The organism is Flavobacterium cupreum, assembly GCF_003996965.1.
GTDB lineage: Bacteria > Bacteroidota > Bacteroidia > Flavobacteriales > Flavobacteriaceae > Flavobacterium > Flavobacterium cupreum.
In genome coordinates, this window is sequence record NZ_QWDM01000003.1 from 230,686 (window position 1) to 288,356 (window position 57,671).

A 57,671-nucleotide genomic window follows, 5' to 3' on the forward strand; every position below is an offset into this window, starting at 1 on the left:
AACAAATCAGATTGACGTAATTGATTTGTCTGATCCGTCAAAACCATCCAAAATTGGAAAAATTGACTTAACTCCTTACGAAGGTGCTTCCAATAGTGTTTCAGTTTATGATGGAAAATTAGCTGTTGCGCTGGAATCTACAGTTAATAAACAGGGAAATGGAAAAGTGGTTGTTTTTAATACTTCCGATTACAGCCTGATCAAACAAATTACAGTTGGTGCTTTACCTGATATGGTTACTTTTTCGCCAGACGGAAAATTTATCATGACAGCCAACGAAGGCGAACCGAATACAGACTACTCCCAGGATCCAAACGGGACTATTTCTATTATAGAAGTAGCCAATAATTATGCCGTTACTACTTTAGATTTCAGTTCTTTCAGCACTCAGGCAGCGGCTTTGAGAAAAGACGGATTTAGAATTTCAACTTTTGCCAAGTCTTTTGCACAAGACATTGAACCTGAATATGTAACTATTTCAGATGATTCTAAAACGGCCTGGGTTACACTTCAGGAAAATAACGGTGTAGCAAAAGTAGATTTAACTTCTAAAACTATTACTGCTGTTTACCCTCTAGGCCTTAAAGATTTCAATACTGCTGCAAATGCTATTGACGTAAGTGATAAGGATGACAAAGTAGCTTTTAACCCATGGAAAGTAAAAGGAATGTTTATGCCGGATGCTATCAGTCATTTTTCTGCTGATAATGTACCGTACTTTGTTACGGCCAATGAAGGAGATGCAAGAGAATATGCTGCACATACCGATATTAAAAGAATGAAAGACATGACATTAGATGCAACCGTTTTTCCTGATGCCGCTACCTTAAAACTGGAAACAAATTTAGGAAGACTGAATCTTGTTGCCGATATGGGAGACACGGATGGAGACGGAGACTTGGATGAAATGGTAAGTTTTGGAGCACGTTCTTTCTCTATATGGAATGGGAACACGGGAAAAATAGTTTATGACAGCAAAAATGATGTTGACAAAAAGAGCAGTGAATTTGGTACTTATGACGATAAGCGCAGCGACGATAAGGGTTCAGAACCTGAAGCGGTAGTAGTGGCCAAAATGGGCAGTCAGAATATTTTATTTGTAGGTTTAGAAAGATCTGATGCTTTTATGACGTATGATGTAACCAACCCGGCTTCTCCGCAATATTTACAAACCGTAAAAACAGGTGATGCGCCAGAAGGCTTACTTTTTATTCCGGCTTCTAAAAGTCCAACAAAAAGAAGCCTGGTAATTGTAAGCAGTGAAGGTGACGGAACGATCAAAATTTTTCAGGCTGATTTGAAGTAAATTTTATCAATCCGAAAATAGCAAAAGGGGCAAAATATTGATTTTGTCCCTTTTATTTTGGCCAATATTTAGATTATTTTAACAATTTTGCAGTTGTTTTGGCGAATAAATGGAAATTATATAAGATTTAAAGAAAAGTAGTGGAACAAAATTTCTTGTTTGATAGTCTAAGTTTGTCTCAAGCATAATAAAAGCTTAACAAATTAAAATTAAATAATTAGATATCATGAAAAAGACATTAGCTTCCGTATCATTTTTAGTACTATCATTTGCAGCAAGTGCCCAAAATATGGCAACGACAGCGGCTCAGCCTTCAGTTGACAAACCTGCATACGACAGATGGTCTATCGAATTGAATGGCGGTGTAAACAAACCAACCAGAGCTATAACGCCGGGTTATTCTACTGCAACATTAAATCCTTTCCACGCTGACTTAGGTGTGAGATATATGTTTAACCCTAAATTTGGTGTGAAACTTGATTTTGGATATGATCAATTTCAGGAACGTGATGATACGCCCGCATTCGAAAGCAGAGCGATCAGAACAAGTTTACAAGGAGTTGTAAACCTGGGAAGAGCATTAAATTTTGAAACGTGGACCAATACCATCGGTATATTGGCACATGGTGGATTTGGTGTTACGCAATTAACTTCTGATAATGGTTTTGACGGAGAAGATTATATGGGTCATGGAATCCTTGGTCTTACAGGACAAATCAGATTAAGCAACAGTATTGCTTTAACCGGAGATTTAACGGGTATCGTTAACGGAAGACAAAATCACAACTTTGACGGAATGGGTCAGACGACTACAGGTTCATTTGATGGTGTATTGCTGAATGCTTCTGTTGGTTTGACTTTTTACTTAGGTAAAAACGAAAAACATGCTGACTGGTTTTCTGAAGAAAATGAAAGATTAAATAAATTAGAAGACAGAGTTACAACAATCGAAACTAATCTTATTGATACTGATAAAGATGGTGTAGCTGATCTTTATGATTTAGAGCCAAATACGGTTTCAGGAGTTGCTGTTAATACTAAAGGACAATCTATCGATACCAATCAAAATGGGGTACCGGATGAACTGGAAAGTTATTTAGAGAAAACTTACGTTCAAAAAGGCGGAGAAACAGCAACAAATAATACAGTTGAAGAATTAATCAACGGAGGATATGTAAATGTCTATTTCGATTTTAACTCTTCTAAACCAACAAACGCTTCTTTATCAGGTGTTGATTTCTTAGTGAAATATTTGAAAAACAATCCGGGTAAATCTGCTGACATCGTTGGATATTCAGATGAAATCGGAAGTTCCGACTACAACACTGAATTATCAAGAAAAAGAGCCGAAGCTGTGAAAAACGTAGCTATCAACGCTGGAATAGATGCTTCAAGACTGAATGTAATTGCAAACGGTGAAGATACTTCTGTGAATAAAAGTTCTAAAGAAGCCCGTCAAATCGTGAGAAGAGTTACTTTCAAAGTAAAATAATATCTCTCTTATAAATTAAAAAGCCGTTTCAAATATTTGAAACGGCTTTTTTTTATGGAATAAAATGAATTAATCAATTGCTCTTTTGGTAATATCCCCGAAAGCATCGATTCTTCTGTCCCTGAAAAACGGCCAGTTCTGACGTACATTTTCCTGTAAATCCAAATCGACTTCGGCAATAAGAATTTCTTCCTGATCGTGAGACGCCTGAGCAAGAATTTCACCCTGAGGTCCGGCTATAAAAGAAGCGCCCCAAAACTGAATTCCGTCTGTACCTTCTATATATTGTTCTAAACCAATTCTGTTGGCAGCTGCAACGAAAACTCCATTGGCAACAGCATGTCCTTTCATAACATTCATCCACGCGCCATATTGGTTTTCACCGTACTGCTCTTTTTCTTTTGGATGCCATCCTATCGCTGTCGGATAAAATAATACTTCTGCTCCTTTTAGGGCCGTAATACGGGCTGCTTCCGGATACCACTGATCCCAGCAGATTAATGTCCCGACAGTTCCTTTTTGGGTTTTGATTGCCTGAAAGCCTAAGTCTCCCGGTGTAAAATAGAATTTTTCGTAGAAATGCGGATCGTCCGGAATATGCATTTTACGGTATAAACCTGCTTCTGTTCCGTCAGCATCAATAATGTAGGCACTATTGTGGTAAATTCCGGCCATTCTTTTTTCGAAGAAAGGAACAATAATTACAACCCCTAATTCTTTTGCCAGTTCACTAAAAGCAATAAAGGAAGTACTGTAAAGCGGTTCTGCCAGGGCAAAATTATCTACATCTTCGCTTTGGCAAAAATAATGGCTGCTATATAATTCGGGAAGTAAAATAACTTCAGCTCCTTTATGGGCTGCATCTTTTACCCAGCTGATACATTTTTTCAGGTTATTCTCCGCTACGTCATTCAGATTTAACTGGACAACGGCTATTTTATATTTTCTTTTCGGCATGACATAAAATTTAGAGTGCAAAAATAGTAATTTTTAGAGGAATGACAAAGTATGTCTTGCTTACTTACCTTTCATAAAAAAAGAGCCTCATTAAGCTCTTTTCTTTATAATTATTTTACAGAATCCCTTTTTGTTGAAAATATTCGTGCAATATAAACAACTCTATTCTCTTCCTTATATAATATTTTATAATCCCTAACGATTATTCTTCTATATTCAGGCTCAATTTCATCTTTTTGGTACTGTTCTACAAAGTGAATCTTCTTTGGCTAAAATATCATTTTTTACATTGTTGGCACCCTGAATAGACTTTTCTTTATAATAATTGTAAATGCTTTTTAGCTGATTCCTTGCTGTATTGGTCCAGACTACTTTTTCTATCGTACTCATTTACCAATTTTCAGATTCTTTTTCTAAATCTTCCTGTGATGTAAATTGTCCTTTTTCAATTTCTAATTTTGCGGTAGCTAATTCAGCTTTATAAACACTTCTTGTAATTGGTTTTCCATCTACCGAAAACGCCACTATTTCTTCTTCCTGATAACTTTCTATAACTGCTTTAACAACTTTTAGAAGACGTTCATCTGCAGTACTTATAGATTCTAAAATACTATCTCTTAACTCTAAAGCTCCCATAATCATATTCTTTTAATCATTCAAAGATAGTTATTTTATCTAAAATTAATTTATCAAAAAAAAAACCATTTCTCAAATATGTAATTCCTTAACGATAGAATCAAATAGTTGAAAAATGGTTATGTCCTCAATTTATCAATCAGGAAACTAATTAATCAATAACCACTTTCTGGATTATAAATTCAGTTGCTGATTTTTTGAATTTGATTTCGAAAGTTCCTTTTTCTGCCGATTTAAATTTATAAACTGCTTTTTTAGGCGTCGCAACCTGTTGTGTACAAACCTCCGGATATTTTACTTCTACCTGTAAACCTTTTACGGTTCCAATGGTTGCTTCTGTAAATTTAGTAAACTCACCGCAAGAATTGTCCGGTAAAAAAGTTACCTCATAACTAAGCTCTGTGTTTACCTTTCCGGTTGCAGGTCCTGTTACTTCAGTTGCCAAAGCATTTTTTACGGTTTCCTTTACAGGATCAGGTGTTTTGTCATCATCACGATCGCAGGATGCAAATACTGTTAACGAGAATAATACTAATAAAACTGAATTTAATTTAAACTTTTTCATAATAAATATTTGTTTGTTATTTTATTATGAAGAGGGGAATACCTGAATAAGGTTGCTTAGAAAGAATGTTAAATAATCCAAACAAAAAAGTAAACCGCTGGATGCCAAACTTTTATTCTTATATAAAAAGCATAAAAAAACACCAGCCTTGCAGCTGATGTTCGTGATATGGTGTGAAAATGATTTTAATTAATGTGCTTTCCTTCCGAAAATCTTTTTGAACAGATTTACAATTCCCAGCACTATAAATCCTGCTACCAGTCCAATTATAAATTCTTTTAAAATAGAAGGAAGTTGCGGGAATAAATGATGTAAAAATTCAATATTGTGTACAAATAAACCACCGGATACAAGCAGTAAAGCGATTGTACCGACCACAGTTAAAAGTTTAATAACCTTTGGAAGTGCCTGTACCAGAATATTTCCTATCGTTTTTAAAATACTTTTCTCTTTTTTACTGTGCTGAATCATCTTAAAGCCAACTTCATCCATTCTCACTATTATAGCGACAATACCGTAAACACCAATGGTTGCAATCAGTGCAACGATTGAAACTACTGCAATCTGCGATGAAATAGGTTTACCAATTACAGTCCCCAAAGCAATAATTACTATTTCTACCGATAAAATAAAATCGGTGACAATGGCTGATTTTATTTTATCTTTTTCAAGAGCTAAAATCTCTTCTTCGGTAAAGGTTTCTTCTGTAATTCCTTCGGAAGGCTCTTCATGGGGAAATATAAATTCATATATCTTTTCTGCACCTTCATAGGCAAGGAAAAGACCGCCCAGCACTAAAATGATAATAATCGCAATCGGAAAAAAGGCACTTAAAAGAAACGCAATTGGCAGAATAATGACTTTGTTAAGAAGCGACCCTTTGCTGATGGCCCACAAAACAGGAAGTTCTCTTGACGAAGCAAATCCTGAAGCTTTTTCGGCATTAACAGCTAAATCGTCGCCCAAAATACCGGCAGTTTTCTTTGCTGCCACTTTACTCATTACTGCAACATCATCCATGATTGCTGCGATATCATCTAATAGTACGAAAAAACCTGATGCCATTATAAGTTAATTTATTTTTTAAGTATTACGTAATCAACCGGATTTCAACACCCAGTTTAGTTTACGTTATTTGTTTTTTTTACGTACGCGAATCTAATACTTTTTATTAAATCTTTTACTAAAAATTAGCTGCACTGCCCTAAAAGCAACCAGATAATTACAAAAACAAAGATAGTACCGAAGCATCCGCCCCCTAATTTTTTCGCACCGTAACCTGCAATTAATCCTCTAAAAATATTGTTCATGATTTTGTGTTTTAAGTTAGAAGTAAATTTCTTAACTTAATTTTTAATTCAGCTTATATTACTTTTAAAAAAAGTTTCAATATTCACGGATTCAAACTTATTCCAAAAAAAAAGCACCAGCCTTTCGGCTGATGCTTCCCCAATTTAATAATTAACTAAACAAAAATCATTAAACTTTATGGGTCTGGTTTCTGAAAACCAGTTTTCCGTCGAAAGCATCAATTAAAATGATACTATCGGTTGTAATATTGTTGGCCAGAATTTCTTTCGACAACTGATTCAGTACTTCTCTCTGGATCACACGTTTTACCGGTCTTGCCCCAAACTGGGTATCATATCCTTTGTCGGATAAATACTTAATGGCTTCCGGAGTTGCATCCATCGTAATACCTTGTAAAGCCAGCATTTTGGTAACACTTTTAAGCTGCAGGCTTACAATTCTCGAAATATTTTCAACTGTTAAGGGCGTAAACAGTACAATCTCATCAATACGATTTATAAATTCCGGACGAACCGTTTGTTTCAGCAAACCTAAAACTTCCACTTTTGCAGCTTCCGTTGCGGCTTCGATACCTCCCTTTAGATTATCAAATTTTTCCTGAATGATCTGACTTCCCATATTGGAGGTCATGATTATAATGGTGTTCTTGAAATCTGCCAGGCGTCCTTTATTATCAGTTAATCGACCTTCATCCAAAACCTGCAACAAAATGTTGAACGTATCCGGATGTGCTTTTTCGATCTCGTCCAGCAAAATCACAGAGTACGGCTTTCTGCGAACGGCTTCTGTCAGTTGTCCCCCTTCATCATACCCCACATATCCCGGAGGCGCTCCAACCAAACGGCTCACACTGTGGCGTTCCTGGTATTCGCTCATATCAATACGGGTCATGGCGTTTTCATCATCAAAAAGATATTCTGCCAAAGCTTTTGCCAGCTCTGTTTTACCTACTCCGGTAGTTCCTAAAAACAGGAACGTCCCAACAGGTTTTTTCATATCCTGCAAACCGGCACGGCTTCTGCGTACGGCGTCACTTACGGCTTCAATGGCCTCTTCCTGCCCGACCACGCGTTTGTGTAATTCATCTTCCAGATGCAACAGCTTTTCTCTTTCGGTCTGAAGCATTTTCATCACCGGAATGCCGGTCCATTTTGCGACCACTTCTGCAATATCTTCACGGGTCACTTCTTCTTTTATTAAAGAATTACCGGATTGGTATTCCTGCAATTGTTTCAGTAAAACATCAAGACGTTCTTGTGCTTCTTTGATTTTCCCGTAGCGGATTTCGGCTACTTTTCCATAATCCCCTTCACGTTCGGCACGTTCGGCTTCATGTTTGAAGTCTTCGATTTCTAATTTCACAGCCTGAACCCCGTCTACCACATCTTTTTCAGTTTTCCATTTGGTATAGATTTCATTTCGCTCTTCTTTCAGGTTGGCCAGATCCATTCCTAAAATCTTAAGCTTGCTTTCTTCCTTTTCGCGTTTAATAGCTTCAATTTCGATTTCAAGCTGCATGATTTTACGATCCAGCACATCCAGTTCTTCCGGTTTGGAGTTGATTTCCATACGCAATTTGGAAGCTGCCTCATCCATTAAATCAATGGCTTTGTCCGGTAGGAAACGATTGGTAATATAACGTTGGGAAAGTTCTACCGCTGCAATAATAGCTTCGTCTTTTATCTGAACTTTATGGTGTGTCTCGTACTTTTCCTTAATACCACGCAAAATTGAAATGGCACTTTCGGTATCCGGTTCATCAATTAAAACCTTTTGAAAACGACGCTCCAGCGCTTTATCTTTTTCAAAATATTTCTGGTATTCATCTAAGGTTGTTGCTCCGATTGCTCTTAATTCTCCACGGGCCAGAGCCGGTTTTAAAATGTTCGCCGCATCCATCGCACCTTCTCCTCCACCCGCTCCCACGAGCGTATGAATTTCATCGATAAACAAAACGATATCACCTTCTGCAGCTGTTACTTCTTTTACTACTGATTTTAATCTTTCTTCAAATTCCCCTTTGTATTTGGCTCCGGCAATTAACGCTCCCATATCCAGAGAGAAAACGATTTTATCTTTCAGGTTTTCAGGCACATCGCCATCTACAATTCTATGGGCCAATCCTTCTGCGATGGCGGTTTTACCTACTCCCGGCTCCCCTACCAGCATCGGATTGTTTTTGGTTCTTCGGGTAAGAATCTGTAATACGCGTCGGATTTCTTCATCACGGCCGATCACCGGATCCAGTTTTCCGGTACGCGCTAATTCGTTCAGGTTTTTCGCGTATTTATTTAAGGAATTATAATTTTCCTCAGCAGAAGCCGAAGTCACTCGTTCTCCCTTTCTAAGTTCTTCTATTGTAGCTTTTAAAGCTTTCCCGGTAACTCCCTGATCTTTTAAAATCTGGGCTACTTTACTTTTTGAATCGAAAATGGCCAAAATTAAATGCTCGATCGAAACGTATTCATCGTTCATTTTTTGTGCAATGATTTCAGCTTCATTCAGGGCTTTGTTTGCATCCCTTGACAATAGAATATCTCCACCTGAAACTTTTGGAAAGCTTTGAATGGTTGAATCTAATACCTGCAGGAACAACGGTACATTAACGTTAAGTTTTTTCAAAATAAAAGGCGCTACATTTTCGTCAACTTCAAAAATGGCCTTAAAAATGTGTTCGTTTTCTATTTGCTGCTGCCCATACCGTTGAGCCAACTGTTGTGACAGCTGAATGGCTTCCTGAGATTTAGTTGTAAATTTATTTATGTTCATATTTTTGTAAGATTTAGGTTTGTTATTTTAATTTTGAAAATTGATACCATCAAAATTTGATTTTATTGCATCAAAATTTAATTTTAAATGATATAACTTTGCTAAGGTCTATTCAAATTATAGTCCATAGTAAAAATTAAGACAAAATGACATTAAAAATGAGAAAATCAATCATTAGAAATGTCAAAAAGTCATAAAAACAGTCAAATTATGAGTTTTTTAAATTCAATCTTCGGAGATTCGGAAAAATCTGATTCCCAAAAAAGCAAAATAAACTGGATTCCTCTTACAAATTTAGCACAGTTAAGCGATATAGAAACCCTTTCGAATGTTAAGCCTATTGTAATTTTTAAGCACAGTACCCGATGCAGTATCAGCCGGATGGCCCTGAAACAATTCGAAAGAGACTACGATCTGGACGAAACCGTTGATGCCTTCTTTCTGGATTTAATTGAACATCGTGACGTCTCTAACGAGATCGCCAACCGTTTTAATGTGTATCACGAATCACCACAATTGATTTTAATCAAAAACGGTAAGGCTGTGTACAACGTTTCCCACAGCGATATTGATGCAGAAGCTTTGAAAGCTAAAGTTTAGGAAAGATCGGGAAAATTATGAGTTATGGGTTATGAGTTATGAGTACGAAATAGAAATAGAAATAGAAATAGAAATAGAAATAGAAATAGAAACAAAAAAGTAAAACCCTGAACTTGAAAATTCAGGGTTTTACTTTTTTATGTAGTTATGGTTTATAGTTTTTAGTTTATGGTTTATAGTTTATAGTTTATGGCTTTTAGTTTATAGTTATGATTCAATTCTAGCTCATAACACCTAACTCATAATTAACAACTCATAACTCATAACTCCTAACTCATAACTCTTAAAAAAAAAATCAAAAATTACCATCTGATCCTCCTCCGCTAAAGCCACCGCCTCCAAATTCCATTGGGGATTCCGGTGCTTTTACTTCCGGTTTCATTCCAAAGGTTGAAGCGATAATTAAGGCTTCCGCATTTAAAAAGGCAGTGGAATTAGAGATTCTGTCCGGTTTAAATGTTACTCCGGCTTCCTTGTGTTTTAATTTTTTGATGGCTAAAAATACTATTGCAAATAAAACCAGACCTCCCAATGTTAATGCAACTTCTATGGGCAGCACCGAATAATAAAACCGAAAGCTGTAAAATGAAAAGGCAATCGCGGCAAAACTAATCCAAAGCATAATTCTGTCCTTGTTTTTTAAGGCAAAAACCAAGTACAAAACCGGGATTCCAAAGGTGAAAATCCAGAAGAAAAATGCGAACGGAATTTCAGGACTTATTTCATAATAAGTATCGGCTAAACTTGCTGAAAATTCCCTTACGACCAAATAATTTCCGGAGAAATACAGCAGAATTAAACTCAGGTTTTTTATTAAAAGAAGTCCGTTGTAGTAGAAGGGTTCTTCGAGTTTACTTATAATTCTTCGGCAAAAATAATAGGTTCCTATACTGTACAGCATCATAAAGAATGGTAAAATTGCCTGTCCTGCTTCCAGAAAATCAAATATAGCGTATCCTAAGGTTGCCGTAAATGCCAGGTAAAAAACCAATGCAGACAGCAAATGTACATAACGCAAATAAGCGATCAGTGAAACAATTGTTACCGCTATTGTAATGGCCAATATGTTATCACCATCTGTCGAAACTCCAACAGCAAAACCAATATTCAGCTGTAATCCTAAGATAAAAGCATCGTCAAGTCCGTGATGATGATAATCCTGTTTAGTCAGAATTTCTGATCCGACAACACCAATAATGGCGAACAGATACGGGAATATTTTCCAGCTCTCATCCATTCCGGAAAGTCCCAAAAGCGAAACCACACCGCATAAGGAAGAGTACAAAAAGGAACCCAGCAAAAAGAAACCGAGACGGACTAATATGTTTTTGTGGTTGTTTAGAACGAGAAGTTCTTTTTTTATAAAATCAAGCTGCTCTTTTCCTATAAAACCAGCACTTTTTAATGAATCTGCTTCTTCAATCAAAGCTGAATTTTCTAACTTACTTTTATTTAATAATATCATTCGGCGATTTCTTTATTGAAGTTCTTAATTAATTTGATAAACAGAATTATGGAACCAATAAAATAGGCAGGGATAACCATAACAAATAATACCCAGATATCGGAGAAGTCAATATTCTCGAAAACCCTGAAAATAAATATATTTATTCCGATGTAGGCATATATAATCATAAAAACAAACAAGGAGATTGCCTTTACTTCATGGCTGATTTTATAAAAATAAAAACTGGATCCGGCCAGAATAATCGAAAAAGCAAACCAGATTCCCTTATGGTCGTTTACCAAATTGCTAATGGAAGCGATACTAATCATGTGCAGAGCAAATGTCAGGTAGATGAGATTAAAGTGTGTCTTGAGCTGGATTTTTGAACTGTAAATCGTCCATAATATTAATAATCCTCCCAATATAACGGCAGAATAACTTAAATCCTGATGCGAATAGAAATCATTTTTAAGCAAATCCTGCGGCGTTACCGAAAAACCGACGTAAGCTGTAAGGCCTGTAATCGCAATCGTCAGAACGCTTTTATTGTCAAAATAATACGCGCAAAAGAAACTCACAATCGTTGGAACCAATGTGGCCAGACCGTAATGTGTCCCGAAAGGCTTGTACTGAAATTGCAGATAACCAATAAAAATACATGTCAGAATATTGGCTGCAAGCACCAGATATTCCAAAACAGGGCTTTCAAAAGTGGTTTCTGATTTCTGAAATCCTTTTGAATTCTTAAAACAAAAGTAAAAACAGATTACGATAACAATCAGTAACAAAGACAAAATTGCTATATGTCCAATCGTATCGATATTTTCATAAATCAGGATTCCAATTCCGGATGTAAAAAGCAAAACCGATAAATACAGGAACATTTTTAATTCGGCATTTAATGAAAAAATACCTGAACTGCGGTACTCTTTTATCTGAACCAATTGTTCTTCGGTAATGAAATTTTTCTCAAAAAGAGTTTGAGTTGCCTGTTCTTCAAATTTTGCCATAGTCTTATTTTAAGATAACTGATTCTCAAATGTAGGGATTTGGCATGGAATTTCTGTCGTAACAACAAAGGATTTACTCAAAAAAAAGCGTTATGAGAAGATCATAACGCTTTTTATATTTTTAAAACAATTCTCAAACCACTTACACTAAAGCAATTTTACTAAAGCGTAAATCCTGACTAATAGCTGTTAAGCATTTTAAGTTTTATGGCATCCAGGCATAAATTATTAATACTGCCTTCGTGGGTATGTTTTGTTGCTTTTGGAGAGCTATAGGTTCCTGCTTCCAGCTGTTCTGCAACGGCTTTGTAGGCATCCCTGAATGGCATTCCGGCGACTACCATTTCGTTAAGCGTATCTACGGTAAACAAATAATCGTATTTTTTATCTTCCAGAATATGTTCTTTTACCGTAATGTCTTTTATGGAGAAAATAGCGATATCCAGACAGGCTTTTAAATTTTGGATTGCAGGAAAAAGTCCTTCTTTCAACAGCTGTAAATCCCTGTGGTAACCACTTGGAAGGTTATTGGTGATTAAAGTAATTTCGTAAGGCAAGGCCTGAATTTTGTTGCATTTTCCTCTGATTAATTCAAATACATCCGGGTTTTTCTTGTGCGGCATAATACTCGAACCTGTGGTAAGATGTGAGGGCAAGCCAATAAAATCAAAGTTCTGGCTCATGTACAAACACACGTCCATGGCAAATTTTGACAAGGTTGCTGCTACGCTGCTCATGGCAAAGGCTACTGTTTTCTCGGCTTTTCCACGGCTCATCTGAGCGGCAACGGCATTGAATTTTAACGTTTCAAAACCCAATTCCTGAGTCGTAAATGTTCTGTTGATAGGAAACGAACTCCCGTAACCTGCGGCTGAACCCAACGGATTCTGGTCTACAATTTTTCCTGCTGCATTCAGCATGGTGATATCGTCAATCAGGCTTTCGGCGTAAGCAGAAAACCACATTCCGAAAGAGGAAGGCATTGCAATCTGCAAATGTGTATATCCCGGCAATAATGCATTTTGATGTTTTTCTGCGGATTCCATCAGTAAATCAAAAAGTGTTTTGACCTGCTCTTTTAAGGCTTTGACTTCGTCTTTCAGATACAAATGTACATCCACCAAAACCTGATCGTTACGCGATCGGGCGGTATGAATTTTTTTTCCGGCATCACCCAGTTTTACCGTTAATAAATATTCGATTTTAGAGTGAACATCTTCAAAGCTGTCTTCGATGATGAAGTTTCCTTTTGCGATATCTGCGATGATTTCGTTTAATGCTTCGACTAAAGAATCCGTTTCTTCTGCGGTCAGCAAACCAATTTGTCCCAGCATTTTGGCGTGTGCAATAGAGCCTAATGCGTCGTATTTTGCCAGAACCAAATCGAGATCCCTATCGTTTCCAACAGTGAATTGTTCGATTTGTTTGTCTGTTGGTATTCCTTTTTCCCAAAGTTTCATAACTTAGATTTTTAGACTTCTTAGATTATTGGATATTTAGACTCTTTAGACTATTAGATTTTTGATCTTATTTTCTAATTATTCCTAAATGCCGTTGTTTATACTTTTGGTTTTGTAGCCCCGATAGCAGTGAAAATCCTTTTATTTTTTTCTTTAAAAAATAAAAGATTGGAACGGATAGCGGGATTAGCTCCTACTCCTTAGACTTCGCTCAGGACGACAATTATAATTTAAAGAAACCGGTTAGTATTTTGATGTACAAATCGACTCCTTCCTCAATTTCACTGATAAAAATAAACTCATCTGCCGAATGTGACCGCAGCGTTTCCCCGGGTCCCAGTTTTAAAGACTGACAGCTCAAAACCGACTGATCTGAAAGCGTTGGCGATCCGTAAGTCGTTCTTCCCAAAGCGATTCCGGCCTGAACTAAGCCGTGCGCAACCGGGATGGATGAAGCATTTAAATGCATTGATCGAGGGGTAACTTCGGCGTTAATATTGGCTTTAACGACGTCAAGGATTTCAGTGTTGGAGTAACAGTCGGTTACCCGGATATCTACCACCAGATCACATTCAGACGGCACCACATTATGCTGTTTTCCGGCACTGATCTGCGTTACGGTCATTTTAACGGGACCCAGAACTTCAGATACCTTGTCGAATTTATAATTTTTAAACCATTCCATTACGGGAATTGATTTGTATAAAGCATTATCGTCGTTTTGGTGTGCCGCATGGCTTGCTGTTCCCTTTACTTTTACATCCAGAACCAGTAATCCTTTTTCGGCAACAGCCAACTGCATTAAAGTGGGCTCGCCTACAATGGCGCAATCCAGTTCCGGCAAATGCTGTAAAACGCTGTTTAAACCACTTTTACCACTGCTCTCTTCTTCTGCAGAAGCTACTATTACTATATTGTAAGGTAAATTTTCGTTGTGATAAAAATGCACGAATGTGGCCAGTAACGAAACCAGACATCCTCCGGCATCATTGCTTCCTAAACCGAATAATTTGCCGTCTTTTTCGATTGCCTTAAATGGATCGTTGGTATACGCCTGATTGGGTTTTACGGTATCGTGATGAGAATTTAATAACAGTGTTGGTTTGGTTTCGTTAAAATATTTATTGAAAGCCCACACATTATTGTTTTCTCTTTTAAAAGGAATTTCGTTTTGACTGAACCAATTTTCTATTAAAAGTGCTGTTTGATCTTCTTCACTGGAAAATGAAGGGGTTTCAATCAGATTTTTTAATAATTGTATGGCTTCTTTGGTAAGCGTTTCTATATTCTTCATAGTGTATGTTCTGTGCCACGAAGGCTCGAAGTCACAAAGTTTTTAATTGATTCTTATTACCAATTGTGTGACAATTTTAATTTGCGCAAATTTCTTAAATTAATATTTAAAATGTCTTCGCTGGCTCTGTTTTTTTGCCACGAATTACACAAATTTGCACTAATTTTTTAAAAATTTTAATTCGCGGAAATCTGTGTAATTTGTGGCAACCTTTTATAATGTAATAGTGGTATGCAAAACATCAGGATTCTGAAGCATTTTGTGATGTCCGATTTTGATTTTCTGAACACCTCTTGCCAGACTATTGAAACAATTATCCAATTTGGGAATCATTCCGGAATGGATCACTTTTTCTGCTTTTAGTTTATGGTAAAGCTCTTCATTAATCGCTGTAATTACGGAGGAATCGTCTTCTGAATCCTGCAAAACGCCTTGTTTTTCAAAACAGTACGTTAACGTAACCTCAAAAACTTCAGACAAAGCGATTGACAATTCGCTTGCAATTGTATCGGCATTTGTATTTAGTAATTGTCCGTTTTTGTCGTGTGTAATGGCGCAGAAGACAGGAACAATTCCGTTTTCGAGCAATGTCGCCAGCAATTTTGTATTTACCTGCTTAACATCTCCCACAAAACCATAATCAATTGTCGGATGATTTCTTTTTGTTGACTGAATTAAATTTCCGTCAGCTCCTGAAAAACCAATGGCGTTATTGTCTTTCGACTGCAATTGTGCGACGATATGTTTATTGATCTGCCCGGCATAAATCATAACGACAACATCCAGCATCGGAGCGTCTGTTATACGTCGGCCTTCGATCATTTGCGGAACAAGACCAATACTTTCAGCCATTTTCGTAGCGGATTTTCCCCCTCCGTGGACTAACACTTTGTAGCCTTCAATTTTAGAAAAATCGGTTAAAAAATGTTCTAATTCGGTTGGATTGTCAATTATGTTTCCGCCTATTTTTATTACTGTTACCATTTTTTTAGGTTCAGAGGTCCAGAGGCTCAAAGGTTCAAAGGTTTTGATAAAGGTTTGATACCTTTGCTCCTTTGCAACTTTGCACCTTTGTGCCTTATTTATAACTTCTTTAAAATCTTCTGCAACACCAATTGTGCCGAATAGGTTCTGTTATTCGCCTGCTGAATTACGATTGAATTCTCGCTGTCTATCACTTCGTCGCTTACGATTACATTACGTCTTACGGGAAGGCAATGCATGAATTTTCCGTTGTTGGTCAATGCCATTTTCTCGGCGGTAACAGTCCACTCGGGATCAATGTTCGTTACTTTTCCGTAGTCGTTAAAATTACTCCAGTTTTTTACGTACACAAAATCGGCGTTTTCGAAAGCTTTGTTTTGGTCGTATTCGATTTTGCAGTCTTTGGTAATTTCCGGACTCAGTTCGTAGCCTTCCGGATGCGTGATCACAAAATCCATGTTTTTTTGCAGCTGCATCATTTCTACAAAGGAATTCGCTACTGCCTGAGGTAACGCTTTGGGATGCGGCGCCCACGAAAGCACTACTTTTGGTTTGTGTTCTGTCTTGTATTCCTCCATCGTGATGGCATCTGCCAGGGACTGAAGCGGATGACGCACAGCACTTTCCATGTTTACGATCGGCACTGTAGCGTATTTTAGGAATCCCGAAATAACCGTTTCGGCATAATCTTTTTCTTTATCTTCTAAACCTGCAAAAGCACGAATGGCAATAATATCACAGTATTGCGAAACTACTTCTGCCGCTTCCTTAATATGTTCCGAAGCTCCTGAATTCATTATGGCTCCGTCTTCAAATTCCAATGTCCAGCCTTCGTTGGTAAAGTTCATGACCATGACATTCATTCCCAGGTTTAAAGCTGCCTTCTGAGTACTCAGACGTGTTCTTAAACTCGGATTGAAAAATAACATTCCCAGTGTTTTATTTCTGCCTAAACTTTGATTTTTAAGCGGGTTCTTCTTGATTTTTAACGCGCTTCTTACCCATTTTGATAAGGAGTTGACATCCTGAATTGAAATATAATTCATAATTTTTTGTTTTATCGTTAATTTGTTTAACTGTTTAATTTGTTTTATCGATTAACCGAATTAACGATTAGACAAATAAACATTTTACACAATCTTTGTGAACGGAATTTCGTCCTTTAATGCTTTTAAAATAAAATTATCATCTAATCCGTTGACGATCCACGTTTCGATATGGGCCGCTTTTGCAATTCCGGCCGCTTCAATTTTGGACTGCATGCCACCGGTTCCGTGTGATGATTTTGACTCTCCGATTTCTTTTTCCAATACTTTTAAATCATTTACTATTCTAATGGTTTCCGGATTTTCATCGTGAATGGAATCCTTGGTGTAAATTCCGTTTGTATTCGTGGCAATAATCAGAATATCAACATTTAAAAGGACTGCCGTTAAAGCTGCTAATTTATCGTTGTCGCCAAACCGGATCTCATCTGTGGCAACGGTATCATTTTCATTAATAATCGGAATATAATTGTTTTCCACCAAAACGTTAATGGTATTGACAATGTTTACTTTCGACTGGTCTTTTTCGAAATCAGAATACGATAATAAACACTGTGAAGTCAATAATCCCAAATCACTGAAATTTTCATGGAAAATCCGCATTAAATGGGGCTGACCTATTGATGCCAGGGCTTGTTTTAGTGCAATTTCTTTTCCTTTGCTTTCCAGTTTTACAAATTGCCTGGCGGCTGCAATGGCTCCGGAACTCACAATTACAAACTCGTATTCTTTGTTGAGCGCAGCAATCTGCATTCCGATATCTTCAATCTTTCCCCGCGAAATATGATTGGTTTCCTTGGTTAAAGTATTACTTCCTATTTTTAATAAAATCCGCTTTTTTTCCATGTTATTGTCTTAACCGCAGTTTTTTTTAACCGCAAAGTGCGCAAGGTTTTTTTTTATGTTGTTTGTGTTTACAAACGCTAAGTTCGCAAAGCTAAATCTTTAATAAATTCCAATTTTTTAAAATTCCAAATTTCAATAGATTGAATAAAATTCCAATTATTACAATATCTCATTTGAAACTCCAAATTCCAATAAACAATCCAATTATCTAATTATCTCAATTATCAAATTATCTAATTTGCCCATCCCCATAAACATACCATTTATTCGTAACCAAATGTTGTAATCCAATGGGGCCCCTTTGGTGCAATTTATCTGTGCTTATGGCTAATTCTCCTCCTAAACCAAATTGTCCGCCGTCTGTAAAACGGGTTGAGGCGTTTTGATAAACGGCAGCGGTATCTACTGCGTCCATAAATTCCTGTGCTGCTGTATCGTCTCTGGTAATAATTACAGCCGAATGTCCGCCGCAATATTTGTTGATTTTTTCGATTGCCTTTTCCTCAGAATCAATGGTTCCGATGACAATTTTATAATCCAGAAATTCTTCATACCAGATAGCTTCATTTTGAAGTGTTGCTGTATCTTCGAAAGTTTTTAACGATTCATCCACAATAACTTCAACATTGTGTTCTTTTAATTCTTCTATTAAAATAGCGGTAAAACCTTCAAAGTTGGGCAATTTAGAATCTATTAAAACCTTATCAACTGCATTGCAGGCCGAAATTTTAGAGGTTTTGGCATTCAAAATTACTTTTAGTGCCAAATCTGTATCTGCTTTTTCGTGAACGTAAACAAAATTATTCCCGCGTCCGCTTACTATAACAGGACAAGTGGCGTGTGCTTTTACAAATTCAATTAGTTTTTCTCCTCCTCTCGGAACAATTAAATCTACTTTTTGAGTTGGTTTTTCTAAAAAAGCCTGAGTTTCTGTACGATTATAATTAAGATACTCCACCCAGTCTTTTGAAATTCCGTTTTCTTCTAAGGCCTGATGCCATAAATCAACAATTTTCAAATTAGACTTTAAAGCTTCTTTTCCTCCCTTTAACAAAATCTTATTTCCGGATTTAAAGGCAATTCCACCTGCCTCAATGGTGACATCGGGACGTGATTCGTAAATAATCAGTATCGTTCCGAAAGCAGCTGTTTTATTAATCACTTTAATTCCATTATCATGCACAAAATGAAAACGTTCTACTCCAACCGGATCTTCCTGGGAAGCCAGCTGATTCAGGGATAAAATCATCTCGTCGACTTTTTTATCATCTACTTTCAGGCGTTCTTCCATCGCTAAATCGGATCCATCGTACGCTTGCAAATCCTCGTGATTGGTGAGAATTATGCTGCTCCGCTCCTGCCCGACCAGCTTTACCATAGACCGCAAAACCAGATTTCGCTTTTCAATTGATAATAGATTCATTTTTTTTTTGGTTTAATTGGTTAAGTCGTTTAATCGTTAATTGTTTAACCGATTAAACGAATTAACAGTATATGGTAAACTTAGTTTTGAAGTTCTTTTAAACTTTCTTTTAAGGCTACAATAAACGTATCAATATCTGCTTTTTTGACTGTCAATGGAGGTAAAATTCTCAACAGGTTTTTATTGTTGGCACTTCCTGTAAAAATATGTTTCTCTATAATTAATTTCTTCCTCAAAGCCGCAACATCAAAATCAAATTCAATTCCCAGCATCAGCCCTTTTCCTTTTACCTTTTTGATTCCCGGAACTTGTTTGATCTGTTCTGCGAAATAAGCCGACACTTCATTTACATTTTTCTGTAAATCCAGTTTTTCGATTACATCCAGAACTGCAATTCCTGCGGCACAAGACAAATGGCTTCCGCCGAAAGTGGTTCCTAATAATCCGAAACTTGCTTCGAATTTTGGTGCAATTAAGATGGCTCCAACCGGAAAACCATTCCCCATTCCTTTGGCTACCGAAATAATATCAGCAGTGATTCCGTGATGTTGGAAAGCGAAAAATTTTCCGCTTCTTCCGTATCCTGATTGTACTTCGTCTAAGATCAGAACGACATCATGTTTTTTACATGCTTTTTCTAATGACTGAAAAAATTCAGTTGTACCTTCGTCTAAACCTCCAACGCCCTGAATCCCTTCGATAATTACTGCTGTAACATCTCCTTTAGCCAATTCAGCTTCAACTAATTCGATTTGGTTTAATGGTAAAAAAGTAACAACTTGCTGCGCATTTAATGGTGCAACAATCTTTTTATTATCGGTAACCGCAACGGCTGCAGAAGTTCTTCCGTGGAAAGAATTATCGAAAGCCACAACTCTTGATTTTCCATTGTGGAAAGAGGCTAATTTCAAAGCATTTTCATTGGCTTCAGCTCCGGAACTGCACAAAAATAATTCGTACTCTTCCAATCCGGATAGCTTTCCTAATTTCTGGGCCAATTCTACCTGCAAGGGATTCTGAATGGCATTCGAATAAAATCCCAAATGATCCAGTTGGTTTTTCAATTTGGCTACATAGTCAGGCTGTGTATGTCCGATCGAAATCACACCATGACCGCTGTATAAATCCAAATATTCTGTTCCGTTTTCATCTGTAATCGTGCAGTCTAAGGCTTTTACAGGGGTGATATTATATAGTGGGTATACGTTAAATAAGTTCATTTTTTTGTTTATTTTGTTTCAGGTTTCAGGTTTCAGGTTTCAGGTTGCTCACAGAACGTGAAACCTGAAACTTTAAGCTTGAAACTATTATTAAAATCCGCTTGGTTTCAAATGTAAACCTGTGGTTTCTTCTAATCCGAACATTAAATTCATATTTTGAATGGCTTGTCCCGAGGCACCTTTGGTTAAGTTGTCAATGACAGAAGTAATTAAAACCCGGTTTCCTTTTTTCAATAAGCTAATGATACATTTGTTGGTTTGCACAACTTGTTTCATATTGATATTGGTTGTTGTAACGGTTACAAATGGTTCGTTTTTATAGAACTCTTCGTATTTGGCAACCAATTGTTCAAGGCTATCGTCTGAAAGGGTATATAAGGTGGCGAAAATTCCTCTTGGGAAATCGCCTCGGTTGGGAATGAAAAGCAAATCACTTTCGAAATCATCCTGCAACTGAACTAAACTTTCTGAGATTTCTCCCAAATGTTGGTGTTCAAAAGCTTTATAATGCGACATATTATTATTTCTCCAGCTAAAATGAGAAGTATCGGAAAGTCCTACTCCAGCACCGGTACTTCCGGTTGTTGCATTAATATGAACATCATTGTTTAGCAGATTGTTTTTCGCCAAAGGCAATAATGCCAATTGGATCGCTGTGGCAAAACAACCCGGATTTGCAATATAATTCGCTTTTTTAATGTCTGATTTATTCAATTCCGGCAAGCCGTAGATAAAATCTTTTCCTTCAAAATGAGCATCCTTATTTAATCTGAAATCATTTCCTAAATCAATAATTTTGGTATGACCAGCAAATTGATTTTCCTGTAAAAACGAAATGGATTTTCCGTGGCCAAGACATAAAAAAACGACGTTTACATCCGGATTTATCACATCTGTAAAATTCATTTCGATATCTCCCATCAAATCATGGTGCGCCACAGAAAGTGGTTTTCCCGCATTTGTGGTACTGTAAACAAAATCAATTTTTACATTGGGATGATACATTAATATTCTGATGAGTTCTCCGGCCGTATAGCCCGAACCACCAATGATTCCGACATTAATCATGATCTAAATGATTTACAGATGAAAATATATTTTGGGCATTTCCTAAAATCTTAATAAATCCCTTTGCATCGTCAGACGTCCAGGCATTGTTCATTTCGCCGTACTGACCAAAACCGGTATTCATTAAATCATTATCAGATTCAATTCCGTCAAGCGAAAAATGATAGGGTTTTAGTGAAACAGTTACCACACCATTTACCGTTTTTTGTGTGTCCTGCAGGAAAGTTTCGATGTTTCTCATCACAGGATCTAAAAACTGACCTTCGTGGAATAACATTCCGTACCAGTTCCCCAGCTGCTCTTTCCAGTATTGCTGCCATTTTCCTAAAGTATGTTTCTCTAATAAATGGTGTGCTTTGATGATAATTAAGGGCGCTGCAGCTTCAAAACCAACTCTTCCTTTAATTCCGATAATCGTGTCACCTACGTGAATATCCCTTCCAATAGCAAAAGTATTGGCTAATTTTTCAAGAGCCACAATGTTATTGGATGGTTTATCAAACTGACCGTTTAAACCCACTAATTCTCCTTGTTCAAAATGTAATCTTACTTTTTCTTCTCCTTCTTTTTGCAATTGCGAAGGATAAGCGTCACCAGGTAATGGCTGGCTGGAAGTTAGCGTTTCTTTTCCTCCAACACTGGTTCCCCAAAGTCCTTTATTGATTGAATATTGTGCTTTTTCCCAAGAGTAATGAACGTCGTTTTTAGACAAATAATCCACTTCTTCCTGTCTTGAAAGTTTCAAATCTCTAATTGGTGTAATGATTTCAATTTCAGGAGCAATGGTCTGGAAAATCAAATCAAAACGAATCTGATCATTTCCTGCACCTGTACTTCCGTGTGCGATGGCGCTTGCTCCCACTTTTTTAGCATATTTTATGGCTTCAATAGCCTGAAAAACACGCTCTGCACTTACTGATAACGGATACGTATTGTTTTTTAATACATTTCCGAAAATCAAATATTTTATGGCTTTATCGTAATATTTATCTACAATTGTCAGGTTGGCGTGTTGTGCACTTCCTAATTCGTAGGCTCTTTTTTCAATTGCTTCCAATTCTTCAGCATCAAATCCGCCTGTATCTACAAGTACGGTATGAACTTCGTATCCTTTTTCGTTTTTTAAATATTTCAAACAATACGAGGTATCTAATCCTCCACTATAAGCTAATACAACTTTTTTCATTTTTTATAATTTAGGCTAATACTTTCGTATATAGCAAGTTTGAGATTTCTTTTTTATGGATATTCTTAGGGCAATAAAATAAAAGACAGAATTTTATTTAAGAATAAGGCTTGTTTTATCTTTCTTAACCGGTTCAGAACGGCCTCATTGAAAGGATGTCTTGGCGGATCTTTTTGTTTTTCTTTCGGATCGTACAGCATTCCGGTGCAAAGACACATTTTGTTTTCTTTGCTTTTCAGGATTTCATAATTGGTGCAGGTTTTACAGCCCGACCAAAAACTCGGATCAGTGGTAAGTTCAGAGAAAGGAACCGGTTTATATCCTAAATCAGAGTTGATTTTCATTACTGCCAAACCGGTAGTGATTCCAAATATTTTGGCATCAGGATATCTTTCCAGCGAATAATCAAAAACTTTTGATTTTATCTTTTTGGCTAAACCTAAACTTCTGTAATCCGGATGTACAATTAACCCCGAATGTGCTACAAATTTTCCGTGCTGCCAGCTTTCGATATAACAAAAACCTGCAAATTTTCCATCTGCCAGAGCAATCATCGCATCACCATTCGACATTTTTTTCTGAATGTATTCGGGAGTTCTTTTAGCAATCCCCGTACCTCTTAGCAAGGCCGATGATTCTATTGTATCGCAAATTTCCTGCGCATACTTAAAGTGTTCTTCCTGAGTTACAACAATAGAGATCTTCATTTCAATAGTTGAAGTTAGAGTTAAAAATTAAAACGTATTGTTTCGTCTGAAATCTAAAAATCAATCCAATAAAGTTAAGCAAAACAAAAGTAACATACTCTAAATCAAAAAGTTGATCATGGAAGAGATTAAAACAATATGTGCTTTCAGGATATGTTTGTCCAGTGGACAAATGATGTGATTTCAAAATAGAAAATGAATATAAATAAATACGCGGCGAAAAACTCAGTGAATACTATAGAGATAGCATCCGTACTTCGGGAGAAGTACCAGGTGAGTTTGTCCGTGACAAAGAAGTTGTATGTAAACTTATTTTATTCATCGGGGCAAAAGTACACTATTTTTTTATTCACAAAACAAAAAAATAAAATTCTAACATTTTTTTATGGTAATGTGATTTTTTTTTGAAGGTGTTAAGATGGTAAGGTACTAAGGTGCTGAGTTTATTTGTTGGCCTGAAAGGATTGTGCGGGTCAATACTGCAAACCGAGACTGAGACTGAAGACTGTGACTGAAGACTGTGACTTGAAAACTGAAACAAAAAAACCCGATAGCAACAAAGTCACTACCGGGTTTTAACTATTTGTAATTTACAGCTTAATTCTTAGTAAACGGAATTACCTGACCATTTCCTAAAATAATCATATCGAGACCCGTTTTAGCTTCGTTAAATTTAAATTTCAGACCAGCTCGTTTGGATTGAAAAGTATCTTTTTCGTTTGCAACCGGTTCAACAGAAAACTTAGGGAAATTTGTTATTTCTACATTCAGAACACTGTTTTTCTCTGTGATTTCAATTTTCAAAGGTGCTTTTGCTGTGGAATAAGTTCCAATATATCCGTCCAGAATAATATCTTTTTCCAGCAAACCTTTTCCTGCTGTCCAGACATTGTTACTTTCGTTATAATCCGGGAAAACATGGTCAGGATCCAGCGTTATACTTTCGATTTCTTCGGTAGAATTATGTTTGAATGACCAGTTATTATTACGTTGCCAGATTTCAACCGGTAACTTAACTCTCGTTACTTTTCCGCTTTTTGTTTTCACATCCAAAACAATTGGCATTGGCATTTTGTCAAAATTTTCGACTGTAATTACAGTTCCTTTCGCAGGATCATTTTTTACATATTTAACGGAATTAACACCCTGATCAAAACGCCAGTTGTTTACGAACCAGCTTCTCCAGAACCAGCTTAGATCCTCACCGGCGACATTTTCAATTGTTCTGAAAAAGTCATCAGGAGTCGGATGTTTAAAAGCCCAGCGCTCTACATAAGTACGCAATGCTTTATCGAAACGTTCTTCTCCAAGAACTTGTTCTCTTAAAATCGTTAATCCGGCACTTGGCTTGAAATAACACAAAGTACCAATATTAGCTTCCTTCATATTATCCGGAGAACTCATGATCGTTTCCAGTGTCGGACTCGTTAAGCCTTCTGCATCCTGATGTAAATCGGAAGCTTTTTGCTTGTATTCCCCGTTGTTAAAATCAACAGAACTTACAGAGTTGATAAAGGTATTGAATCCTTCGTCCATCCAGGCAAATAAACGCTCATTTGATCCTACAATCATAGGAAACCAAATATGTCCGAACTCGTGATCTGTAACTCCCCACAAATCATCTCCTTTAGATTTCCATCCGCAGAAAACAATTCCGGGATATTCCATTCCTCCTTCATTTCCTGCTACGTTTGTAGCGGCTGGATAAGGATATTCAAACCATCTTTTAGAATAATGTTCAATTGAAGATTTTACATATTCTGTTGAACGTCCATAAGCATCATTTCCGGCACTTTCTACAGGATAAGCTGATAATGCCAATGATTTTTTACCACTTGGCAAGTTTATTTTCGCTCCGTCTAAAATAAAAGCCGGAGAGGATGCCCAGGAGAAATCACGTGCATTTTTAATTTGATAGTGCCATGTTTTTTCAGCCGTTGCATTTGTATTTGCCGTGGCAGCAACTTCTTCAGCAGAACGGATTATAACTGTTTTATCACTTTGTTCAGCTTCTTTGTAACGTTTCAATTGCTCTGCGGAAAGTACTGCAGCACCATTTAACAACGCTCCGGATGCTACTACATAATGATTGGCAGGTGCTGTAATTTTTACATCAAAATCACCGTACTCCAGATAAAACTCAGAAGCTCCTAAATAAGGTGCGGTATTCCAGCCTCTCACGTCATCATATACACACATACGCGGGTACCATTGTGCAATGGTAAATATTTTACCGTTTTTAGTTTCTAAAACCCCCATTCTGTCTGATCCTTCAAAGGGAGCAATGAATGAATATTCTATTTTAATTTTTATAGCTCCTCCTTTTGAAGCCAGTTCTTTAGGAAGGAAAATTTGCATTCTGGTATCTGTAATGATATATTTTGCAACAGTCTCCGTTTTATCCTTTCCTGTGGAAATTACTTTTACTGATTTAATTTTATTTCCACCGTCAAAAACCTGTCCCTGGGCACCATTACGGCTTCCTGTTAAAGGTACAACAGCGTTTCCTCTTGAATCTTCTTTGAATAAATTCTGGTCTAAATTCAGCCAAAGAAAAGACAGTTTATCAGGACTGTTATTCGTATAAGTAATCTCATCTGTACCTACAAGTTCATTTGTAGTACCGTTTAATTTTACCGTTAATTGATAGTCTGCCCTGTTCTGCCAGTACTCAACGCCCGGCTGACCGCTTGCAGAACGGGTTGGTGTACCATTTTTGGTATAAAAATGCGGAGCGAATGCATCATGGTAATTGTAATTATTAACTGGATTTGCTGCTGTTGTAGCTGGCGTTTGTTGCGCCCAAACAGAAGAAATCCCAACAAATAAAGCCATGGTCAATAAGGCTTTTGAGGAATGCTTTTTCATATTTTTTAGCTGTTTATGTAGCAAATTAATGAAAAAAAAAGCTATATACAGAGAAAAACCAAAGCTTATATTTAATTTTAGCAAAATTTTATCAAAAAAATAATTTCAGCCATTTTCCAAAAAAAATAAATTTTATAAAATATATTTACATTTAATTAAAACTAACTTATTTCAATTTTACTATTTTGAATACAACCATCTCAAATTCAAGTTTAAAAGCTTCGATAAAACAGGCCGGGGCAGAACTATTTTCGATAACAGACCATCAGAATAACGAATATATCTGGGAAGGCAATCCTGCTTTTTGGGCTAAACACTCTCCGGTGCTTTTTCCTATTGTAGGAACCTTAAAAAACAATACCTATACTATTAGTGGCAAAGAATATCAGCTGCCAAGACACGGTTTTGCGCGTGATATGGAATTTGAATTAATAGCTCAAACAGAGAACAGCGCTGTTTTTTCGTTACAATCAAACACCGAAACCCTTCAAAAATATCCTTTTGAATTTGAATTACAACTCATATATACTTTAGAAGAAAAAGAACTGACTATTGGTTATAAAGTAATCAATAAAGGGAATCATCCTCTTCCGTTCTCCATAGGGGCTCATCCTGCAATTGCTTTACCGGGTGCTTTTGAAAAATATTCGTTTAAGTTTGAAAAAGAGGAACTGTTAAAGTATAATCTTCTTGAAAATGATTTAATCTCCGACCGGACTGAGGTACTCGAAAAGACAGCTAATGTCGTTCATTTAAGGTATAAGCTATTCGAAAATGATGCTTTGGTATTTAAAACACTGGCATCTAATTCTATTACTATTCTTGAAAACAATATCCCTTATGTTAAGGTTCATTTTAAAGATTTTCCAAGTTTAGGGATCTGGACCAAAGAACAGGCTCCGTTTGTCTGTATCGAACCCTGGTTTGGCTATTCTGATACAGCCGGAAACTCCGGTGATTTATTCCAAAAAGAAGGAATTGTGGTTTTAGAGGCAAATCAAACATTCGATTCGAAATTCAGTATCCAAATTTTACAATAAAAAACATGTTAGAATTTAATTTTACACCATTTCCAATCATAGAGACGGAACGTTTACTTTTAAAAAGAATTACTAATGATGATGTAGACGAAGTTTTCGAATTACGTTCGAATCCCGAAACAATGAAATATATCCCGAGACCTTTAGTAAAATCTACTGAAGATGCGCTTGAACATATTGCAATGATTGAAGAAAAAATTGTGACGAATGTTGGAATAAACTGGGGAATTACATTAAAAGATAACCCGAAATTGCTTGGAATAATTGGCTTCTACAGAATGCAGCCTGAAAATTACCGCGCTGAAATCGGTTATATGCTATCACCTGAATTTCATGGAAAAGGAATCATTCCCGAAGCTGTAAACAGATTAATCCGTTACGGCTTTGATGATTTAAAGCTACATTCTATTGAAGCTGTTATTGATCCTGAGAATTTTGCTTCAGAAAAGGTTTTGCAAAAATGTGGTTTTGTTAAAGAAGCGCATCTGAAAGAAGCAGAGTTTTACCAAGGCGTATTTCTGGACAAAGTAATTTATTCATTACTAGACAAATAACTTATTGTAAAAAATATCCAGTGAATAAAACCTGTTAAAATTATTTTTTACACAACAGTCTGCTATGGTATTGCGTTATATTTGCACGCGAAATAAGCAATTGAAGCTTATTTTACTCCTGAAAAATCAATTTATGAAAAAAGCCTTAATTCTGTTTGTTCTTTTCTTATCAATTCAGTCGCAAAGTCAGACGTATTTAAAATTTAATGCTGCTACGGCTGTCGTTCTGATACCAAATATAGGTATTGAAACCAGTATTGGCGAAAAGACGACCTTTAGTGTTGATGTTATGGCTTCTTTTTGGGATTCCTTTGACGGGCATAACCCAATGAAATTTTATACCCTGACTCCTGAAGTTCGTTATCATTTTAAAGAAAAATACAATGGATTCTATGTGGGTGGACATATAGGACCGGACATTTATGAACTTCAAAAATGGAATTATTTTGAAACCAATAAATACGAACACGGTTTTGGATACCGAATGGGAGTTACGGTTGGATACAACATCAAACTGAATGATAAATTCCTACTGGATATTTTTGCCGGAGGCGGATGGCATCAGGGATTTTATCACGGATACTACAATGACGGAACTCCTGGCAGATATGAAAAAGCTCAAAACTGGAACAAAAGTGGTGAATGGCTTCCTTACCGCGGAGGCGTGATGCTTTCTTACAAGTTAAATTAATTCCTGAACTTCGGGATTGATTTTATATATAAATCTTCTACTTTTTTTCGTGCCCAATCTGTTTTTCTTAAAAAAGTAAGACTCGATTTGACACTCGGATTTGAAGTAAAACATTTTACAGGAATCAATTCTGCCAGAGTATCAAAACCATAGTGATCTGCTAATTTTTCGACTATAGTTTTTAGTGTAATTCCATGCAAAGGATCTTTAGAATGATTTTCCATCTTATATTTTTAAATAATACTAAAAAGACCGTACTCTAAAAAAGCACGGTCTTTCTTTTTTTACAAAATTAGCAAATTGGAACCAATATCATCCCTTAACAATTAGAATATAAATTTAAATCCAAAAGAAAGTGGCGATGTAAGGTTAGGGCTGCTTCCGCCCAAAGCGCTATTATAAAACGGATCAACACTGGCAACGTGCGCTAATCCAAAATTGGTTACTGTGGTTTTCTCTCCTGTTTTTGGATCCAGGGTTGTTGAAGTGAAATTAGCCAGGTCATAAGAGAATTCCACAGAGAAATTTTTAGTTACGAAATAATCGAATCCTCCGGATAATGCTAACCCGAATTGTGTAACCTTTAAGTCGCTTTGTTTTTCTTTTCCTGTGATAACCGGTGCTGCCAGCTGACCGAAGAAATACAGTGAACCTGCAACATTCCAATATTTTCTTGCCAATGGTTCAATAACTATCAAATCAGTTTTTGCAGCAGTTCCTTTGTCCGAATCTGCTTTTATGTTAATATAACCGAAACCAGCTCCTACAGCAACAGAAGGGGTAACAAATGTCCCCACAATTGGCAGTACCGATAAATTGGTATTTTTTACATCTGCTGTTTTTGTTTGCTGGTAACCAAATTGAGAGGTGGCAAACCACGCTCCTTTTAATCCCTGATTTACTTCCTGTGCTTTTGCTGTCAAACCAATTAACGCGATACTAATCAGTGCTACAATTTTTTTCATGATAAAGTTTATTTTAAATTACAGAACAAACTTAATCGTAAGGTTTTTCTCGGAAACTGATTAAAGTCATAGATTAAAAAAAATTTAATTATCTTTAATTTCCTCAAAGTTTTTCATTTTTATTTTACCTTTGCATCTATGTTAAAATCAGTCAATATACTTAATAAAAGGGCGCGTTTCGATTACGAGATAATCGATACCTATACTGCCGGAATTGTTTTATCCGGAACCGAAATCAAATCTATCCGTCTGGGAAAAGCAAATATTACCGAAAGTTTTTGTGAATTCAGTGGCATAGAACTTTTTGCTATCAATACCTACATAGAAGAATATACGTTTGGAAATCAGTTCAACCATAAATCCAGAAGCGAGAGAAAATTACTTTTAAACAAAAAAGAATTAAAAACACTTCATAAAAATGTTCAGGCAAAAGGATTGACGATTGTTCCTTTGAAATTATTCACTAACGAAAAAGGACTGGCCAAACTGCAAATCGGCCTTTGCAAAGGGAAGAAAAACTACGACAAACGCGAATCCCTTAAAGAACAGGATACTAAACGTGACCTGGACCGAATTAAGAAAGCTTATAATTAAGACATTATCTTTCTTTCTAAACTAAAATTAATTAGTTTAAAAAAAATAATGTCTTTTTGATGTTATTTTTTTTTATCGAATAAAAATGACTAAATTTGTCAAGACAATTACAAACATGATAAAAGATGAAAACACTTCTTAAAAATGCAAGAGAGCAAAAAGGCTTAAAAACTCGTGAAGTGGCACAAATTCTTGGCATTGATCAGGCTTTAATAAGCAAATTTGAATCAGGGACAAGAAAACCAACAAAAGATCAGATTTCAAAATTATCCAAATTATTAGAAATCGATTATGAAACTTTGATGATCGCCTGGCTGAAGGAAAAGATTCTTTATGAAATTGGCGATGATGAGTTTGCCTTAAAAGCTTTAATGGTAGCCGAGCAGGAAATTAAATACAATAGAACGGTTTCAAAATTAAAAATCTCTGCCACTTTGGAAAATCTTTTAAAAGAGATAGATCTTTTAAAAGCAAAACTAGATAATTATCGTCAATTTGACAGTTACAGAATTACTCAGGCTCTTGAATTAGAGTATACATTTGAAAGCAATCGAATTGAAGGAAATACGATGACTTTGCGTGAAACTGATATGGTCATCAACGAAGGTTTAACTATTTCCGGCAAAAGCATGCGGGAACACCTGGAAGCGATTAATCATCAGGAAGCCATTGGGTTTATTAAGGATTTGATGCAGAGAAACGTTACCTTAAACGAACGTGATCTTTTGTCCATTCATAATTTAATTCTTCGTGGTATCATCCCGGAAGACGCTGGTCGTTACAGAAAGGTTCAGGTTATGATAAAAGGGAGCTCCCATATGCCGCCGCAACCCTATATGGTCAGCAAAGCAATGGAAGATTATTTTATTTGGTATGAAATCAATAAAAACAAATTGCATCCTGTTATTCTGGCAGCTGAAATGCATGAACGTCTTGTTACTATTCATCCTTTCATCGATGGAAATGGGCGGACTTCCCGTTTGGTTATGAATTTAATTTTATTGCAAAAAGGTTATATCATTGCCAATATAAAAGGCGATTATGATAGCCGAATGCAATATTATCAAAGTTTAGAAACGGCTCAAACCAAAAACAATAAAGAAGATTTTTTACTTTTTATTGCTCAGATAGAAAAAGAAAACTTAGAGAGATATATTGGTATCATTGCTCAATAAAACAAAAAAACACTAATTTACATCATGTAGATTAGTGTTTTTTTTTTGTTTATAGAATCTAATTTTTATCTTCGAGTAAAGGAACAAACCGAAATTCTCCAAACTCATGTTTTTCAAACTGAGTTTCATTTTTGCGTATTAGCAAAGTCATAATCTGAACGTCCTCCCCTAGCGGAATCACAAGTCTTCCTCCTATTTTCAACTGTGCCATAAGGGGCTGCGGGATAAAAGGAGCCCCTGCCGTAACAATAATACTGTCAAAAGGAGCATGATTCGGTAATCCTTTATATCCATCTCCAAAAGAAAGATGTTTTGGACGAATGTTTAATTTCGGGAATAAATTTGAAGTCGCTTTAAACAATTCATTCTGCCTTTCAACACTGTAAACTTTGGCTCCAAGCATAAACAAAACTGCCGTCTGATACCCGGAACCGGTGCCAATTTCAAGAATTTTATGGTCTTTTTTAACTTCTAACAACTGTGATTGAAAAGCTACCGTATAAGGTTGCGAAATAGTTTGTCCGGCCCCGATAGGAAATGCCTTATCCTGATAAGCATAGTCTTCAAAACTGGAGTTAAGAAAAAGGTGTCTCGGGATTTTTTTTATCGCATCCAGAACGGCTCTGTCAGTAATTCCTTTTTGTTCTAAAGTGCTTACTAATTGATTACGAAGTCCTTGATGTTTGGCAGTATCTTTCAAAATTGATTTATTTTATTTTGGTAAAATTAATAAACTTAATAGTAAATCAAATATTGATTTTTAATTATTAAATCGCTAAATCTTTAATGCATTAACTTTTACTTTCAACAAATAAATTATATTTTTGTTTAAAATACATTATCATGTTAAAAGTGGGAGTTTTAGGTGCTGGTCATCTTGGTAAAATACATTTACGTTTATTACAACAATCTGACAAATATGAATTAGTTGGATTTTACGACGAAAATCAGGAAAATGCCGAAAGAATTTCAAAAGAATTTGGCTATAAAAACTTCAGCACTATCGCAAAATTAATTCACGCTGTTGATGTAATCGATATTGTAACGCCTACGCTTTCACATTATAAATGTGCAAAGGTGGCGATCAAATCCGGAAAACATATTTTTATAGAAAAACCTATTGCCAATACGGTTGATGAAGCCGAAGAAATTATTGCTTTAGCCAAAGAATACAATGTAAAAGGCCAGGTAGGTCATGTCGAGCGTTTTAATCCCGCTTTTATTGCGACCAAAAATATGATCGAAAACCCGATGTTTATAGAAACACATCGTCTGGCTGAATTTAATCCGCGTGGTACTGATGTTCCTGTAGTTTTAGATTTGATGATTCACGATATCGACGCGATCTTAAGTGTTGTAAATTCAAAAGTCAAAAACATTAATGCGAGCGGTGTTTCTGTAATTAGTGAAACCCCGGATATTGCGAATGCCAGAATTGAATTCGAAAATGGATGCGTAGCCAATTTGACGGCAAGCAGAATTTCGATGAAAAACATGCGTAAAACCCGGTTCTTCCAAAGAGATGCCTACATTTCCGTTGATTTCTTAGAGAAAAAATGTGAAGTAGTCCGCATGAAAGATGCTCCTGAAGTTCCGGGAGATTTTGATATGATCCTGCAAAATGCCGAAGGCGTTAAAAAACAAATCTATTTCACCAATCCTGATGTAGAACAAAACAATGCTATTTTAGATGAATTGGAATCATTTGCACACGCAATTAGTACTGATACTACACCAGTTGTAACACTGGAACAGGCTACTGACGCTTTACGTGTAGCTTATCAGATTATTGATTGTTTCGAAAAATAACACAAAATATAACTCTTATTTTTTAAGGTTTAAAGTTGGCCCAAAACCCGCTTTAAACCTTAACTTTTAAAATTTAAATACCAAAATTAAATGAAAACTATAGCTGTAATCGGTGCAGGAACCATGGGGAACGGAATTGCCCATACTTTTGCACAAAGTGGTTTTGTTGTAAAACTTATTGACGTTTCAGAAAAATCATTAGACAAAGGAATGGCAACTATTGCTGCCAATCTGGATCGAATGCTGGCAAAAGGAACTATTTCGGCCGAAGAGGTTGCCAAAACAATCACCAATATTATTACTTATACTGATATAAAAGACGGTGTAGTTGGCGCCGATTTGGTAGTGGAAGCGGCCACTGAAAATGTGGAATTAAAACTGAATATCTTCAAACAATTAAATGAAGCCTGCTCACACAATACTATTTTAGCAACGAATACTTCTTCTATTTCCATTACACAAATCGGAGCTGTAGTGGCACATCCTGAAAGAGTTATCGGAATGCATTTTATGAATCCGGTGCCGATTATGAAATTGGTAGAAATTATTCGTGGTTACAATACCAGCGATGAAGTAACAAAAATCATCATGGATTTATCTGAAAAATTAGGTAAAACTCCAGTTGAAGTAAACGATTATCCGGGTTTTGTGGCAAACAGAATTCTGATGCCTATGCTAAACGAGGCCATTGAAACGTTATATAATAAAGTAGCGGGTGTTTACGAAATTGACACGGTAATGAAATTAGGGATGGGACACCCAATGGGACCGCTTCAGTTAGCTGATTTTATTGGACTTGATGTTTGCCTGGCAATTTTGAATGTCATGTACGAAGGTTTCAAAAATCCTAAATATGCGCCTTGCCCTTTATTGGTAAATATGGTACGTGCAGGAAAACTGGGTGTGAAATCCGGAGAAGGTTTTTATGATTACAGCGAAAGTAAAAAAGCAGAGAAAATTTCTAAGCAATTTATCCTTTCATAAAAGAAAACAACATGTCAATCGCCTCAAATTTAGATTCTATAAAAGCTTCTTTGCCGGAAAACGTAACTTTGGTTGCCGTTTCCAAAACAAAACCTGTAGCCGATTTAATGGAAGCTTACGAAACCGGTCAGCGTATTTTTGGAGAAAACAAAATCCAGGAAATGGCTGATAAGTGGGAACAAATGCCAAAAGATATTCAATGGCACATGATTGGTCATGTGCAAACAAATAAAGTCAAATTTATGGCTCCGTTTGTAAGTTTGATTCACGGTATTGACAGTCTGAAATTATTGCAGGAAATAAACAGACAGGCATTAAAAAACAACAGAATAATAGACTGCCTGCTTCAAATACATATTGCTGAAGAAGAAACTAAATTTGGTCTTGATGAAAATGAATTGAATTTACTTTTATCTTCACCAGAATTCAAAGAGATGAAAAATATTCGTATCTTAGGATTAATGGGAATGGCAACATTTACAGAAGACCAAAACCAGATTAAAAAAGAATTTATACATTTAAAGTCTATTTTTGATTCATTAAAAAATCGTGACGAATATGGTAAAGGCGCACTGCAATACGTCTCTACTATTTCCATGGGAATGTCCGGAGATTATCAACTCGCAATAGAATGCGGAAGCACCATGGTTCGAATTGGAAGCAGCATTTTTGGAGGGAGATAATTTTCAAAACCACATATCGTAAGACACACTGCAGTGCGCCTCTACAGAAAACTGAATACTAAAAACTGAGACTGAACACTGAATTTGTACGCAATACTAGACATAGAAACTACCGGAGGCCAGTTTAACGAAGAAGGAATTACTGAAATCGCCATTTATAAATTTGATGGACATGAAGTAATTGACCAATTCATTAGCCTTGTCAATCCTGAAATTCCGATTCAGCCATTTGTGGTGAAATTAACCGGAATAAATAATGCTATGCTCCGTTCTGCTCCAAAATTTTTTGAAGTAGCCAAAAGAATCATAGAAATTACTTCCGACTGTATTATCGTAGCACACAACGCTTCTTTTGATTACCGGATTTTACGTACTGAATTCAGACGCTTAGGCTATGATTTTGAAGCCCGCACGCTTTGTACAGTAGAACTGGCCAAGAAATTAATTCCGGAACAGCCTTCTTATAGTTTAGGAAAATTAGTGCGTGCACTTGGAATCCCTATGGCAGACAGACATCGCGCCAGTGGTGACGCTATGGCAACGACCAAACTGTTCAAAATGCTTTTGGAAAAAGATTTGGAAAAAACCATTGTAAAAGATTTCATAAAGCTGGAAGTAGAAAAAGGAATTGCGCCCAAATTTCTCGACCTTTTATCACAAATGCCTACAAAAACAGGTGTTTATTACATTCACAACCAAGGTGGTACTCTAATTTACATCGGCAAAAGCCAAAACATTAAAAAAAGAGTTAATCAGCATTTTACCGGAATAACAACAAAAAGCAAAAAAATACAGGCTGAAGTTTTTACCATCACTTATGATGAAACCGGAAGCGAATTGATTGCACTGCTAAAAGAAAGCGAAGAAGTAAAAATAAACAGACCAAGATACAATCGTTCACAGCGAAAAACAATATTCCCGTATGCCTTATACGCCGAAAAAGACAGTAATGGATATTTGAATCTAAAACTCGGAAAAGCGGACGGCCGTAAAAAAGAAATCACCTCTTACGCAAGTTTACAGGAAGGAAAAAATGCCCTTTTCAAATATACTGCCAAATATAATTTGTGCCAGAAACTTACAGGATTGTATGTGGCTAAAAAAGAGTGTTTCCAGTATAAAATAAAAGAATGTGACGGGGCCTGTATTGGTGAAATAACTCCTGAAGTATACAATGCCAGGGTTCAGCAATTCATCGCAGAAAACAGCTTCGACAATAAGAGCATGATTTTGCTTGACAGAGGCCGAAACATAAATGAAAGAAGTGCCATTTTAATCGAGAACGGCGTTTATAAAGGATATGCCTTTTATGATCTAAATTATCAGGTTACCAATATTGAAATTCTGAAAAACATCCTTATTCCGATGCAAAACAATCGTGATGTCAAAAATATTATTCAGAGCTATATCCGAAAAAGCAAATCGATTAAAATTCTTCATTTTTAATACTTACAAACTTTACGTATCTTCGTAGGGATGACAAAAAATAAATCAAAATACGAGATTTTCAGGGAAAAAATAAAAATCATTCTCTACGGAACCAACACGATTATGGGGCGTATGTTCGATTTAGTACTTCTTGGACTAATACTCCTGAGTGTTATTCTCGTGATGCTGGATACCGTAGAAGGAATAAATCAAAAATACCATTCGCAGCTGCTAATTTGTGAATGGATCATTACCATATTCTTTACCATTGAATATCTTTTGCGTATTCTTGCCATTCAAAAGCCGCTGAAATACGTTTTTAGTTTCTACGGAATTATCGATTTAATGGCTATACTGCCTATGTATATGTCGATTTTTTTTCCTGCAACGAATATTCTGACCATCGTAAGGGTTTTACGTTTTTTCAGATTGTTCAAAATCCTGCACATTCCGCAAATTTCCCATCAGTCCTTCCAATTAAAAGAAGCACTTGAAGCCAGTAAAGAAAAAATTCTTGTTTTTATCTATTTTGTGGTGATAAGTGCAGTCATTATCGGTGCATTAATGTATGTCGTTGAAGGCAAAGAAAGCGGCTTCACCAGTATTCCTGTTGGCATTTACTGGTCCATCGTAACCCTTACAACAGTTGGTTACGGAGATATATCACCGGCAACACCTTTAGGCCAGTTTTTAGCATCGTTAGTGATGATTATGGGATACGGAATTATTGCAGTTCCCACAGGAATTGTAACGGCAGAATTTGCCAAAAACAGTTTGAAAAATAATACCGTAAGCACAAAAAGGGCTTGTCGGAAATGTAATTCACAGGTACACTTCGACAACGCGAAATATTGCTATGAGTGCGGAACAGAATTACCAAAATAACTCCGGAATTTTCGTTTCCATCCGGGCCAAAAAAATATGAAATATCTGATTACTATTGTAGGACCAACAGCCATAGGAAAAACATCCTTAAGCATTGCTTTGGCACAACATTTCAAATGTGAGATAATATCTTGTGACAGTCGTCAGTTTTTTAAAGAAATGACCGTTGGTACTGCCGTTCCGAATGAAGAAGAATTACAATCGGCCCAACATCACTTTATTCAGAATAAATCGATATTCGAAAATTATACTGTCGGCGACTACGAAAAAGAAGCCCTTATCAAGATAGAAGAACTTTTTCAGAAAAGTAATTTTGTCATTTTAATTGGCGGTTCGGGCCTTTATGTAGATGCTGTTTTAAAAGGTTTTGATGAATTTCCCGAAATTGATCCTGCAATACGATCTGAAGTAAACTCGAAGTACGAGAAACTTGGAATCAATTATTTACAGGAACAGTTAAAAAAGTCAGATCCGGAGTATTATGAAAAAATCACAATAGAGAATCCGCAGACTTTACTGAACCCACAACGAATGATGCGTTTTACAGAAGTTTGTTTAGGAACCGGAAAACCCTATTCTTCTTTTTTAAATCAAAAGAAAAACAACCGGGACTTCACTCCCATCCTGATTGGTTTAGATGCCGAAAGACCAATTATTTACGACAGAATTAATCAACGTGTCGCCATCATGATGAGTCAGGGTTTACTTGAAGAGGCAAAGTCGTTATACCCCAACAAATCGTTAAATGCCCTTCAAACGGTAGGTTACAGAGAATTATTCAGTTATTTTGACGAAGAATTTTCCTTGCCTTTTGCCATAGAAGAAATCAAAAAAAACACACGAAGATTTTCCAAAAGACAATTAACCTGGTTCAAACGAAATGAAAACACAAAATGGTTTGATTATGCAACAGACAGAAAACAAATCACAGATTACATCGAAAATTTTCTAAAGTAGTCAAAAATTCAATATTCATTTTCTATATTCTATGTTCTTTGTTCTATATTCTTTGTTCTATATTCTTTGTTCTATGTTCTTTGTTCTATGTTCTATATTCTTTGTTCTATGTTCTATATTCTTTGTTCTATATTCTTTCTTCCTTACTAAAAATCAAATCTAAAAATCAACAATTTAAAATTACAAAATGCCAATATCTCCAAATTTCACATCCGTTTTAAGCAAAGAGTGGGAAATTAATTTTACGCAATGCACACCAAATGGTTATTTAAAGTATACCGATTTGTGCAACCTTTTGCAACTAACTGCTGCCGCACATTCAGAAGTTGGCGGGATTAGCTTTGCCAATATGCAGGAGTTCAATCAGGCGTGGGTTTTAAGCAGAATGCGTGTAGAAGTAAGTGCTTTACCTAAATGGCAGGATGTTGTAACAGTAAAAACATGGATTAACAGCCTTGAGAACTCCCGTTCTGTTCGTGCACTTGAAATGTACGTAAATGATAAAAAGATCGTTGGAAGCGAAACATTCTGGGCTGTATTCAATACGCAGGCCCGCCGTCCCGAACCTTTGGCTTTACCGTATGAACACTTTGAGCTTTTTCCCGAGAAAAGGGCGACGGCAGAAGGTTTTTCTAAAATAAATGTAAATCCGGAAAAGGAGTCTGTTTTTGAAAAAATAGTTTATTTATCGGATCTGGATATTGTCAATCACGCCAATAATGTGAAATACCTGGAATGGTGCCTGGATCATGTGGATCCTAAAAAAATACTAAGTCAGAAAATTGCCAGTTTTGAAATGAATTTCATGAAAGAGTTATCACTAAATGATGCTGTGATCATTCACGAGAGCGAAACTGAAACTGATTCTACATTTAGCATAACCAAAGAAGACAAAAACTGTTTCGCCTTACAGCTTAACTGGAAATAAGTATATCGAAATTCAATCCATAAAAAAAGCTCTGATTTCTCAGAGCTTTTGCTTTTTTATCGGGTGAATTATTATTCAGCAATTTTGCTTTTAACCACTAATCTGAAACCTTCTCCATGAATGTTTAAGATTTCTACATCTTCATCAGATTTTAGGTATTTTCTCAATTTAGCGATATAAACATCCATACTTCTTGAAGTAAAGTAGTTGTCATCTCTCCATATTTTAGTCAATGCTAATTCTCTTGGCATCAAATCATTTTCATGAAGGATCAGCATTTTAAGCAATTCATTTTCTTTTGGAGATAATTTTATTGCTTCATCGTTTTCAAAAGTCAGGAATCTCAGTTTAGAATTTAAATGGAATTTACCGATGTTAAATTCAAACTGCACCTGTTCTGCTTTTGTATCCGCAGATTTTCTTTGAATAATTGCTTTGATTTTCATCAATAACACTTCTGAATCAAAAGGTTTATTCAAATAATCATCGGCTCCTGCTTTATAACCTTTTAACACGTCCTCTTTCATCGATTTTGCTGTTAAAAATATAATAGGCACTTCACTGTTCTTTTCTCTAATTTCTTTGGCCAAAGTATAACCATCTTTATAAGGCATCATTACATCAAGAATACACAGATCATATACATCCTTCTTGAACTTCTCGAAACCTTCCATACCGTTTTTAGCTAAAGTAACTTCAAAGTCATTTAACATTAGATAATCTTTAAGAACTGCCCCGAAATTAAGGTCATCTTCTACTAAAAGTATTCTTTTGTTATTATTTTCCATATTTTAATTTATTAATGGTATTTTTATTATAAAGGTGCTACCTTTTCCTTTTTCGCTTTCAACATATACTTGACCATTGTGGTCTTCTACTATTCTTTTTACATAGGCAAGGCCCAAACCGTGTCCTTTAACATTATGCAAATCTCCTGTATGCTCCCTGTAAAATTTCTCAAACACTCTTTTCTGAGCTATTTTACTCATCCCTAACCCATTGTCTTTTACTTTTATCAGGATCATGTCTTTAACATTTTCCGTAAAAATTTCAATTTCAGGAATACCAGGTGAATATTTAATGGCATTTTCCAAAATATTAACCAACACATTGGTAAAATGCACTTCATTGATAAGAGAAGTTGTTCTTGCTGCATTAAAGTGCTTAACAACTGTTCCCTGTCTGTCTTCTAAAATTAAATTTACATGCTCAATTGCATCATCAATTATATCATGAATTACAGTAGGTTCTTTTGTAATATCTAATTCTCTTTTTTCCAATTTAGAAATACGAAGAACGTTCTCGACCTGAGCATGCATTCTTTTATTCTCATCCCGTATCATTTGAAGGTATCGAAAAACTTTCTCTTTATCCTCAATAATTTTAGGATTCTTTATGGCATCCAGTGCTAAATTGATGGTCGCAATCGGAGTTTTAAACTCATGCGTCATATTATTTATAAAATCGGTTTTAATTTCCGAAATATGTTTCTGACGCAGTAACTGATTTAACGCACTAGTATACGCTACTATTATAATTAATGTAAAAATTATCGATAATATGGTAATACTTAATAGTTCTGATAATAAAAATTTCTTTTTATGCGGGAACGTAACAAATAATTCATATTTACTATTTCCTTCATTATTTGTATAGATTGGAACGTGGTAACTCGCATCGTTATCAAAATGAAAGCCATCTGATTTAATTTTAGTGGCAATTCCATTACTGTAAACCCCAAACTCAAATTTGGTTTTTACTCCGTATTCCTCCAGTTCTTTCTTTAAAAGAATGAGTAACTTTTGTTTTGAAATCCTTTCTTCAAGAGGTAAAGCATCAGCAGCATCTTTGATAGAGATCTCTTGTTGAACTTTATTTAATATATCTAAACTTCCTGATTTTTCAATTGTAAGATCCGGTATGATACTCTGCCCTATTGCATTATTATCAATACTATTGTTATTATTGTAAACTTCGGTAACACGTTTCGAGCTAAAGCTTTTAAACCTTTCGCTGCTAAATTTTTTATTAAAAAGTGAACTGCTTATATCGTAATCTTCAGACGTAAGTGTATTAGAGTATACAATTGTCTTATTTGTCTTTTTGTTTCTCTGAACAAATAAAACCTGTAATAAATCTTCTTTTTTGGGAGCTTTACCGGTACTGTCTTTTATTCTGTTAACTTTATCAGCAAAACTATATAATTCCTGTTTTTCTAATTTGTCTGCAACATTTCCAATAACCTGCGTAACATGATATTTAAACTGGTCGTCATTGTTTTTAAACGAAGAGTTAAACCAATATACTTGAACCAGAATTATCCCTATTAAGGACAAGCTCATCAGTAACACAAGTATTCTAAAAAATAATTTATTCATCGCAACAAAATTAATATTTTAACAATATACTAAATAATACATTAACCAAATATTAACATTTAAGACTGATTTTGTTTTATATTTAAAATTTTAAGAATTTTAACAACTTCTTCTTTAGCTTTTTTAAGATTATCGTTATTTATTACAAAATTGCTTCCGGAAATACGTTTTTCATCATTCCATTGCATTTTCATACGGTCCAAAACATGCTCTCTTGTGGTGTTGTCACGTTTTAAAACTCTGCTAATTCTTACTTCTTCCGGGGCTGTCACTGTTATCACCAGATCACATTCCTTATAGCGTCCGCTTTCAAACAGAATTGCGGCTTCGTAAATTACATATTCGTAATTATTATGTCTCAATAACCATGCCTCGAAATCCTCTTTTACAGCCGGATGAACTATAGCATTTAGCTGGTCCAGCCTGGCTTTATCTTTAAACACAATTTCAGCAAGTTTAGACCTGTTTAAAACATTATTCTCAAAAACGGCATCCCCGAAAGTGGTTTGTATTTTACTTATAATATTTTCAGACTGCATTACCCTTCTAGCTCCGTCATCAGCAATATAAACAGGAACTCCCAATTCATTAAAAAAATTGGCAATAGTTGTTTTACCGCTTCCAATTCCACCTGTTAAACCAATAACTTTTGTCATATTACACTTTAAAAAACATACGAGGAAAAGCTTCTTGTGGTTTTTTCTTTAAAAGGATAATTTTTACAAATGATTCCAAAAATCCCGTTCCATACCCATAAAACTGTTTCCATACCGCTATCACTGAAAGATATCCAATTTTAAAACTTTTATTCTGGAGAGTGGATGTAAGAAAAATTATAACGAAATATACGAAATATAATTGTAATAAAAGATCAAAATTAAAGATTAACAAAAAAAAAGCTATTAATAAACCTAAAATAAAGACAGTAGGAAAGAAAAAAGTGATTTTACTATGTTCCGGATACCAACTATTTAAAATTGGTCTTGCAATTCCGAATTTATGCACCTGAACTGAAAATTTACTCCAGTCTATACGACGTTTGTGATACACAAATGCTTGTGGAAATAACCTGGTTTCAAAACCTAAATTCCACAAACGGATTGAAAGGTCCGGATCTTCTCCAGGATGGATATTCCCAAAACCTCTGGATATTTCAAAAGCTTTTTTTGAAATTCCCATATTAAAACTACGGGGCTGAAATTTATTAATTTTCTCTGAACCACCACGAATCCCACCGGTTGTCAAAAATGAAGTCATAGCAAAGTTTATCGCTTTCTGAACATTTGAAAAGCTTTTTAATGCTTTATCTGGTCCACCGAAACAGTCTACATACTTTGTATTTAATTCTTTTCTGACTTCTGTCAGATAATTGGACGGAATGATACAATCCGAATCAAAAATGATAAAATAATCACCTCTCGCCTTTTGCATTCCAAAATTCCTTGAGTCTCCGGGTCCTGAATTCTCTTTGAAATAGTAGAAAATATTAAGTTTTCCCTGATACGTCATCACAACCTCTTTGCAAGGTATTGACGAACCATCTTCGATAAGAACAATTTCAAAAGCTTCATTATAATCAGATTGAGCCAAGCTTTCTAAAAGTTCATCAACTTCATCAGGCCGATTATACACGGGTATAATTAAAGAAAAAATCATAATGGAATATGAGGTATTAAGGAGTAATTATTAAACTGAAAAATTTTAACAAAGATATGGTATATTCACAAAAAAACCATCAACTTCTGGCTGATGGTTTTTATTTATGGTAATCTTGTATTTTATTTTATACTTTCTATTTCAACTACTTCATTTGCTTCTGCTTTGTAGTCTACTCCTGCAAATTCAAATCCAAATAAGTTTAGGAAATCATTTCTGTATCCGGCCAAATCTCCTATTCCGGGTAAAGTTTCGGTAGTCGCTTCCAGCCAGAGTTGCGCTACTTTAGCCTGAACATCTTCACGCATTTCCCAGTCATCAATTCTGATTCTTCCTTTCTCATCTACAGGAACTTCGGATCCGCTGTACAATCTGTCCTGGAACAAACGCTGAATTTGCTCAATACAACCTTCGTGGATTCCTTCTTCTTTCATGATTTTGTACAAAAGAGAAATGTATAACGGAATAACAGGAATTGCAGAACTTGCCTGGGTAACCAATGCTTTATTTACCGATACATACGCTTTTCCGCCTACTGATTTTAAACTGTCTGTGATAGAAAATGCTGTCGCTTCCAAATCATCTTTTGCACGGCCAATTGTTCCTTTACGGTAAACTGCCTCTGTCAATGATGGTCCGATATACGAATACGCCACTGTTGTAGCTCCTTCTGCCAGTAAATTCTCCTCTTTTAAAGCATCCATCCACATGGCCCAGTCTTCACCTCCCATTACGGCAACAGTATTGGTGATATCTTCTTCATTAGCCGGTGCTATAGAAACTTCAGTAACGTTTCCGGTATGAAAATCAACTGTTTTGTTTGTAAAGGTCTGTCCGATTGGTTTTAAAACAGAACGGTGTGTTACTCCTGTTACAGGGTGTAAACGCACCGGTGATGCTAAACTGTAAATCACAAGATCAACCTGTCCTAAGTCTGCTTTTATTAAATCTAACGTTTGTCTTTTAATTTCGTTTGAAAAAGCATCTCCATTGATACTTTTTGCATACAAACCTGCTTTATGAGCTTCAGCTTCAAAAGCTGCAGAATTATACCATCCCGGTGAAGCTGTTTTTCCTTCAACCGGTGGTTTTTCAAAAAACACTCCAATTGTTGCAGCATCAGATCCGAATGCACTTGTAATTCTTGAAGCCAATCCAAAACCTGTTGAAGCACCAATAACCAGTACTTTTTTTGCTCCGGCGATCGGACCTTTTGATTTTATATATTCTATTTGATTTTTTACATTCTGCTCGCATCCCTTTGGGTGTGATGTCAAACAAATAAATCCTCTCATTCTAGGTTCTATAATCATCTTGCAATTATTTTTATTGTATTAATTCAGTTTCAGTTTTAATTTTTCAAAAATAGACATTTTATCTTTAACCCTTTTCATGTTGGCATTCATATTGTCTATAAAGTTTGGGTTCAGGGCGCTTTTCTTCGCTAGTTTATAATAATTATAAGCAGCTGTGTACTCATTTTCATACTCTGCCATTCTTCCTAATTCACTGTTATAGGTCGAATAATCAAAGTTTTCGAGGTTCTGCATCGTATCTCTAATATGACCTTTTGCTTCTGCATAACGGCCAATATCAATGAGTAAATATGTATAATTTATGTAGGGTGCCGGATATTTTGGTTCAAATTTCATAGCCAGTTTATAATGATAAATTCCTCTGTCATAATTACTTAACTTGTTATAATAAATCCAGCCCAAATGATTATGAGCTTTACCAAAGTCCGGATATTGAGCCAGTATTTCCTCCAGCAGTTCTTTTCCTTCAGCTATATTTCCGTCAGATATTAAGGAATCTGCTTTAATAAATTGATTTTCATAAAAACTCAGGCTTTCCATAAATACTGTATTCTAATTTAATAATTGTTTGGCGTGATTTAATGCCGAATCTGAAATGTTTGCACCGGATAGCATCTGAGCAATTTCTATCACTCTTTCTTCCTGCCCTAATAGTTTCAGTTCTGATTGTGTATCGTCATCAACGGTAGATTTGGAGACTTTGAAATGAGAATCCCCTTTTGCTGCAATTTGCGGTAAATGCGTAATAGCAAATATCTGCATTGTGGCACTCATTTCTTTCATAATTTCACCCATTCTGATCGCAATTTCACCCGAAACTCCGGTATCAATTTCATCAAAAATCAAAGTAGGCAATTTGGAATATTTTGCCAATATCGCTTTAACAGCCAGCATAATACGGGACATCTCTCCCCCTGAAGCCACTTTCTTCAGCAATCCGAAGTCTGTTCCTTTATTGGCTGAAAATAAAAACTGCAATTCGTCTTTTCCGTTTTGAAAGTAGTTTTCAGACGGCAGCAGCGCCATATTGAAACGAACATTGGGCATACCTAAAGTCTCCAGGATCGAAACCAACTGATTCGATAAAACCGGAATAGCATTTTCCCTATTTTGATGAATGGCTGCAGAGAAAGCATCCAATTTCTGTGTTTTTTGTTCTATTGCCTGTGATAAAACCGTAATTTCTTCTTCGATATTCCCCAGTTCCACAACTGCGCTTTCCAGTCCGGCCTGAATTTGAAGCAAATCGTCAACTGAAGTTACCTGATGTTTCTTCTGAAGATTATAAATTAACTGCAGCTTCTGATTGGTCAATTCTAACTTTTCGGGATCGTTTAATAATTTTTCCGAAGCATTTTGCAATTCTTTGGAAACATCATCTACTTCGATGGCTACACTTGTAATTCTTTCGAACAAACTCTGATATTCCGGTGAAAAAAGGGCAATTTTTTGCAGAGACACTTTAATCTCATTCAGATTATGAAAAACGCCAAATTGTTCTTCATTAGTAATTACGAGAGACTTATCGATTGCTTCTTTTATAATTTCTACATTATTCAGCTTCTCAAAATCAGCTTCCAGTTCTTCCTGCTCGCCGGACTTTAGCTTTGCTACAACCAATTCATTCAGCAGAAAGGTATTGTATTCCTGTTCTTTTCCTGAATCGCTTTGTCTTTTCAGTAAAGCGTTGAGTTTTGATTTATCTGATTTATATTCCTTTAAAAGTTTCTGATACGAACCAATAATATCTGAATTGTCTGCAATTGCATCAATTATTTTGAACTGAACATTTTCATCAGAAAGTTCCTGAGTCTGCTGCTGTGAATGAATATCGATCAGAAACAAACTTAAATCCTGCAGTTCCTGAAGGTTTACGGGACTATCGTTAATAAAAGCACGTGATTTTCCCGATGGCAAAATCTCGCGTCTGATGATTGTTTCGTCTTCGTAATCAAGGTCATTTGCTTCGAAAAATTCTTTTAAATTGTATTTCGAAATTTCAAATTGTGCCTCTATTACACATTTCTCTTCCTTATTTTTCAATGAAGTGAGATCGGCTCTTTTTCCCAAAACCAGACCTATTGCTCCTAAAATTATAGATTTACCAGCACCTGTTTCACCTGTAATTATAGAAAAACCTTTTGAAAAATCAATAGCAAGCTTTTCAATCAGAGCGTAATTTTTAATTGACAGTGAAGTAATCATAGGAAAAATATATAAATATAAAAGTTAATGAAGGAAGCAAAATTTTAAAACAATTAAAATTTGATTTGCGACCATTTAGTAGAATTCAATGGAGATACTTTATTTAAAACATCTGTTAAATCGGTAACAGGAATACTTGGCCCGCCGGAGAAAACAGAAACAATTTCGTCTGATTTGGCATCAAAAAATATCCGCGTTAAAAAAGCGTTTGGCTTAACCGAATTTAGTTTTCCTATAAGTATTACGGAAGATTTTATTTTTTCTTTGGCAGCTTTCAAATCCTGACTCATATTGTCTAAACCCGAATGGTATAAAAACATGGTTTGTCTCAGATCGCTGTAAGTTGGCGAAAGCATATCGTTTATCAAAAAGTAACGATTCTGAACTCCATCTGCCTGACTCCATCCCTTAAAACCTCCCTGTTGCGCTACATTTGAGATATTTTGGGCTGTTTCAAGATACGAACTTCCTCCTGCCATCTGAAAGGTATCTGCATCTATTCCTAAAATCATATAACTGTAAAAGGAAACTACTGATACTAAATTAGATTCAAAAGTAGTCGGATTGAATAATAACGGCTCATACTCTGTATAACGAAAACTAAAGTCCTTATCGTTATAATTGAAAATCGGAGAGGAATAGGTCGAATTATAAATAAGTCTCGAAGCCTGAACCTGAATGGTACCCGAAAACTGATCTGAACTATTGGACAATAAAGTAATATACATCGAACAATTGATTCGCTCGTTCTGCTTGAGTACGGAACCCGTCCAGTCTGTTTTATTTACAAATTCCGACAGAGAGGTCTGAAGTGTTTTATAAACCTGCTGGTTTGGATTGGGAAGTCTGTCCGTATTTATAGTTACCGTACAATTTAGCTGTTGTGCCTGGGTAAAGCCAAAAATTAAAAATACCAATAAAGTAACTATTTTATTATTCATACGAAGATACTATTTGCGTTTAGCGAAATATGGTTTCGCTATTTTTTTATTAAGTGTCTGGCCTGCGATCACTTTTTGCTTTATAGAAAATGTGAAATCACTTTATTCAAAATATCGGCTGCTACTGATTCTTTTGATTTTAATTCCATTGGTTCAATTTTAAAATCCTTATCGATAAATGTCACTTTATTGGTTTCTTTTTTAAAACCGGCGCCTTTATCCTGTAAGGAATTTAAAACAATCAAATCTAAGTTTTTTTTCTGAATTTTCAACTTCGCATTCTCAATTTCATTTTCAGTTTCTAATGCAAACCCAATCAAAAATTGATTTTTCTTGCTATTTCCCAGTGACAATAAAATATCTTTAGTTTTTTCGAGGGCAATCGAAAATTCATCCGGAGCTTTTTTTATTTTCTGTACAGCTACCGTTTTCGGTTTATAATCGGCTACCGCTGCTGCTGCAATGGCCACATCAACATCATTATAATACAAATGACAGGCATCATACATTTCCTCCGCCGATACCACATTTACAACCTCAATTGCGGTGTTCTTTACATTGTAATGCGTTGGTCCGGAGACCAAAATAACACTTGCGCCTAAATCAGCAGCTGCATTTGCAATATCAAAACCCATTTTTCCGGAAGAATGATTTCCTATAAAACGTACAGGATCTATTGCTTCGTATGTTGGTCCGGCAGTAATTAGTATTTTTTTTCCTTTTAGCGGTAATTTAGCTTCTAAATCGGCTTCAAGAAACGCAATTATATTTTCAGGTTCTGCCATTCTTCCTTCACCGGAAAGGCCACTTGCCAATTCGCCGCTTTCTGCCGGAATCATGACATTCCCAAATTGCTTTAAAGCATTAAAACTTGAAATGGTGGAAGGGTGTTTGTACATGTCCAGATCCATTGCGGGAGCAAAGTAAACGGGACATTTGGCCGATAAATAAGTGGCAATTAAAAGATTGTCGCAATTACCGGTTGTCATCTTGGATAACGTATTGGCGGTTGCGGGAGCAATAAGCATCAAATCGGCCCAAAGTGCCAAATCAACGTGATTGTTCCAAACGGCATCTTCATCATCCTGATTAAAGAAACTGGAATGTACCGGATTTTTTGATAACGTAGATAACGTAAGTGGAGTTACAAAATCCTTAGAAGCAGGTGTCATTATCACCTGGACATGTGCACCTGCTTTTATAAAGAGTCGTACTAATGATGCTGTTTTATACGCTGCAATTCCACCAGAAACTCCCAGTAAAATTTTTTTTCCGTTTAAAACTGACATTATACTATATTATTTGTTTGAACCTCTGTGGTATGTTTTACCGTCTAACCATTCCTGAACGGCTAAAGCGTGTGGTTTTGGTAATTTTTCGTAAAATTTAGAAACTTCAATTTGTTCTTTATTTTCAAAAACTTCCTCAAGACTGTCATTATAAGTAGCAAACTCTTCCAATTTCTCCGTTAATTCTTTTTTGATTTCAGAATTAATCTGATTTGCTCTTTTAGCCATAATGGTAATTGCCTCATACACATTTCCTGTTGGCTCTTCAATAACTGTTTTATTGTAAGTTATTGTATTTACAGGAGCATTCGTCTTTTTTAAATCCATGACTTTATTTTATTTAGTAAATTTTTGTAAATCAGTTTCCACTCTGACATTCATTTCGTCAGCTTGTGCTTTGTATTTTGTGTCGCTTTTAAACTTAAGTAAGTTATTGTAAGCTACTTTGGCAACATTTAAACGATCCTGCATTTTTGAAGGAACGCTGTTTATAGCCAGTTTGTATGCAGAATCATATTTATAGAACAATGCATCTTCTTTAAAAGGTGTTCCCGGAAAGTCAGCTATAAAATTATCAAAAGCAATTAATGCCGATTTATAATCTGAAATCGTATTATATCCTTTTGCATTTTCGAATGCTTTTTTCTCCAGCTTGCCATTGAGGATTTTTACCGCATCATTGGCCTGAGTGATGTATTCTGAATTTGGATAATTATCAATGAAAGCCTGTAATTTCTCTAATGCTTTTACCGTATCGGTCTGGTCTAAACTATAAACAGGTGATAATTTTGAGTAACTGTAGGCACCAAGAAAAGCAGCTTCCTGAACTTTTTCGCTTCGTGGGTAACCGGAAACGAAACTTTCAAACTGATAACCTGCCAAATAATATTGTTTTGTTTTATAATAGGACTGAGAAAACATATAAAATAGTTTTTCAGCCTGAGGCTTACCTCTATACGTAGGCGCTAATTGCTCAAAAAGACGGATGGCTTTTGAATATTTTCCAGCTTCATACATCTTTGTTGCTATTTCAAATTTTGCCGCAACATCTTCATTTTTCAATGCTTTTTGGTAATCACTACAAGAACAAAAAAGGACAACAACAATTAATAGAGATACTATTTTTTTCATTTTATTACTTTTATTATGATTTCTTAGACAATTGTGCCAAAGCAAAATCACACCGAAGTTCCGGTGGCAAATTTAGTTATTAATTTAGCTACTACAAAATATTTTTTTGGTATAATAAAATACCGTTAATCCTGCTCTACCTGAATGCTTTTTTTAACGAATTCATTCAGTCTTCCGGCCAGTGAATCATCTACTGAAACTAATGGCAAACGTACCGTGTTTTCAGCAATACCAAGGGCTTTGAACACTTGTTTGATTCCGGCAGGATTTCCCTGCTCAAAAATCATATCAATACAATCTGACAGAAAGTATTGTGTTTTAAAAGCTTCATTTACTTTTTTATTCAAACCTAAACGGATCATTTCTGAAAATTCTTTCGGAAAACCTTGTCCAATTACAGAGATTACCCCTGCTCCGCCAGCCAAAACTATGGGTAAGGCAATCATATCGTCACCTGAAATTACAAGAAAATCTTTCGGTGCATTTTTAATCAGTTGAAAAGCCTGCACGATATCTCCCGCAGCTTCTTTTATCCCTACGACATTCTTAAAATCATTCGCCAGACGAATTACGGTTGAAGGCAGCATATTGCTTGATGTTCTCCCCGGCACATTATATAAAATAACCGGCAGCGGAGAAGCTTCGGCAACAGCTTTAAAATGCTGGTAAATTCCTTCCTGAGTTGGTTTGTTATAATAAGGAGAAACGGAAAGAATAGCCTCAAATGCAGAAAAATCCCTTGTTTTTAATTCCTCCACCACCTGCATTGTATTGTTACCGCCCACACCAAGTACCAAAGGCAATCTGCCTTTATTAACATCAATTACTGCATTAATAACTAATTCTTTTTCGGCCTGGGTCAAGGTAGCATTTTCTGCTGTCGTACCCATAACCACAAGATATTCAACTCCTCCGTCAATCGAAAAATTAACTATTCGCTGTAATGCTTCAAAATCAATTGAGAAATCTTTTTTAAATGGAGTTACAAGTGCAACGCCGGTACCTATTAATGATTGCATATTCTAATTTATATTTTATTTGATATTTTTTAAATACTTAAACAATTCGAAAACGAAGAGTTTGTAATTCTCCAGAGTGGTTTCGATCATCCATCGGTTTAATTTTTTATCGACGGCTGTAAAACCAACTTTAAACTTCGCTTCTGACTTACTTGTTACCAGCATCAAAATGGCTTTTTCGATATCATAATAACTAATCAGAAGGTCAAATTCTGTCCCGATAAATTCATTCAGAAAATCTGCCGTAATATTTCCGTTCCAACTGATGTCTTTTTTACCAAAAGTAGGTCGGGAGTATGCGGTTTTTTCCTTTAATTTATCTCTGTACACCACAATTTTTATATCCTCCGGCCTGATTCCATTCGATATTAATTCTCTGATTAACTCTTTTGAATGTCGAAATTTGCTTTCATCAACCAGTAAACCAATTGTTTGCACTTTACTTGTAAAGACTTCGTTTTTGACATTATGCAGGTTATTTTTTAATGATTTTTTTACAAAAAATTCCTTTATATAATTTAAAAACATAGTATTTTTACCAGATTACAAAATTAATTATTTAAGTCGCATTTAAGATGGTAAAACTAAAAAAGTATAACGGATTTTTAAAACTTTTTGTTATATTCTTAACACTTTTTTTTATAACTTCTTGCAGTACCAAAAACTACAATTTAACGAAGATAGAAGGCATGCTGCTGCCTGTAACGGAGAAAGCTGCCGAAACCCCGGCCATAGAAAGTTTTATTGCTCCTTATCGCAATCATATTAATAGGGATTTGGACAGTATTTTGGCTTATTGTCCTGAAACACTTGACAAAAGCAGCGGAAAATGGCAGACGACTATTGGAAATCTAATGGCTGATGTTTGTGTAAAAAGAGGAAATCTGGTTTTTAAAGCCCGTGAGAAAAAAACCATTGACCTGTGTTTATTGAATCATGGCGGGATCAGAGCTATTTTACCTAAAGGAAATGTAACCAGCAGAACAGCGTTTGAAATTATGCCTTTTGAAAATAGTATGGTTGTTATGGCTTTAAAAGGGGAGCAAATTTCAGAAATGACTTCCTATATTATCAAAGCACAGAAAGCACAGCCCTTATCCGGGATGACTTTTACGATCGCCAAAGACAAGACTGCAAAAAACATCCTGATTCAGGGAAAACCTCTTGATCTTACTGCTGTTTATTATGTAGCCACCAATGATTATTTGGCCAATGGCGGAGACAGTATGTCTTTTTTCGCGAAAAGTGTTCAGAAATATGATCTGAATTATAAACTAAGGGATGTACTGATTGACTATTTTAAAGAAGTAGATACCATTCCGGTGCCAAGAGATATCAGAATTACGGAAGAATAAAAAATTTGCCAATAATTTCACGAATTTTCGCGAATTTTTTAATAATGAATATTTGAAAAATGAGCCGAAAATAAAAGTTGATAACTCTGCTTGTGAAAAGTTTAACCACAGCTTTAAAATCAATTTAATCTTTTTATCTGTGGCAAAAAAAACGCAATACAGAAGAAAATAAGTTGCCCCGAATTTCACTAATTTACACCAATTCAGCTGTTAGTAAAAATACTAATTCGCGGAAATTCGTGAAATTCGTGGCCAAAAAAAATAAAAATAAAAATAGCGTTTCAGCAAAAAATATATAAAATGAAAAGAAGAGAATTTATCGAGAAAACAGCTGCCAGTACTGCCTTATTAAGCTTAGGTTTATCATTGAGCAGTTTTGAAACTACCGATATTAAACACTTAACGATTTTACATACCAACGATGTTCACAGCCATATCGATCCTTTTCCGGCTGATGATCCGCGTAATGCAAATAAAGGTGGTGTATCCCGCAGAGCGGCTCTTATTGAAACTATACGTAAAGAAAATCCAAACGTACTATTATTAGATGCAGGTGATATTTTTCAGGGAACTCCGTACTTTAATTATTATGGTGGTGAACTTGAATTTAAATTGATGAGCATGATGAAATATGATGCCTCAACAATAGGAAATCATGATTTCGACAATGGTCTTGATGGTTTATACGCTCAGATGCCGCATGCCAGTTTTGAATTTATAAATTCGAATTACGACTTTAAAAATACGGTCATGAACGGACTTGTTAAACCGTATAAAATCTTTAATAAAAATGGAATTAAAGTAGGTGTTTTTGGTCTTGGAATTGAACTTGCAGGTCTGGTAGACAAACAAATGTATAAAGAAACGGTGTACAACAATCCTGTAGAAATTGCACAGGACATGACTCAATTATTGAAAAAAACGGAAAAATGTGATCTGGTTGTTTGTCTTTCGCATTTAGGGTATAACTACAAAGATGACCAAACCAAGATTTGTGATTTGAAATTAGCAGAACTTACCCAGGATATTGATTTGATTATTGGCGGCCATACGCATACTTTCTTAGACAAACCTACTATCGTAAAGAACAAAGCAGGCGAAAATGTCCTGGTAAATCAGGTGGGATGTTACGGAATTAATTTAGGCCGTGTTGATTTTTATTTTGATAAAGACAAAGCACATACCAATCAGGGAAGATCAATCATTGTATAATACTCTTTTTTCGGCTTTACTCTTTTCAAGAAAATATTCGACCATAAAAAAGTAAGCCAGAATCTGGGTAACGTCACGAATTAAGACCAGCACAACTGAAAAGGAAAAATATTCAATGAAGATATAAAATATGTCGGAAAAGATATAGCTAATGGCCATTAAGGACATTAACAATGTAATATAAGTTCCTCTTGTGATGTAACTTACAAATGAAAAATAACTTAGAATACTCAGTACAATTCCGTAAAAGGTATAAATAAAATTAAATTTTTTCATATCATCTGATTGCAGGCTTAGTACTGAAATCAATAAATAAACTATAAAAACGACTACGATAAAGACCGGCAAGAGATCTTTTCTTCTTAGCTTTATTCTTTCATGGTTAACAATAAAAAACCGGAGCAGTAACAGGTATACAATCAGGAAACTAAGTACTCCACCGATTTCGGAAACTTCCACTTCCATGAGGTCAAATACCTGACCCACGAAGCAGAAGAAAAAGATGAAAGCTATTGTTTTTCCAATTTTGTAATTGCTGCTAATTAAAAAATAGAAAAAAATAGCCGGAAGCACAATCGCTTTTGCATAAACTGCCAAAAAATCCTGTCTTGTACAATCAAAAATGATGGTACAGAGTAATGCCAGAAAAAACAGGATTAACGACGGTTTATTCGCTTTCATTTAGTTTCGTTATAAAATCTTCTTCAGACAAGATCGGAATATTTAATTTATTTGCCTTTTCCAGCTTGGCTGGTCCCATGTTATCTCCTGCTACCACAAAATCTGTTTTGGCAGAAATGGAGCTTCCCACTTTACCTCCGTTATCTTCAATGGTTTTCTTTAATTCGTCTCTTGAAAACTGAGCAAACACACCTGAAACCACGAAAGTTTTCCCGATGAATTTCTCTGTTGCATTTGGGTTTATTTTTTCGACAATTTCAAATTGGACGCCATAACTTTTTAGGCGTTCTATGATTTTTTGATTTTCTTCGTTTTCGAAAAATTCAATCACACTTCTGGCAATACGCTCCCCTATTTCATCTACTAAAATCAGTTCCATTAGCGAAGCCTGACTTAATGCATCAATATTTTTGTAATGTTTAGCTAGTTTTTTGGCCACAGTTTCGCCTACAAAACGAATTCCAAGGGCAAACAGGACACTTTCGAACGGAATTTCTGTTGATTTCTGCACTCCGTTTACCAGGTTTTCGGCAGATTTTTTTGCCATTCGTTCCAAATGCAAAATGTCTTCTACTTTCAATTGGTATAAATCGGCGTAGTTATGAACCAGTCCGTTTTTGAAAAGCAACGCGACAGTTTCACCACCAAGACCTTCAATATCCATAGCTTTTCTGGAAATATAATGCTGGATTCTTCCAATAATCTGTGGTGGACATCCATAAAAATTAGGGCAATAATGGTTGGCTTCCCCTGCATTTCGTACCAATTCGGTGTGGCATTCGGGACAATGTGTAATGTAAGTTGTTTTTTCTGAATTTTCCGGGCGTTTGTCTAAATCTACTGCAATAATCTTCGGAATAATTTCTCCTCCTTTTTCAACAAATACAGTATCGTGTATCCTGATGTCCAGTTTTTCGATCTGATCTGCATTGTGCAGGGAAGCTCTTTTTACAATTGTTCCCGCCAATTGTACCGGTTTTAAATTGGCTACAGGTGTAATGGCACCTGTACGCCCAACCTGATAGGAAATAGATTCTAATTGCGTAGACACCTGCTCGGATTTGAATTTATAAGCCATTGCCCAGCGTGGCGATTTTGCCGTATAACCCAGCTCTTCCTGATGCTGAATACTATTCACCTTGACTACGACACCATCTGTTTCGTAAGGCAGATTATGGCGATGCACATCCCAGTAATCGATAAAGTCGAAAACTTCCTGTAAATTATGTACCAGTTTTGCTTCAGTTGGAACTTTAAATCCCCAATTTCTTGCAGATTCCAGTCCTTCAAATTGCGAACGGAACGGCAGATTATTACCGGTTACAAAATACAATAAACATTCTAAAGGACGCTTGGCGACCTCTGCACTGTCTTGTAATTTTAAACTTCCTGAGGCTGTATTTCTTGGGTTGGAATAAGGCGTTTCACCTATTTCGATTAATTCCTGATTCATCTTTTCAAATCCGGCGTAAGGAAGGATAATTTCACCACGGATATCAAATTTATCCGGATAATTTCCTTTTAGCTGTAACGGAATTGATTTAATAGTTTTGATATTACTCGTCACATCATCGCCCTGAAAACCATCTCCACGCGTTAAAGCCTGAACTAATTTTCCATTTTCATAGGTGATACTTATCGAAGCTCCGTCATATTTTAATTCGCAGGTATATTGCAAATCAACATTGCCTAAGACTCTTTGAATTCGGTTTTGCCAATCCTGCAAATCCTCTTTGGAATAGGAATTGTCCAGTGAATACATTCTGTATTGATGGGCTACTGTTTTAAAATTTTTGGTAACAGTACCTCCTACTCTCTGGGTCGGAGAATTTTCATCAAAAAATTCAGGGTTTTTATCTTCTAAATCCTGAAGCTCTTTTAACTTCACATCAAAATCATAATCTGAAATTGTGGCATTATCCAGTACGTAATAATTGTAATTGTGCTGATTAAGTTCGTTTCGTAAAGCCTGAATTGTTTCTTGAATACTCATAAAATAGTAAAATGATGCGGATTGTAATTTTGAATAACTGTAAATTCAAAATTAGGATTATTTTCCCTGAAAAACTAAAAATACAAAAGTTTTAAAAATCAAAAATCAAGTTGCAAAAAAATGCAACTTGATTTTCTTTTTGTCCATCATTCTTAAAAAGAATTAATCAAAACCAACTTCCAAATGGTTTTTACGTTCTATACTTTTTCACTGGCCATAAGCCAATCCGGACATAAATATAGAGTTACTTTTGAATGATAATGAAATCGGAACGTCTGTTGAGCAAGTGCTCTGCTTCTGTACATTTCACACCATTTTTACATTTATTCATTAATCGGGTTTCTCCATAACCGATCGCACTTTCGATCCTTGAAGCATCAATTCCCTGGGAAATAATATAATCACGGGTCGATTTGGCTCTGTTGTCTGAAAGTTTCAGATTATAGGCATCTTTTCCGCGAGAATCCGTATGTGATTCGATTTTAATTCGGATGTTAGGAAATTTCTGCATGATAAAAACTACTTTGGTCAGTTCTTCTATGGCCAAAGGTGTAATGTCGTACTTGTCATAATCAAAATAGATAGGGTTCACATCTACTTTTTCGACTCCTTTTTTCTTCACAACAAGATCGTCATAATTACTCAGTTCAAAATTAATGTCTTTAATTTCGCCTTCATTCTCATCTCCTGCCTGAACCGTTTTTTCATCATTACTGTAGTTTTGCTTTGCAACCAGCAGTTTAACGACTTTTCCGCAGGGCACTACGATTGCGTATTTCCCCTCATAATTGGTCTTTGTTTCATTAAGAACATCACTGTAAGAATTGTATGCCATAATTACCACATCGGTAAGTGGCAATTTGGTTTTTCTGTCAACAGCTATACCTGAAATATTCTGGTTGCAGACCGGTTTTCCTTTGGTGAAAGAATAAATGTCATCATCGCCTTTTCCTTCTGCCCTGTTGGAAGAAACATAGCCAAAATTATCCGCTTTGTCAATTATAAAAGAAAAATCATCTTTGTTACTGTTGATTGGCGCTCCCAGGTTTCGCGGAACAGAGAAAGTTCCATCTGCCAGGAATTTACTTTCGTAAACATCTAAATCCCCTAATCCGTAATGCCCGTCTGAAGAAAAATAAAGCGTTCCGTTACTAAAAAAAGGAAAAAGATCATTTCCCAGTGTATTAATTTTCGGTCCCAGGTTTACAGGAGAGCTCATCGTACCATCATCGGCAATTTTCACATAATACAAATCGGTTTCGCCGTATCCTCCGGGCATATCTGAGGCAAAGAAAAGCCAGCGTCCGTCATCGCTTAAAGAAGGATGTCCTGAAGAATACTCATCACTGTCAAAGAAAACTTTTTCGGGATTTTCTAATTTGTTATTTACAATTGCCCCTTTAATAATCTGAAAATTATTGGTTTTTGTCTCATCGATAACCAGTTTGTTTTTCTTGACGATGTTGGTCGAGTAATAAATCGTTTTTCCCGGAGCATCAAAAGTGGCCGTTGCTTCATGGTACTTTGTCATTACGTTTGGTATAAATAAAAGTTCGTTGAACAAACTTCCATCAGCCGGATTTCGTTCTGCTACGTAAAGATTTAAA

Annotated in this window: 55 protein-coding genes (2 of these 55 only partly in view); 17 read left to right on the forward strand and 38 right to left on the reverse strand. The window is 35.8% G+C overall.

Annotated elements, in window-relative coordinates; genetic code table 11:
• A protein-coding gene (locus tag D0817_RS05780; protein WP_127337456.1) for a choice-of-anchor I family protein crosses the window boundary here: on the forward strand, positions 1–1,306 show its 3' portion. Its footprint begins 218 nt before the window's first position; the window shows 1,306 of its 1,524 coding nt (coding positions 219–1,524); its start codon lies beyond the left edge, outside the window; its stop codon occupies positions 1,304–1,306.
• Between the two features lie 226 nt (positions 1,307–1,532).
• Entirely contained in the window at positions 1,533–2,798 is a 1,266-nt protein-coding gene (locus D0817_RS05785) for an OmpA family protein (protein WP_127337457.1), read from the forward strand.
• 69 nt (positions 2,799–2,867) lie between these two features.
• Here D0817_RS05785 and D0817_RS05790 read toward each other — a convergent pair whose 3' ends face one another.
• The 6 genes from D0817_RS05790 to clpB all read right to left on the reverse strand — a co-directional run bounded on the left by D0817_RS05790 (position 2,868) and on the right by clpB (position 9,036).
• Positions 2,868–3,755 carry a carbon-nitrogen hydrolase gene (locus D0817_RS05790; RefSeq protein ID WP_127337458.1) on the reverse strand — a complete coding sequence of 296 codons (888 nt, stop codon included), beginning with the start codon at positions 3,753–3,755 and terminating at the stop codon, positions 2,868–2,870.
• Between the two features lie 228 nt (positions 3,756–3,983).
• Positions 3,984–4,145 (reverse strand): type II toxin-antitoxin system RelE/ParE family toxin, encoded by a 162-nt coding sequence (locus D0817_RS25640; RefSeq protein WP_127337459.1) that lies wholly within the window; start codon positions 4,143–4,145, stop codon positions 3,984–3,986.
• A complete protein-coding gene (locus D0817_RS05800; RefSeq protein ID WP_127337460.1) occupies positions 4,146–4,391 on the reverse strand; it encodes a hypothetical protein in 246 nt (81 codons plus the stop codon).
• 151 nt (positions 4,392–4,542) lie between these two features.
• On the reverse strand, positions 4,543–4,956 hold the full coding sequence (locus D0817_RS05805) for a hypothetical protein (protein ID WP_127337461.1): 414 nt from the start codon (positions 4,954–4,956) through the stop codon (positions 4,543–4,545).
• Between the two features lie 189 nt (positions 4,957–5,145).
• Positions 5,146–6,021, reverse strand: coding sequence for a DUF808 domain-containing protein (locus tag D0817_RS05810; RefSeq protein WP_127337462.1), 876 nt, complete (start codon positions 6,019–6,021; stop codon positions 5,146–5,148).
• 414 nt (positions 6,022–6,435) lie between these two features.
• Positions 6,436–9,036 (reverse strand): ATP-dependent chaperone ClpB, encoded by a 2,601-nt coding sequence (gene clpB / locus D0817_RS05815; protein ID WP_127337463.1) that lies wholly within the window; start codon positions 9,034–9,036, stop codon positions 6,436–6,438.
• 210 nt (positions 9,037–9,246) lie between these two features.
• On the opposite strand from clpB, the gene ytxJ reads away from it, so the two are divergent.
• The gene (gene ytxJ, locus D0817_RS05820) at positions 9,247–9,636 is read left to right on the forward strand and encodes a bacillithiol system redox-active protein YtxJ (RefSeq protein WP_127337464.1); all 390 of its coding nucleotides are present in this window, start codon (positions 9,247–9,249) and stop codon (positions 9,634–9,636) included.
• A 295-nt stretch (positions 9,637–9,931) separates the two neighbouring features.
• On the opposite strand, the gene D0817_RS05825 is transcribed toward ytxJ, so the two are convergent.
• The 13 genes from D0817_RS05825 to D0817_RS05885 form a co-directional block, all read right to left on the reverse strand.
• Positions 9,932–11,101 carry a hypothetical protein gene (locus D0817_RS05825; protein ID WP_127337465.1) on the reverse strand — a complete coding sequence of 390 codons (1,170 nt, stop codon included), beginning with the start codon at positions 11,099–11,101 and terminating at the stop codon, positions 9,932–9,934.
• Positions 11,098–12,093: a DUF2157 domain-containing protein gene (locus D0817_RS05830; protein WP_127337466.1), complete on the reverse strand. Its 996-nt coding sequence runs from the start codon at positions 12,091–12,093 to the stop codon at positions 11,098–11,100. Before D0817_RS05830 ends, D0817_RS05825 begins: the two co-directional genes overlap by 4 nt.
• Before the next feature lie 179 nt (positions 12,094–12,272).
• Positions 12,273–13,553, reverse strand: a complete 1,281-nt coding sequence (argH, locus tag D0817_RS05835) for an argininosuccinate lyase (RefSeq protein ID WP_127337467.1) — start codon at positions 13,551–13,553, stop codon at positions 12,273–12,275.
• A gap of 223 nt (positions 13,554–13,776) precedes the next feature.
• On the reverse strand, positions 13,777–14,847 hold the full coding sequence (locus D0817_RS05840; protein ID WP_127337468.1) for a M20 family metallo-hydrolase: 1,071 nt from the start codon (positions 14,845–14,847) through the stop codon (positions 13,777–13,779).
• A gap of 213 nt (positions 14,848–15,060) precedes the next feature.
• Positions 15,061–15,831, reverse strand: coding sequence for an acetylglutamate kinase (argB, locus tag D0817_RS05845; protein WP_127337469.1), 771 nt, complete (start codon positions 15,829–15,831; stop codon positions 15,061–15,063).
• Positions 15,832–15,929: 98 nt separating this feature from the next.
• Positions 15,930–16,877: an N-acetylornithine carbamoyltransferase gene (locus tag D0817_RS05850; protein WP_127337470.1), complete on the reverse strand. Its 948-nt coding sequence runs from the start codon at positions 16,875–16,877 to the stop codon at positions 15,930–15,932.
• Positions 16,878–16,961: 84 nt separating this feature from the next.
• The gene (proB, locus tag D0817_RS05855) at positions 16,962–17,723 is read right to left on the reverse strand and encodes a glutamate 5-kinase (protein ID WP_127337471.1); all 762 of its coding nucleotides are present in this window, start codon (positions 17,721–17,723) and stop codon (positions 16,962–16,964) included.
• A 229-nt stretch (positions 17,724–17,952) separates the two neighbouring features.
• Entirely contained in the window at positions 17,953–19,146 is a 1,194-nt protein-coding gene (locus tag D0817_RS05860) for a glutamate-5-semialdehyde dehydrogenase (protein ID WP_127337472.1), read from the reverse strand.
• Between the two features lie 80 nt (positions 19,147–19,226).
• A complete protein-coding gene (locus tag D0817_RS05865; protein WP_127337473.1) occupies positions 19,227–20,366 on the reverse strand; it encodes an aspartate aminotransferase family protein in 1,140 nt (379 codons plus the stop codon).
• Positions 20,367–20,456: 90 nt separating this feature from the next.
• Entirely contained in the window at positions 20,457–21,434 is a 978-nt protein-coding gene (argC, locus tag D0817_RS05870; protein WP_127337474.1) for an N-acetyl-gamma-glutamyl-phosphate reductase, read from the reverse strand.
• Positions 21,427–22,620 carry an argininosuccinate synthase gene (locus tag D0817_RS05875; RefSeq protein ID WP_127337475.1) on the reverse strand — a complete coding sequence of 398 codons (1,194 nt, stop codon included), beginning with the start codon at positions 22,618–22,620 and terminating at the stop codon, positions 21,427–21,429. Before D0817_RS05875 ends, argC begins: the two co-directional genes overlap by 8 nt.
• A gap of 65 nt (positions 22,621–22,685) precedes the next feature.
• Positions 22,686–23,327 (reverse strand): GNAT family N-acetyltransferase, encoded by a 642-nt coding sequence (locus tag D0817_RS05880; RefSeq protein WP_127337476.1) that lies wholly within the window; start codon positions 23,325–23,327, stop codon positions 22,686–22,688.
• Between the two features lie 597 nt (positions 23,328–23,924).
• Positions 23,925–26,195: a M1 family metallopeptidase gene (locus tag D0817_RS05885; protein ID WP_127337477.1), complete on the reverse strand. Its 2,271-nt coding sequence runs from the start codon at positions 26,193–26,195 to the stop codon at positions 23,925–23,927.
• A gap of 185 nt (positions 26,196–26,380) precedes the next feature.
• On the opposite strand from D0817_RS05885, the gene D0817_RS05890 reads away from it, so the two are divergent.
• The 3 genes from D0817_RS05890 (at position 26,381) to D0817_RS05900 (ending at position 28,480) form a co-directional block, all read left to right on the forward strand.
• Positions 26,381–27,235, forward strand: a complete 855-nt coding sequence (locus D0817_RS05890) for an aldose 1-epimerase family protein (protein ID WP_127337478.1) — start codon at positions 26,381–26,383, stop codon at positions 27,233–27,235.
• Between the two features lie 5 nt (positions 27,236–27,240).
• Positions 27,241–27,789 (forward strand): GNAT family N-acetyltransferase, encoded by a 549-nt coding sequence (locus tag D0817_RS05895; RefSeq protein ID WP_127337479.1) that lies wholly within the window; start codon positions 27,241–27,243, stop codon positions 27,787–27,789.
• 133 nt (positions 27,790–27,922) lie between these two features.
• The gene (locus tag D0817_RS05900; RefSeq protein WP_127337480.1) at positions 27,923–28,480 is read left to right on the forward strand and encodes a DUF3575 domain-containing protein; all 558 of its coding nucleotides are present in this window, start codon (positions 27,923–27,925) and stop codon (positions 28,478–28,480) included.
• Here the strand turns inward: D0817_RS05900 and D0817_RS05905 are convergent.
• Both D0817_RS05905 and D0817_RS05910 read right to left on the reverse strand, forming a co-directional pair.
• Positions 28,477–28,704 (reverse strand): VF530 family protein, encoded by a 228-nt coding sequence (locus D0817_RS05905; protein WP_127337481.1) that lies wholly within the window; start codon positions 28,702–28,704, stop codon positions 28,477–28,479. The two genes, D0817_RS05900 and D0817_RS05905, sit on opposite strands and share 4 nt — an antisense overlap.
• Before the next feature lie 102 nt (positions 28,705–28,806).
• Complete coding sequence (locus D0817_RS05910) at positions 28,807–29,445, reverse strand: putative outer membrane beta-barrel protein (RefSeq protein ID WP_127337482.1); 639 nt, start codon at positions 29,443–29,445, stop codon at positions 28,807–28,809.
• Between the two features lie 138 nt (positions 29,446–29,583).
• Here D0817_RS05910 and smpB point away from each other — a divergent pair, with 138 nt between their 5' ends.
• Together smpB and D0817_RS05920 are read left to right on the forward strand one after the other, a co-directional pair.
• Positions 29,584–30,039: an SsrA-binding protein SmpB gene (gene smpB, locus D0817_RS05915; protein WP_047776350.1), complete on the forward strand. Its 456-nt coding sequence runs from the start codon at positions 29,584–29,586 to the stop codon at positions 30,037–30,039.
• Positions 30,040–30,164: 125 nt separating this feature from the next.
• On the forward strand, positions 30,165–31,214 hold the full coding sequence (locus tag D0817_RS05920) for a Fic family protein (protein ID WP_127337483.1): 1,050 nt from the start codon (positions 30,165–30,167) through the stop codon (positions 31,212–31,214).
• Positions 31,215–31,272: 58 nt separating this feature from the next.
• Here D0817_RS05920 and D0817_RS05925 read toward each other — a convergent pair whose 3' ends face one another.
• Positions 31,273–31,914 carry a protein-L-isoaspartate(D-aspartate) O-methyltransferase gene (locus D0817_RS05925; RefSeq protein WP_127337484.1) on the reverse strand — a complete coding sequence of 214 codons (642 nt, stop codon included), beginning with the start codon at positions 31,912–31,914 and terminating at the stop codon, positions 31,273–31,275.
• A 143-nt stretch (positions 31,915–32,057) separates the two neighbouring features.
• Here D0817_RS05925 and D0817_RS05930 point away from each other — a divergent pair, with 143 nt between their 5' ends.
• The 7 genes from D0817_RS05930 (at position 32,058) to D0817_RS05960 (ending at position 38,888) form a co-directional block, all read left to right on the forward strand.
• A complete protein-coding gene (locus D0817_RS05930; RefSeq protein ID WP_127337485.1) occupies positions 32,058–33,023 on the forward strand; it encodes a Gfo/Idh/MocA family protein in 966 nt (321 codons plus the stop codon).
• A gap of 90 nt (positions 33,024–33,113) precedes the next feature.
• Positions 33,114–34,007 carry a 3-hydroxyacyl-CoA dehydrogenase family protein gene (locus D0817_RS05935; protein WP_127337486.1) on the forward strand — a complete coding sequence of 298 codons (894 nt, stop codon included), beginning with the start codon at positions 33,114–33,116 and terminating at the stop codon, positions 34,005–34,007.
• Between the two features lie 11 nt (positions 34,008–34,018).
• The gene (locus D0817_RS05940; protein ID WP_127337487.1) at positions 34,019–34,690 is read left to right on the forward strand and encodes a YggS family pyridoxal phosphate-dependent enzyme; all 672 of its coding nucleotides are present in this window, start codon (positions 34,019–34,021) and stop codon (positions 34,688–34,690) included.
• An 84-nt stretch (positions 34,691–34,774) separates the two neighbouring features.
• The gene (locus D0817_RS05945; RefSeq protein ID WP_127337488.1) at positions 34,775–36,136 is read left to right on the forward strand and encodes an exonuclease domain-containing protein; all 1,362 of its coding nucleotides are present in this window, start codon (positions 34,775–34,777) and stop codon (positions 36,134–36,136) included.
• Between the two features lie 30 nt (positions 36,137–36,166).
• The gene (locus D0817_RS05950) at positions 36,167–37,003 is read left to right on the forward strand and encodes an ion transporter (RefSeq protein ID WP_127337489.1); all 837 of its coding nucleotides are present in this window, start codon (positions 36,167–36,169) and stop codon (positions 37,001–37,003) included.
• Between the two features lie 36 nt (positions 37,004–37,039).
• A complete protein-coding gene (gene miaA, locus D0817_RS05955; RefSeq protein ID WP_127337490.1) occupies positions 37,040–37,960 on the forward strand; it encodes a tRNA (adenosine(37)-N6)-dimethylallyltransferase MiaA in 921 nt (306 codons plus the stop codon).
• A gap of 187 nt (positions 37,961–38,147) precedes the next feature.
• Entirely contained in the window at positions 38,148–38,888 is a 741-nt protein-coding gene (locus D0817_RS05960) for an acyl-[acyl-carrier-protein] thioesterase (RefSeq protein ID WP_127337491.1), read from the forward strand.
• Between the two features lie 71 nt (positions 38,889–38,959).
• On the opposite strand, the gene D0817_RS05965 is transcribed toward D0817_RS05960, so the two are convergent.
• The 13 genes from D0817_RS05965 to D0817_RS06025 all read right to left on the reverse strand — a co-directional run bounded on the left by D0817_RS05965 (position 38,960) and on the right by D0817_RS06025 (position 51,351).
• A complete protein-coding gene (locus tag D0817_RS05965) occupies positions 38,960–39,676 on the reverse strand; it encodes a response regulator transcription factor (protein WP_127337492.1) in 717 nt (238 codons plus the stop codon).
• A gap of 3 nt (positions 39,677–39,679) precedes the next feature.
• Positions 39,680–41,266, reverse strand: coding sequence for a sensor histidine kinase (locus D0817_RS05970; protein WP_127337493.1), 1,587 nt, complete (start codon positions 41,264–41,266; stop codon positions 39,680–39,682).
• Positions 41,267–41,325: 59 nt separating this feature from the next.
• Positions 41,326–41,922 (reverse strand): dephospho-CoA kinase, encoded by a 597-nt coding sequence (coaE, locus tag D0817_RS05975; RefSeq protein ID WP_127337494.1) that lies wholly within the window; start codon positions 41,920–41,922, stop codon positions 41,326–41,328.
• Position 41,923: 1 nt separating this feature from the next.
• Positions 41,924–42,922 carry a glycosyltransferase family 2 protein gene (locus D0817_RS05980; protein WP_127337495.1) on the reverse strand — a complete coding sequence of 333 codons (999 nt, stop codon included), beginning with the start codon at positions 42,920–42,922 and terminating at the stop codon, positions 41,924–41,926.
• A gap of 122 nt (positions 42,923–43,044) precedes the next feature.
• Positions 43,045–44,235, reverse strand: coding sequence for an enoyl-ACP reductase FabV (gene fabV, locus D0817_RS05985; RefSeq protein WP_127337496.1), 1,191 nt, complete (start codon positions 44,233–44,235; stop codon positions 43,045–43,047).
• A 21-nt stretch (positions 44,236–44,256) separates the two neighbouring features.
• Positions 44,257–44,778 carry a tetratricopeptide repeat protein gene (locus D0817_RS05990; protein ID WP_127337497.1) on the reverse strand — a complete coding sequence of 174 codons (522 nt, stop codon included), beginning with the start codon at positions 44,776–44,778 and terminating at the stop codon, positions 44,257–44,259.
• 12 nt (positions 44,779–44,790) lie between these two features.
• Positions 44,791–46,443, reverse strand: coding sequence for a DNA repair protein RecN (gene recN / locus D0817_RS05995; RefSeq protein WP_127337498.1), 1,653 nt, complete (start codon positions 46,441–46,443; stop codon positions 44,791–44,793).
• A 53-nt stretch (positions 46,444–46,496) separates the two neighbouring features.
• A complete protein-coding gene (porD, locus tag D0817_RS06000) occupies positions 46,497–47,384 on the reverse strand; it encodes a type IX secretion system protein PorD (RefSeq protein WP_127337499.1) in 888 nt (295 codons plus the stop codon).
• Positions 47,385–47,464: 80 nt separating this feature from the next.
• Positions 47,465–48,673, reverse strand: coding sequence for a bifunctional phosphopantothenoylcysteine decarboxylase/phosphopantothenate--cysteine ligase CoaBC (gene coaBC / locus D0817_RS06005; RefSeq protein ID WP_127337500.1), 1,209 nt, complete (start codon positions 48,671–48,673; stop codon positions 47,465–47,467).
• A gap of 9 nt (positions 48,674–48,682) precedes the next feature.
• Positions 48,683–49,000: a DNA-directed RNA polymerase subunit omega gene (locus D0817_RS06010; protein ID WP_007807938.1), complete on the reverse strand. Its 318-nt coding sequence runs from the start codon at positions 48,998–49,000 to the stop codon at positions 48,683–48,685.
• A gap of 9 nt (positions 49,001–49,009) precedes the next feature.
• Positions 49,010–49,804, reverse strand: a complete 795-nt coding sequence (locus D0817_RS06015; RefSeq protein WP_127337501.1) for an outer membrane protein assembly factor BamD — start codon at positions 49,802–49,804, stop codon at positions 49,010–49,012.
• A 125-nt stretch (positions 49,805–49,929) separates the two neighbouring features.
• On the reverse strand, positions 49,930–50,823 hold the full coding sequence (gene dapA, locus D0817_RS06020; protein WP_127337502.1) for a 4-hydroxy-tetrahydrodipicolinate synthase: 894 nt from the start codon (positions 50,821–50,823) through the stop codon (positions 49,930–49,932).
• Between the two features lie 15 nt (positions 50,824–50,838).
• Positions 50,839–51,351: a DUF6913 domain-containing protein gene (locus tag D0817_RS06025; protein WP_127337503.1), complete on the reverse strand. Its 513-nt coding sequence runs from the start codon at positions 51,349–51,351 to the stop codon at positions 50,839–50,841.
• Positions 51,352–51,398: 47 nt separating this feature from the next.
• Here D0817_RS06025 and D0817_RS06030 point away from each other — a divergent pair, with 47 nt between their 5' ends.
• Together D0817_RS06030 and D0817_RS06035 are read left to right on the forward strand one after the other, a co-directional pair.
• On the forward strand, positions 51,399–52,178 hold the full coding sequence (locus D0817_RS06030) for a 5'-nucleotidase C-terminal domain-containing protein (RefSeq protein ID WP_127337504.1): 780 nt from the start codon (positions 51,399–51,401) through the stop codon (positions 52,176–52,178).
• Positions 52,179–52,478: 300 nt separating this feature from the next.
• Positions 52,479–53,390, forward strand: a complete 912-nt coding sequence (locus D0817_RS06035) for a bifunctional metallophosphatase/5'-nucleotidase (protein ID WP_127337505.1) — start codon at positions 52,479–52,481, stop codon at positions 53,388–53,390.
• Here the strand turns inward: D0817_RS06035 and D0817_RS06040 are convergent.
• The 3 genes from D0817_RS06040 to D0817_RS06050 form a co-directional block, all read right to left on the reverse strand.
• The gene (locus tag D0817_RS06040; RefSeq protein ID WP_127337506.1) at positions 53,376–54,071 is read right to left on the reverse strand and encodes a lysoplasmalogenase family protein; all 696 of its coding nucleotides are present in this window, start codon (positions 54,069–54,071) and stop codon (positions 53,376–53,378) included. The genes D0817_RS06035 and D0817_RS06040 overlap by 15 nt on opposite strands.
• The gene (ligA, locus tag D0817_RS06045; protein ID WP_127337507.1) at positions 54,058–56,064 is read right to left on the reverse strand and encodes an NAD-dependent DNA ligase LigA; all 2,007 of its coding nucleotides are present in this window, start codon (positions 56,062–56,064) and stop codon (positions 54,058–54,060) included. Before ligA ends, D0817_RS06040 begins: the two co-directional genes overlap by 14 nt.
• A 244-nt stretch (positions 56,065–56,308) precedes the next feature.
• A protein-coding gene (locus D0817_RS06050; protein WP_127337508.1) for an OmpA family protein crosses the window boundary here: on the reverse strand, positions 56,309–57,671 show its 3' portion. The gene runs 572 nt beyond the window's last position; the window shows 1,363 of its 1,935 coding nt (coding positions 573–1,935); its start codon lies off the right edge, out of view — the gene reads right to left on this strand; its stop codon occupies positions 56,309–56,311.

Bases quoted from the DNA above. Each gene is read 5' to 3' on its own strand.
- D0817_RS05790 (WP_127337458.1), bottom strand. From the start codon at position 3,755: ATGCCGAAAAGAAAATATAAAATAGCCGTTGTCCAGTTAAATCTGAAT.
- D0817_RS05895 (WP_127337479.1), top strand. From the start codon at position 27,241: ATGTTAGAATTTAATTTTACACCATTTCCAATCATAGAGACGGAACGT.
- argB (WP_127337469.1), bottom strand. From the start codon at position 15,831: ATGGTAACAGTAATAAAAATAGGCGGAAACATAATTGACAATCCAACC.
- argH (WP_127337467.1), bottom strand. From the start codon at position 13,553: ATGAAACTTTGGGAAAAAGGAATACCAACAGACAAACAAATCGAACAA.
- D0817_RS05940 (WP_127337487.1), top strand. From the start codon at position 34,019: ATGTCAATCGCCTCAAATTTAGATTCTATAAAAGCTTCTTTGCCGGAA.
- D0817_RS05850 (WP_127337470.1), bottom strand. From the start codon at position 16,877: ATGAATTATATTTCAATTCAGGATGTCAACTCCTTATCAAAATGGGTA.
- D0817_RS25640 (WP_127337459.1), bottom strand. From the start codon at position 4,145: ATGAGTACGATAGAAAAAGTAGTCTGGACCAATACAGCAAGGAATCAG.
- D0817_RS06035 (WP_127337505.1), top strand. From the start codon at position 52,479: ATGAAAAGAAGAGAATTTATCGAGAAAACAGCTGCCAGTACTGCCTTA.
- proB (WP_127337471.1), bottom strand. From the start codon at position 17,723: ATGGAAAAAAAGCGGATTTTATTAAAAATAGGAAGTAATACTTTAACC.
- D0817_RS06010 (WP_007807938.1), bottom strand. From the start codon at position 49,000: ATGGATTTAAAAAAGACGAATGCTCCTGTAAATACAATAACTTACAAT.
- D0817_RS05800 (WP_127337460.1), bottom strand. From the start codon at position 4,391: ATGGGAGCTTTAGAGTTAAGAGATAGTATTTTAGAATCTATAAGTACT.
- D0817_RS05875 (WP_127337475.1), bottom strand. From the start codon at position 22,620: ATGAAAAAAGTTGTATTAGCTTATAGTGGAGGATTAGATACCTCGTAT.
- D0817_RS05805 (WP_127337461.1), bottom strand. From the start codon at position 4,956: ATGAAAAAGTTTAAATTAAATTCAGTTTTATTAGTATTATTCTCGTTA.
- D0817_RS05900 (WP_127337480.1), top strand. From the start codon at position 27,923: ATGAAAAAAGCCTTAATTCTGTTTGTTCTTTTCTTATCAATTCAGTCG.
- ligA (WP_127337507.1), bottom strand. From the start codon at position 56,064: ATGAGTATTCAAGAAACAATTCAGGCTTTACGAAACGAACTTAATCAG.
- D0817_RS05910 (WP_127337482.1), bottom strand. From the start codon at position 29,445: ATGAAAAAAATTGTAGCACTGATTAGTATCGCGTTAATTGGTTTGACA.
- D0817_RS05935 (WP_127337486.1), top strand. From the start codon at position 33,114: ATGAAAACTATAGCTGTAATCGGTGCAGGAACCATGGGGAACGGAATT.
- D0817_RS06025 (WP_127337503.1), bottom strand. From the start codon at position 51,351: ATGTTTTTAAATTATATAAAGGAATTTTTTGTAAAAAAATCATTAAAA.
- dapA (WP_127337502.1), bottom strand. From the start codon at position 50,823: ATGCAATCATTAATAGGTACCGGCGTTGCACTTGTAACTCCATTTAAA.
- D0817_RS05865 (WP_127337473.1), bottom strand. From the start codon at position 20,366: ATGAACTTATTTAACGTATACCCACTATATAATATCACCCCTGTAAAA.
- ytxJ (WP_127337464.1), top strand. From the start codon at position 9,247: ATGAGTTTTTTAAATTCAATCTTCGGAGATTCGGAAAAATCTGATTCC.
- fabV (WP_127337496.1), bottom strand. From the start codon at position 44,235: ATGATTATAGAACCTAGAATGAGAGGATTTATTTGTTTGACATCACAC.
- D0817_RS05980 (WP_127337495.1), bottom strand. From the start codon at position 42,922: ATGATTTTTTCTTTAATTATACCCGTGTATAATCGGCCTGATGAAGTT.
- D0817_RS06015 (WP_127337501.1), bottom strand. From the start codon at position 49,804: ATGAAAAAAATAGTATCTCTATTAATTGTTGTTGTCCTTTTTTGTTCT.
- D0817_RS06040 (WP_127337506.1), bottom strand. From the start codon at position 54,071: ATGAAAGCGAATAAACCGTCGTTAATCCTGTTTTTTCTGGCATTACTC.
- D0817_RS05920 (WP_127337483.1), top strand. From the start codon at position 30,165: ATGAAAACACTTCTTAAAAATGCAAGAGAGCAAAAAGGCTTAAAAACT.
- D0817_RS05965 (WP_127337492.1), bottom strand. From the start codon at position 39,676: ATGGAAAATAATAACAAAAGAATACTTTTAGTAGAAGATGACCTTAAT.
- D0817_RS05885 (WP_127337477.1), bottom strand. From the start codon at position 26,195: ATGAAAAAGCATTCCTCAAAAGCCTTATTGACCATGGCTTTATTTGTT.
- miaA (WP_127337490.1), top strand. From the start codon at position 37,040: ATGAAATATCTGATTACTATTGTAGGACCAACAGCCATAGGAAAAACA.
- clpB (WP_127337463.1), bottom strand. From the start codon at position 9,036: ATGAACATAAATAAATTTACAACTAAATCTCAGGAAGCCATTCAGCTG.
- D0817_RS05960 (WP_127337491.1), top strand. From the start codon at position 38,148: ATGCCAATATCTCCAAATTTCACATCCGTTTTAAGCAAAGAGTGGGAA.
- smpB (WP_047776350.1), top strand. From the start codon at position 29,584: ATGTTAAAATCAGTCAATATACTTAATAAAAGGGCGCGTTTCGATTAC.
- D0817_RS05840 (WP_127337468.1), bottom strand. From the start codon at position 14,847: ATGAAGAATATAGAAACGCTTACCAAAGAAGCCATACAATTATTAAAA.
- recN (WP_127337498.1), bottom strand. From the start codon at position 46,443: ATGATTACTTCACTGTCAATTAAAAATTACGCTCTGATTGAAAAGCTT.
- D0817_RS05830 (WP_127337466.1), bottom strand. From the start codon at position 12,093: ATGGCAAAATTTGAAGAACAGGCAACTCAAACTCTTTTTGAGAAAAAT.
- porD (WP_127337499.1), bottom strand. From the start codon at position 47,384: ATGAATAATAAAATAGTTACTTTATTGGTATTTTTAATTTTTGGCTTT.
- D0817_RS05990 (WP_127337497.1), bottom strand. From the start codon at position 44,778: ATGGAAAGCCTGAGTTTTTATGAAAATCAATTTATTAAAGCAGATTCC.
- D0817_RS05905 (WP_127337481.1), bottom strand. From the start codon at position 28,704: ATGGAAAATCATTCTAAAGATCCTTTGCATGGAATTACACTAAAAACT.
- coaE (WP_127337494.1), bottom strand. From the start codon at position 41,922: ATGACAAAAGTTATTGGTTTAACAGGTGGAATTGGAAGCGGTAAAACA.
- D0817_RS05930 (WP_127337485.1), top strand. From the start codon at position 32,058: ATGTTAAAAGTGGGAGTTTTAGGTGCTGGTCATCTTGGTAAAATACAT.
- D0817_RS05810 (WP_127337462.1), bottom strand. From the start codon at position 6,021: ATGGCATCAGGTTTTTTCGTACTATTAGATGATATCGCAGCAATCATG.
- D0817_RS05970 (WP_127337493.1), bottom strand. From the start codon at position 41,266: ATGAATAAATTATTTTTTAGAATACTTGTGTTACTGATGAGCTTGTCC.
- D0817_RS06030 (WP_127337504.1), top strand. From the start codon at position 51,399: ATGGTAAAACTAAAAAAGTATAACGGATTTTTAAAACTTTTTGTTATA.
- D0817_RS05880 (WP_127337476.1), bottom strand. From the start codon at position 23,327: ATGAAGATCTCTATTGTTGTAACTCAGGAAGAACACTTTAAGTATGCG.
- D0817_RS05950 (WP_127337489.1), top strand. From the start codon at position 36,167: ATGACAAAAAATAAATCAAAATACGAGATTTTCAGGGAAAAAATAAAA.
- D0817_RS05825 (WP_127337465.1), bottom strand. From the start codon at position 11,101: ATGATATTATTAAATAAAAGTAAGTTAGAAAATTCAGCTTTGATTGAA.
- argC (WP_127337474.1), bottom strand. From the start codon at position 21,434: ATGATTAATGTCGGAATCATTGGTGGTTCGGGCTATACGGCCGGAGAA.
- D0817_RS05785 (WP_127337457.1), top strand. From the start codon at position 1,533: ATGAAAAAGACATTAGCTTCCGTATCATTTTTAGTACTATCATTTGCA.
- D0817_RS05860 (WP_127337472.1), bottom strand. From the start codon at position 19,146: ATGAATCTATTATCAATTGAAAAGCGAAATCTGGTTTTGCGGTCTATG.
- coaBC (WP_127337500.1), bottom strand. From the start codon at position 48,673: ATGTCAGTTTTAAACGGAAAAAAAATTTTACTGGGAGTTTCTGGTGGA.